The 57,671-nt window shown below is 32.3% G+C and carries 49 protein-coding genes and 1 other RNA gene (1 of these 50 running past the window's edge); 25 read left to right on the top strand and 25 right to left on the bottom strand.

Annotated features, from left to right (window positions below):
* Positions 1–1,105, top strand: the 3' portion of a protein-coding gene (gene lpdA, locus Z054_RS0110780) for a dihydrolipoyl dehydrogenase (protein ID WP_024770076.1). It extends 287 nt beyond the left edge of the window; 1,105 of the gene's 1,392 nt are visible here — the last part of the coding sequence; its start codon lies beyond the left edge, outside the window; its stop codon occupies positions 1,103–1,105.
* Between the two features lie 98 nt (positions 1,106–1,203).
* Here the strand turns inward: lpdA and aroQ are convergent, their stop codons facing one another.
* Together aroQ and Z054_RS28255 are read right to left on the bottom strand one after the other, a co-directional pair.
* The gene (aroQ, locus tag Z054_RS0110775; protein ID WP_024770075.1) at positions 1,204–1,623 is read right to left on the bottom strand and encodes a type II 3-dehydroquinate dehydratase; all 420 of its coding nucleotides are present in this window, start codon (positions 1,621–1,623) and stop codon (positions 1,204–1,206) included.
* A 58-nt stretch (positions 1,624–1,681) separates the two neighbouring features.
* Entirely contained in the window at positions 1,682–2,314 is a 633-nt protein-coding gene (locus tag Z054_RS28255) for a porin family protein (protein WP_084050256.1), read from the bottom strand.
* Positions 2,315–2,574: 260 nt separating this feature from the next.
* On the opposite strand from Z054_RS28255, the gene Z054_RS0110765 reads away from it, so the two are divergent.
* From Z054_RS0110765 to Z054_RS0110750, 4 genes are all read left to right on the top strand, one after another.
* Positions 2,575–3,108 carry a porin gene (locus Z054_RS0110765; protein WP_024770073.1) on the top strand — a complete coding sequence of 178 codons (534 nt, stop codon included), beginning with the start codon at positions 2,575–2,577 and terminating at the stop codon, positions 3,106–3,108.
* Between the two features lie 76 nt (positions 3,109–3,184).
* On the top strand, positions 3,185–4,081 hold the full coding sequence (xerD, locus tag Z054_RS0110760; protein ID WP_024770072.1) for a site-specific tyrosine recombinase XerD: 897 nt from the start codon (positions 3,185–3,187) through the stop codon (positions 4,079–4,081).
* A gap of 1 nt (position 4,082) precedes the next feature.
* Positions 4,083–5,039 (top strand): hypothetical protein, encoded by a 957-nt coding sequence (locus Z054_RS0110755; RefSeq protein WP_024770071.1) that lies wholly within the window; start codon positions 4,083–4,085, stop codon positions 5,037–5,039.
* Complete coding sequence (locus Z054_RS0110750; RefSeq protein WP_024770070.1) at positions 5,032–5,979, top strand: leucine-rich repeat domain-containing protein; 948 nt, start codon at positions 5,032–5,034, stop codon at positions 5,977–5,979. Before Z054_RS0110755 ends, Z054_RS0110750 begins: the two co-directional genes overlap by 8 nt.
* A 57-nt stretch (positions 5,980–6,036) precedes the next feature.
* Here Z054_RS0110750 and Z054_RS0110745 read toward each other — a convergent pair whose 3' ends face one another.
* The gene (locus Z054_RS0110745) at positions 6,037–6,918 is read right to left on the bottom strand and encodes an anti-sigma factor (RefSeq protein ID WP_024770069.1); all 882 of its coding nucleotides are present in this window, start codon (positions 6,916–6,918) and stop codon (positions 6,037–6,039) included.
* Positions 6,919–7,031: 113 nt separating this feature from the next.
* Entirely contained in the window at positions 7,032–8,567 is a 1,536-nt protein-coding gene (locus Z054_RS0110740) for a bifunctional ADP-dependent NAD(P)H-hydrate dehydratase/NAD(P)H-hydrate epimerase (RefSeq protein WP_024770068.1), read from the bottom strand.
* 468 nt (positions 8,568–9,035) lie between these two features.
* On the opposite strand from Z054_RS0110740, the gene thrA reads away from it, so the two are divergent.
* From thrA to thrC, 3 genes are read left to right on the top strand one after another with little or no spacing between them, the layout of a single operon-like run.
* The gene (gene thrA, locus Z054_RS0110730; RefSeq protein WP_024770067.1) at positions 9,036–11,483 is read left to right on the top strand and encodes a bifunctional aspartate kinase/homoserine dehydrogenase I; all 2,448 of its coding nucleotides are present in this window, start codon (positions 9,036–9,038) and stop codon (positions 11,481–11,483) included.
* A 44-nt stretch (positions 11,484–11,527) separates the two neighbouring features.
* Complete coding sequence (locus Z054_RS0110725) at positions 11,528–12,469, top strand: homoserine kinase (RefSeq protein ID WP_024770066.1); 942 nt, start codon at positions 11,528–11,530, stop codon at positions 12,467–12,469.
* Positions 12,470–12,475: 6 nt separating this feature from the next.
* On the top strand, positions 12,476–13,765 hold the full coding sequence (gene thrC / locus Z054_RS0110720; RefSeq protein ID WP_024770065.1) for a threonine synthase: 1,290 nt from the start codon (positions 12,476–12,478) through the stop codon (positions 13,763–13,765).
* 31 nt (positions 13,766–13,796) lie between these two features.
* Here thrC and Z054_RS0110715 read toward each other — a convergent pair whose 3' ends face one another.
* Entirely contained in the window at positions 13,797–14,681 is an 885-nt protein-coding gene (locus Z054_RS0110715; RefSeq protein ID WP_024770064.1) for a M28 family metallopeptidase, read from the bottom strand.
* A 98-nt stretch (positions 14,682–14,779) separates the two neighbouring features.
* On the opposite strand from Z054_RS0110715, the gene Z054_RS0110710 reads away from it, so the two are divergent.
* Complete coding sequence (locus Z054_RS0110710; protein WP_024770063.1) at positions 14,780–15,367, top strand: hypothetical protein; 588 nt, start codon at positions 14,780–14,782, stop codon at positions 15,365–15,367.
* 92 nt (positions 15,368–15,459) lie between these two features.
* Here Z054_RS0110710 and Z054_RS0110705 read toward each other — a convergent pair whose 3' ends face one another.
* The 7 genes from Z054_RS0110705 to Z054_RS0110675 all read right to left on the bottom strand — a co-directional run bounded on the left by Z054_RS0110705 (position 15,460) and on the right by Z054_RS0110675 (position 24,436).
* A complete protein-coding gene (locus tag Z054_RS0110705) occupies positions 15,460–16,029 on the bottom strand; it encodes an NUDIX domain-containing protein (protein ID WP_024770062.1) in 570 nt (189 codons plus the stop codon).
* Positions 16,030–16,203: 174 nt separating this feature from the next.
* A complete protein-coding gene (locus Z054_RS0110700; RefSeq protein WP_024770061.1) occupies positions 16,204–17,313 on the bottom strand; it encodes a hypothetical protein in 1,110 nt (369 codons plus the stop codon).
* A 13-nt stretch (positions 17,314–17,326) separates the two neighbouring features.
* On the bottom strand, positions 17,327–18,742 hold the full coding sequence (locus tag Z054_RS0110695) for a RagB/SusD family nutrient uptake outer membrane protein (protein WP_024770060.1): 1,416 nt from the start codon (positions 18,740–18,742) through the stop codon (positions 17,327–17,329).
* A 10-nt stretch (positions 18,743–18,752) separates the two neighbouring features.
* On the bottom strand, positions 18,753–22,124 hold the full coding sequence (locus Z054_RS0110690) for a TonB-dependent receptor (protein ID WP_024770059.1): 3,372 nt from the start codon (positions 22,122–22,124) through the stop codon (positions 18,753–18,755).
* Between the two features lie 87 nt (positions 22,125–22,211).
* On the bottom strand, positions 22,212–23,186 hold the full coding sequence (locus tag Z054_RS0110685; RefSeq protein ID WP_024770058.1) for a FecR family protein: 975 nt from the start codon (positions 23,184–23,186) through the stop codon (positions 22,212–22,214).
* Between the two features lie 68 nt (positions 23,187–23,254).
* Positions 23,255–23,827: an RNA polymerase sigma-70 factor gene (locus Z054_RS0110680; RefSeq protein ID WP_024770057.1), complete on the bottom strand. Its 573-nt coding sequence runs from the start codon at positions 23,825–23,827 to the stop codon at positions 23,255–23,257.
* Positions 23,828–24,022: 195 nt separating this feature from the next.
* Positions 24,023–24,436, bottom strand: coding sequence for a hypothetical protein (locus Z054_RS0110675; protein ID WP_024770056.1), 414 nt, complete (start codon positions 24,434–24,436; stop codon positions 24,023–24,025).
* 226 nt (positions 24,437–24,662) lie between these two features.
* Here Z054_RS0110675 and gcvT point away from each other — a divergent pair, with 226 nt between their 5' ends.
* The 3 genes from gcvT to Z054_RS0110660 all read left to right on the top strand — a co-directional run bounded on the left by gcvT (position 24,663) and on the right by Z054_RS0110660 (position 27,112).
* A complete protein-coding gene (gcvT, locus tag Z054_RS0110670; RefSeq protein WP_024770055.1) occupies positions 24,663–25,745 on the top strand; it encodes a glycine cleavage system aminomethyltransferase GcvT in 1,083 nt (360 codons plus the stop codon).
* An 80-nt stretch (positions 25,746–25,825) separates the two neighbouring features.
* Positions 25,826–26,641 (top strand): sugar nucleotide-binding protein, encoded by an 816-nt coding sequence (locus Z054_RS0110665; RefSeq protein ID WP_024770054.1) that lies wholly within the window; start codon positions 25,826–25,828, stop codon positions 26,639–26,641.
* A 57-nt stretch (positions 26,642–26,698) separates the two neighbouring features.
* Positions 26,699–27,112, top strand: coding sequence for a thiol-disulfide oxidoreductase DCC family protein (locus Z054_RS0110660; protein WP_035091447.1), 414 nt, complete (start codon positions 26,699–26,701; stop codon positions 27,110–27,112).
* 25 nt (positions 27,113–27,137) lie between these two features.
* Here the strand turns inward: Z054_RS0110660 and Z054_RS0110655 are convergent, their stop codons facing one another.
* Positions 27,138–27,323 (bottom strand): hypothetical protein, encoded by a 186-nt coding sequence (locus Z054_RS0110655; RefSeq protein WP_024770052.1) that lies wholly within the window; start codon positions 27,321–27,323, stop codon positions 27,138–27,140.
* A gap of 222 nt (positions 27,324–27,545) precedes the next feature.
* Here Z054_RS0110655 and Z054_RS0110650 point away from each other — a divergent pair, with 222 nt between their 5' ends.
* Positions 27,546–29,411 carry a DUF4139 domain-containing protein gene (locus tag Z054_RS0110650; protein ID WP_024770051.1) on the top strand — a complete coding sequence of 622 codons (1,866 nt, stop codon included), beginning with the start codon at positions 27,546–27,548 and terminating at the stop codon, positions 29,409–29,411.
* Here the strand turns inward: Z054_RS0110650 and Z054_RS0110645 are convergent.
* The gene (locus tag Z054_RS0110645; RefSeq protein WP_152538524.1) at positions 29,408–29,821 is read right to left on the bottom strand and encodes a hypothetical protein; all 414 of its coding nucleotides are present in this window, start codon (positions 29,819–29,821) and stop codon (positions 29,408–29,410) included. The two genes, Z054_RS0110650 and Z054_RS0110645, sit on opposite strands and share 4 nt — an antisense overlap.
* A 116-nt stretch (positions 29,822–29,937) precedes the next feature.
* Positions 29,938–31,380 carry a pyridoxal phosphate-dependent decarboxylase family protein gene (locus tag Z054_RS0110640; RefSeq protein ID WP_024770049.1) on the bottom strand — a complete coding sequence of 481 codons (1,443 nt, stop codon included), beginning with the start codon at positions 31,378–31,380 and terminating at the stop codon, positions 29,938–29,940.
* Positions 31,381–31,639: 259 nt separating this feature from the next.
* Here Z054_RS0110640 and Z054_RS0110635 point away from each other — a divergent pair, with 259 nt between their 5' ends.
* Positions 31,640–32,521 (top strand): LysR family transcriptional regulator, encoded by an 882-nt coding sequence (locus tag Z054_RS0110635; protein ID WP_024770048.1) that lies wholly within the window; start codon positions 31,640–31,642, stop codon positions 32,519–32,521.
* 25 nt (positions 32,522–32,546) lie between these two features.
* Here the strand turns inward: Z054_RS0110635 and Z054_RS0110630 are convergent, their stop codons facing one another.
* Positions 32,547–33,869: a dicarboxylate/amino acid:cation symporter gene (locus tag Z054_RS0110630; protein WP_024770047.1), complete on the bottom strand. Its 1,323-nt coding sequence runs from the start codon at positions 33,867–33,869 to the stop codon at positions 32,547–32,549.
* 179 nt (positions 33,870–34,048) lie between these two features.
* The gene (aroC, locus tag Z054_RS0110625; protein WP_024770046.1) at positions 34,049–35,113 is read right to left on the bottom strand and encodes a chorismate synthase; all 1,065 of its coding nucleotides are present in this window, start codon (positions 35,111–35,113) and stop codon (positions 34,049–34,051) included.
* 283 nt (positions 35,114–35,396) lie between these two features.
* Between aroC and Z054_RS0110620 the strand changes: the two genes are divergently transcribed.
* Positions 35,397–36,254, top strand: coding sequence for a UDP-2,3-diacylglucosamine diphosphatase (locus Z054_RS0110620; RefSeq protein WP_024770045.1), 858 nt, complete (start codon positions 35,397–35,399; stop codon positions 36,252–36,254).
* A gap of 146 nt (positions 36,255–36,400) precedes the next feature.
* Here Z054_RS0110620 and Z054_RS0110615 read toward each other — a convergent pair whose 3' ends face one another.
* Positions 36,401–37,222 (bottom strand): tetratricopeptide repeat protein, encoded by an 822-nt coding sequence (locus Z054_RS0110615; RefSeq protein ID WP_024770044.1) that lies wholly within the window; start codon positions 37,220–37,222, stop codon positions 36,401–36,403.
* A gap of 14 nt (positions 37,223–37,236) precedes the next feature.
* Complete coding sequence (locus tag Z054_RS0110610) at positions 37,237–37,794, bottom strand: RNA polymerase sigma factor (RefSeq protein WP_024770043.1); 558 nt, start codon at positions 37,792–37,794, stop codon at positions 37,237–37,239.
* A gap of 222 nt (positions 37,795–38,016) precedes the next feature.
* Between Z054_RS0110610 and Z054_RS0110605 the strand changes: the two genes are divergently transcribed.
* Together Z054_RS0110605 and Z054_RS0110600 are read left to right on the top strand one after the other, a co-directional pair.
* A complete protein-coding gene (locus tag Z054_RS0110605; RefSeq protein ID WP_024770042.1) occupies positions 38,017–39,270 on the top strand; it encodes a S8 family peptidase in 1,254 nt (417 codons plus the stop codon).
* Between the two features lie 396 nt (positions 39,271–39,666).
* Positions 39,667–42,264, top strand: coding sequence for a CHAT domain-containing protein (locus Z054_RS0110600; protein ID WP_161635279.1), 2,598 nt, complete (start codon positions 39,667–39,669; stop codon positions 42,262–42,264).
* 137 nt (positions 42,265–42,401) lie between these two features.
* Here the strand turns inward: Z054_RS0110600 and Z054_RS0110595 are convergent, their stop codons facing one another.
* On the bottom strand, positions 42,402–43,316 hold the full coding sequence (locus Z054_RS0110595; RefSeq protein WP_024770040.1) for a hypothetical protein: 915 nt from the start codon (positions 43,314–43,316) through the stop codon (positions 42,402–42,404).
* Positions 43,317–43,544: 228 nt separating this feature from the next.
* Between Z054_RS0110595 and Z054_RS0110590 the strand changes: the two genes are divergently transcribed.
* From Z054_RS0110590 to miaE (Z054_RS0110580), 3 genes are all read left to right on the top strand, one after another.
* A complete protein-coding gene (locus Z054_RS0110590; RefSeq protein WP_024770039.1) occupies positions 43,545–44,834 on the top strand; it encodes a hypothetical protein in 1,290 nt (429 codons plus the stop codon).
* A 160-nt stretch (positions 44,835–44,994) separates the two neighbouring features.
* A complete protein-coding gene (locus tag Z054_RS0110585; protein WP_024770038.1) occupies positions 44,995–46,758 on the top strand; it encodes a T9SS type A sorting domain-containing protein in 1,764 nt (587 codons plus the stop codon).
* 170 nt (positions 46,759–46,928) lie between these two features.
* The gene (gene miaE, locus Z054_RS0110580) at positions 46,929–47,510 is read left to right on the top strand and encodes a tRNA-(ms[2]io[6]A)-hydroxylase (RefSeq protein WP_024770037.1); all 582 of its coding nucleotides are present in this window, start codon (positions 46,929–46,931) and stop codon (positions 47,508–47,510) included.
* A gap of 64 nt (positions 47,511–47,574) precedes the next feature.
* Here the strand turns inward: miaE (Z054_RS0110580) and Z054_RS0110575 are convergent, their stop codons facing one another.
* Both Z054_RS0110575 and Z054_RS0110570 read right to left on the bottom strand, forming a co-directional pair.
* Positions 47,575–50,496 (bottom strand): FAD-binding and (Fe-S)-binding domain-containing protein, encoded by a 2,922-nt coding sequence (locus Z054_RS0110575; protein WP_035091446.1) that lies wholly within the window; start codon positions 50,494–50,496, stop codon positions 47,575–47,577.
* Positions 50,489–50,971 (bottom strand): Lrp/AsnC family transcriptional regulator, encoded by a 483-nt coding sequence (locus Z054_RS0110570; RefSeq protein WP_024770035.1) that lies wholly within the window; start codon positions 50,969–50,971, stop codon positions 50,489–50,491. Before Z054_RS0110570 ends, Z054_RS0110575 begins: the two co-directional genes overlap by 8 nt.
* Positions 50,972–51,134: 163 nt before the next feature.
* On the opposite strand from Z054_RS0110570, the gene Z054_RS0110565 reads away from it, so the two are divergent.
* The 3 genes from Z054_RS0110565 (at position 51,135) to Z054_RS0110555 (ending at position 53,165) form a co-directional block, all read left to right on the top strand.
* On the top strand, positions 51,135–51,947 hold the full coding sequence (locus Z054_RS0110565) for a DUF1338 domain-containing protein (protein WP_024770034.1): 813 nt from the start codon (positions 51,135–51,137) through the stop codon (positions 51,945–51,947).
* 90 nt (positions 51,948–52,037) lie between these two features.
* Complete coding sequence (locus tag Z054_RS0110560) at positions 52,038–52,532, top strand: hypothetical protein (RefSeq protein ID WP_024770033.1); 495 nt, start codon at positions 52,038–52,040, stop codon at positions 52,530–52,532.
* A gap of 93 nt (positions 52,533–52,625) precedes the next feature.
* Positions 52,626–53,165, top strand: a complete 540-nt coding sequence (locus Z054_RS0110555; RefSeq protein WP_024770032.1) for a hypothetical protein — start codon at positions 52,626–52,628, stop codon at positions 53,163–53,165.
* 84 nt (positions 53,166–53,249) lie between these two features.
* On the opposite strand, the gene bshA is transcribed toward Z054_RS0110555, so the two are convergent.
* Both bshA and rnpB read right to left on the bottom strand, forming a co-directional pair.
* A complete protein-coding gene (gene bshA / locus Z054_RS0110550) occupies positions 53,250–54,377 on the bottom strand; it encodes an N-acetyl-alpha-D-glucosaminyl L-malate synthase BshA (protein ID WP_024770031.1) in 1,128 nt (375 codons plus the stop codon).
* Between the two features lie 67 nt (positions 54,378–54,444).
* An RNA gene (rnpB, locus tag Z054_RS30155) (RNase P RNA component class A) lies at positions 54,445–54,753 on the bottom strand.
* A 127-nt stretch (positions 54,754–54,880) separates the two neighbouring features.
* Between rnpB and Z054_RS0110545 the strand changes: the two genes are divergently transcribed.
* Positions 54,881–56,692: a DNA polymerase III subunit gamma/tau gene (locus Z054_RS0110545; protein WP_024770030.1), complete on the top strand. Its 1,812-nt coding sequence runs from the start codon at positions 54,881–54,883 to the stop codon at positions 56,690–56,692.
* Positions 56,693–56,725: 33 nt separating this feature from the next.
* Here Z054_RS0110545 and Z054_RS0110540 read toward each other — a convergent pair whose 3' ends face one another.
* The gene (locus tag Z054_RS0110540) at positions 56,726–57,154 is read right to left on the bottom strand and encodes a hypothetical protein (protein WP_024770029.1); all 429 of its coding nucleotides are present in this window, start codon (positions 57,152–57,154) and stop codon (positions 56,726–56,728) included.
* Between the two features lie 147 nt (positions 57,155–57,301).
* Here Z054_RS0110540 and miaE (Z054_RS0110535) point away from each other — a divergent pair.
* Positions 57,302–57,671, top strand: a 370-nt coding sequence (gene miaE / locus Z054_RS0110535; RefSeq protein WP_024770028.1) for a tRNA isopentenyl-2-thiomethyl-A-37 hydroxylase MiaE, incomplete at its 3' end; no start/stop codon positions are given.

The raw sequence follows: 57,671 nt of genomic DNA, 5'->3' as shown, positions 1-57,671 counted from the left end.
AGTTCAGTTTCTTATGAAGAAAAATAAAATTGATGTTCTTGAAGGTTTTGGAAAATTAAAAGCCAGTAATAAAGTAACAGTAACAGATGCTGATGGAAAAGCTACTGATTATGAGGCAAAACATATCATTGTTGCTACAGGAGCCAGATCTAGAGAATTACCTAATTTACCACAAGATGGTAAAAAAGTAATTGGGTATAGAAAAGCAATGACATTAGAATCTCAACCAAAGAAGATGATTGTGGTTGGATCAGGAGCGATTGGAGTTGAATTTGCTCATTTCTATAATGCAATGGGTACAGAAGTTACTATCGTAGAATTTTTACCTAACCTTGTTCCTCTCGAGGATGTAGAAGTATCAAAGCAGTTTGAACGTAACTTCAAAAAAGCAGGAATTAAAGTAATGACTAATTCTTCTGTTGAAAGTGTAGATACAAGTGGTGATGGAGTAAAAGCAACAGTAAAAACTAAAAAAGGAGAAGAAATTCTCGAAGCAGATATTGTATTATCAGCTGTTGGTATTAAAACCAATATAGAAAATATAGGCTTAGAAGAATTAGGTATAGCTACAGATAGAGATAAAATTGTAGTAAATGATTGGTACCAAACCAATATCCCGGGAATTTATGCAATTGGTGATGTTGTTCCTGGTCCTGCCCTAGCCCATGTTGCTTCTGCAGAAGGAATTACATGTGTAGAAAAAATTGCAGGAATGCATGTAGAACCTATCGATTATGGAAATATCCCAGGATGTACATATGCTTCTCCAGAAATTGCTAGTGTCGGAATGACCGAAAAGCAAGCCAAAGAAGCTGGTTACGAATTAAAAGTTGGGAAATTTCCTTTTTCTGCCTCAGGAAAAGCCAGTGCAGCAGGAACTAAAGATGGTTTTGTAAAAGTGATTTTTGATGCAAAATACGGTGAGTGGTTAGGCTGTCATATGATTGGAGCCGGAGTTACAGATATGATTGCTGAGGCTGTATTAGGTAGAAAATTAGAAACTACTGGTCACGAAGTATTAAAAACGATCCACCCTCACCCAACAATGAGTGAAGCTGTAATGGAAGCTGTAGCAGATGCATATGATGAAGTAATTCATTTATAATATATAAACAAACCAATACATATTATCAAAAACGCCTTACTATCTTAATAGTAAGGCGTTTTATATCAACAATTTTAATCAAAATTGGTATTATGTAATTACTTTGTAGAAAAGCTTTGTATTGCCAATATATAACTTTGTAAACCAAAGCCCAGAATAACACCTTCTGCATTAGGTGATATATAAGATTGATGTCTAAACTCTTCTCTACCAAAAGTATTTGATATATGAACTTCTACAACAGGAATTGATATTGCCTTTATAGCATCTCCAATACCAATAGAAGTGTGAGTATAAGCTCCCGCATTAAGGATAACTCCATCATATTGATCATCTGCTTCCTGTAGTTTAGTAATCAATTCTCCTTCTATATTAGATTGATAATAAGACAACTCTAGTGTAGAAAAGTCAGATTGTAATTGAGCAAAGAACTCATCAAAAGTTTGATTTCCATACACCTCTGGCTCTCTTTTTCCAAGGAGGTTTAGATTGGGACCATTTATGATTAGTAATTTCACACGTTTATTTTTTTTTAGTAATTAATTGACAACAAATCAATTATGCTTTATATTTTTATTACTCAATATTAGGTTCCTGTCTTCGGTTATTCTTAGTCTTGAATAAATATCCGACGGATAATTGCGCTACAGAATGCTTAAAATCTATATCCAATGTATCAATATCATTAATATTAGTTAACCCCAGATTATATCGTAATTGAAAAAACAAACCAGTCTCTGTCTTATATCCAGCTCCGAATCCCCAGCTAAAATCAAAATTATTAAAAGAATCAAAGAATTCATCAGGAGTATCTTCTGCAGATTCTGTTGCATTTGCTAATATAGCTAGTTGTGGCCCTGTCTCCAGACTAAATTTATTTATAAAATAAAACTTAGCGATAATAGGTAGTGTTAAATAATTTAAACTAATCTTATTTTCTTCTCCGCCATTATCAACTTTATACCCCTGTGCTGTATACAACACTTCTGCCTGTACAAAAAACCGTTGAGATATAGGAAACTCTACGACAGCACCCAAATGCATTCGTACTCTTGCATCTGTATTTTTTATATCTCCGGTTATATTCGCATAATTAGCTCCAAATTTAAATCCTGCACGAGTATATAATTCTTCACTCTCATCTTGAGCATATAAAGACGTGATCATCATCATTAGGACCGAAACAGTAAGAAAAAACTTATTCATCATATATAAATACTATTACTATTCAAAAGTAGTTTTATTTTTTAAAAAACCTGAATCTGTAAACAAAAAAAGCATTATAACATTTCTAAATACCCCTAAGCAATATTATCAATAAGGCTATAAAACTTATGTTCTATTAAAAATCGATGTGTTTTATTCTCTAATTATAATCAAAAATACGTTCAAAAAATATTAAGAACTAATTAACTTTTTGTTCTGGCAAATTAAATAGTTTAGCGGCAAACTTTAAACCAACAGTAATTATGAAAAAAATTGCATTAACTACTTTAGCAGTAGTAAGTTTTGTCTTTGCAAGTGCTCAAAACAATGATCAAACTACTAAAGGAAAATGGTTAATCGAAGCTAATACTAATTTCGGCGCAGCAAGTGCTTCTAATACGAGTATTCAATTTACAAGTTTTTCTGATGATGGAGGATCAGTAATTAATATTGGTGCAGAAGTAGGCTATTTTATAATGGATGATTTAGCTCTAAAAATTGGTTTGGGATATGGATCAATAGACAAAGGTGGTGATTCAGAATCTTTAGATTCCTTTTCTTATAAAATAGGGGCCAAATATTATATTATTGGGAGGATTCCTGTGCAGATCGATTATAATGGTGCAAGTACAGACCAAAACCAAGATCCATCCTATTTTGGTGTTCAGGGAGGTTATGCTTTTTTTCTAGGAGATAAAGTAAGTATTGAACCTGGATTGCGATACAATTTTAGCTTGGATGATCGGTTTCATGCTGATGCCTTCCAATTAAACATAGGGTTTGTATTACATCTATAAAAACATTTATTTATTATTTTAAAACCATCCCAAAGTAAATTGGGATGGTTTTCTTTTATATCATATCTTAGTATTAATGAAATGGGATCACGCTATAAAAGACTACAAACATTACTTAAAAATCGAAAGAGGATTATCTGAAAATTCAATTGTTAATTATACTCTTGATATCCAGCGATTATTAAAATTTCTAGAACATCAGAATATCGCAACTACTCCTCTTTCTATTGAAAAAGATATACTTCAGCAATTTATTTTTGAAACAGCAAAACTGGTTAATCCCCGTTCACAATCAAGAATTATTTCTGGATTAAAAAGTTTCTTTAATTATCTTGTATTTGAAGATTATAGAGAAACCAACCCTATGGAACTCATAGAGTCACCAAAAATAGGAAGAAAACTACCCGATACATTATCTGTAGAAGAAATAGATCTCATTATTGCTCAAATCGACCTTGGCAAACCAGAAGGAGAACGTAATCGCGCAATTATAGAAACTCTCTATGGATGTGGTTTAAGGGTAAGTGAGCTTATAACCTTAAAAAAATCCAGTCTTTTTTTTGATGAAGGGTACATTAGTGTTACCGGGAAAGGTGATAAACAACGTTTTGTACCTATAGGAGAAACTACTCAAAAGTATATTGATATTTATACTACCGAAATTCGTAATCATATTGATATTAAAAAAGGACATGAAGATACCTTATTTTTAAACAGAAGAGGAAGACAACTCACCCGAGCAATGATTTTTACTATCATAAAGCGATTGGTAGAAAAAGCAGGGATCCACAAACAGGTTAGTCCTCACACTTTCAGGCATTCTTTTGCTACTCATCTTTTAGAGAATGGCGCCGATTTAAGAGCTATTCAATTAATGCTAGGTCATGAAAGTATTACAACTACAGAAATATATATGCATATAGATCGAAGCCACTTAAGCGAGGTTATACATAGTTTTCATCCAAGGAGATAATATGAACATAAACCTGAAAAGAATATCTATATTTCTGATACTATTCTTAAACAGTTTTATAGTACTCGCACAACGATTACATGCAGATGGTGGTATTCTTCTAAAAGCAGAAATTACTATAGGTAATCAAAATCAATGGCTACAACTTGGAGTATTTGGATTCGGAACAATGAATTATGGTGATATTTCTATAGAAAGCGGTTTATCTATTGCGTCTTATACGTTTTTAAAACGACATACTATCAAAATGCCCGGCTTAGCATATTCCTATGATTTTTTTGCTCTGGGCGGAATAGGAAAAAATAGTAATTTATTAGGATCATCTGTTTCAACGACCAATACCTCGATTATATTTAATCCAACAGGGAAAGGTGGGTTCAAAGGACTCGGGTTTGGTTTTGGTAAAGATTACCTCCCAAAAGAGTTAAAATCGTATGGGTTAAAAAGAGGCGCGTTTTTGATGCGATTTAGCAATGCTGATCATAATATCCACCTTGCTTTTTTGAATGATTTCAAAATCGGTTGGTTTAGTGGTTCGGGAACCGATTATGGCGTTACAGGTTCTTTAAATATTGGGTTTACCAAAATACAGAATTCAACAAGAGTATATCGATTGGGTTTTGGAGTTGATCTTTTTACTCCAAGACCAGATTACAGTATATCTCCCAGAAATAAAATAAACTCTGATGATGGTCGCAAAAATGTATGGTTTACATTACCCCCATATGCAGATTTATTTTACAGTAACCTTTATAGTTACGGTACGTTTCAGGATGCCAATTATACTATACACGCCAAATTTGGAATTAATAGTCAAAAAGCAGGGGCATATATACAAAACACATTACATGATGGTATTGGGCTAAACCCTCGTTTTCCCTGGAAAGTAGAAACAAAAGATAAGATATTTATAGAAATTAGTGGAGCTTTACTTCTCAAAGAGACTACAGATGAATAATAAATTTAACATATACTATTACTTAGTCTTATCGGTATTATGTAGTGGCTGTAATACCTATACCACGTTTTATAGCAAAACCTATACAGCTAACCCAATCAATGATACTTCTAAAGTATATCGCTTGGATCTTAGCAATCAAAATCTTGAGGTTTTACCAGATTATGTGACCAATTATAAAGATCTAAAAATGATAGATCTTAGTAATAACCCGAACCTAAAACTAGATCAAGTATTTAAAAAATTAAATCTATTAGTCAGGCTTGAAGTTTTAAATCTAGATAACATGAATATCTCTACTTTACCAGAGTCTATTAAAATGTTATCTCACTTAAAACAAATTTCTATAGCCCATAATCCAAATTTAAACCTGGAACACACTTTTGATCTTATCTCTGAACTTCCTATTGAATTTATAAATTTGAAAGGAAATAATATCGAAGAACTTCCTGGTAATATCAGCAAACTACATTCATTAAGAGATGTAAACTTATCGTATAATAAATTAAAAGGAAAAGAGAGTTATGTTCATTTAGGTGCGTTACCTCGGCTATATTCTTTATGGTTAGATCATAATGATCTGGATGAATTACCAGTTACAATAGGTTTATTAAATCAGGTACACTTTCTATATATTGATCATAACAACTTAAAAGTACTGCCAAATGAGATGTCTGAAATGAAAAAAACATGGGTTGTACATGCTGGATATAATAAGTTTCGGGAATTACCCGAAGTATTCACCAAAATGCGATCTCTGTTTATGGTACATGTTAATAACAATAATATTCAATCGATTCCCGAAGTTTATAGTACACAGAAATACACCTTATCCGGGCTCATTTTAGACAACAATCCCATTAATAAAACAGAAAAAAGAAAAGCTCAAAAGTTATTTAAAGGGTTCTTTCTACTCTCCTTCGAGCAGAAAAAACAATAAAAAACTCTTACTACGAGAGTAAGAGTTTTTTATATTAGGTATATCTATTTAAAAATATTAATTCGGTCTCTTCACAATTCCCGAAGGAACAACAGTATTAGACAACATCGTTACAGGGTTTCCAGATCCAGTTGTAATTCCTGCAGTTGCGCTAAGTGGTGATATAAAAAATGGTTTAGGGTCACCATCTGCTATAGGCTCAACTGTAATAAACACTTTTTTGCTTGTTACCGCAGCAGGAAGTGTAATTCCAGTAATAGGAACTTGGGTCGGTAAAACAAGAAAATCTTCTCCAGGAAATGCAGGAACAGTTCCTCCTGAACCTTTAAAGAAATTTCCATCATCAACACCACTAACATTAGAAAAAGTTCCTGTAGATAAAATTTGAGTACCAAAATCCACCCAACCTTCATACTTCCATCCGCTAGCTAGAGCAGGAAGAGATAAACCAGGAGCAGTATCACCATTCATAAACCAAACACCAAACTCATCATTACCATTATCCACGCCTCCAGCATTGTCTGTAGGAGTTGCTAAGAAAAACTGACCTGATGTATTAGAAAGATCAGCAACTACTGGTGGAAAAGTAAGCTGTGCAGAATTACCATTAAAATTACCCGTCAAAATTTTTGTATCAGAAGGTCCATTATCGATATCTCCCACTGGTTCTACAGTTACTATAAACTGAGTTGCGCTTGCTAGATCAGATGCAAATACGTCTAAACGAACCACTCCTTCGGGGTTAGTAAATTTTACAGTACTAACAGGTTGTCCATTAACAATAATCCATCCTTGATAAGCAGTTCCTCCTGTAAGAGCCTTTAATCCGATCGTCTCTAATTCTATTGTGGCAACTGCTGGACCGTCATCATCATTAGAGCACGAATTGAATAGCGCTCCAAAAAATAGAACCGCTATAAATAATTTTGTTTTTGTCATCACTTTGCTTTTTAATTATCTTTCAAATGTAATTAGATTACAATAAAATTAACTCCAAAATACTTACAAAATTGTATATAAAAACATATTCTTCCTATCTTAAAATGTATTCGTTATTTCCCTTGCTGCCCTTCAACATTGGGTGTTTTAAATAATTCTATAAAAGCTGGACCTATATGAGATATGATTTCACCCGCAATCAACCCTTCAAAACCTGTTTTTTGAACGGCTATATCTCCAGAGCTTCCATGTAAATAGACTCCAAAAACTGCAGCATGCAGAGGATCATAACTTTGAGATAGCAAACCAGTAATCATCCCTGTAAGCACGTCACCGCTTCCTGCCGTGGCCATTCCCGGGTTTCCTGTATTATTTACATATAATTGATCTTCATATACAGTGATAGAGTTTGCTCCTTTAATAATTACAATACAATCATATTGTTTTGAAAATGCTTTTGTTTTTTTAATTTTATCAAAATCACCTTTCCATTTACCGACTAATCGTTCTAACTCCTTTGGGTGAGGTGTTAAAATAGTTTTCTTAGGTAGTTTCTCAAGAAGTTCAGTATTTTTTGCCAAAATATTGATTCCATCAGCGTCTATCACAAGAGGAGATTCATTTTCCTTTAAAAACTCTCCAAAGGCATTAACTGTTTTTTCATCGGTTCCAAGACCTATTCCAATTCCTATAGCTGCAGGCTTAAAATCCAAAGTGATTTCTTCTAATTCATCATCACTATCTGCAATAACCATTGCTTCTGGAACAGCCGTCTGCAGCACTTCATACCCACATTCGGGGATATATGCAGTAACTAAGCCAGCTCCTGTCTTTAAGGCAGCTTTAGTTGCCAAAACCATACTTCCTATCTTACCATAGCTCCCTCCTATCATTACAGAATGTCCATAAGTACCTTTATGACTAAACTTATGTCTTGGTCGATATAATGGCAATACTTCATTTTTATTAATCAAGACTCCGACACCCGGGTTTTGCATTAAAAAACTTCGGTCCAATCCAATATCAATCACTTGCAGGTCTTGTGTATACATACCCGTTTCTGGTAAAAAGAAAACAAGTTTTGGTAATTGAAATGTAACTGTAACGTTTGCAAAAATTACTCCTTCAGGATTGTCTTGTGCTTTATCAGAATATAAACCCGAAGGAATATCTATAGAAAGTGTAAAACATCTCGAAGTATTAAGGTGTTTGATTAAAGAAACCACCCAGGGCACCAAAGGTCTGTTAAGTCCAATACCAAAAATGGCATCAATAACTATATCCTCTCGTTTAAGTTGAGGAAAATCCTCTTCGCATTTAAGCTGGATAGGCCAATCTTTACTAATTTCTTTTAATCGATCATAGTTAGATAGAAACTCCTTCGATCTATTATCGCTAAAATTTACGATGTAAGTTTTTACATTATACCCATGTTCTAACAATAATCTCGAAACTACTAGTCCGTCTCCTCCATTATTCCCAATACCACAAAAAACATGGATCATAATTGGAGATCCTTGTAATCTGCTATGAATCAAATTAAAAATTTGTGTTGCAGCACGCTCCATCAATTCTAATGATGTGATCTTAGCAGCTACCATTGTAGCTTCATCTGCCATACGCATTTGTTGCGCAGAAAATATTTTCATCTATCTATATGTATTAATATTTATTCATGTTTTTATCCTAGAGGTTCCTTTAAGAACCTTCAACAAACTGGTAATCCTTCCTCAAAGACCCTAAATACAATTTTAATCGTGCCTGTTTCATACTTTTTCTAAGAATTACATAATGAAACAAGTTATTAATTATTGAATTAGTAAAAATTTAAGGATGCAGTTAATTTAATTTTCTTTAAAAGTAAAAAATTATACATTTGAACACGCAAAGTAAAGCAAACAAATGTTTAGTACCATTTTCTTATTGGCTTTATTATTTACCTTAGGAACGATTATCGTATCTGAGGCTTCTTCTATTACAACAGGTACTATTACTATTATTACCCTTAGGGGTTAGTTCATTTATATATTACCACCGCACCACATACGTAATTCACAAAAAAAGAATTACCAGCAAAGCTTTTATTAATAATTTCAACTTAAAAAATACAATATATCATGAACGTTCTAAAATTTGGAGGTTCTTCTGTCGCTAATGCATCGACCATAGAAAGTGTAATAGAAATCATAAAACAACAATCTCAAAAGCAATCTTTATATGTAGTAGTTTCTGCAATGGGCGGAATTACCGACTTACTATTACAAGCAGGAGAAGAAGCTTCTGCTAACAATGAAAACTATAAAAACACACTGGCAGAAATTGAGAAAAGGCATTTTGAAGCTGTAAAAACTCTTATCCCTGTAGTATCCCAAAGTGCAATAATTAGTAAGGTGAAAGCCGAACTTAACACTTTAGAATCATTGTGTGAAGGTGTATACTTATTAAGTGAATTATCTCTTAAGACAGCTGCCGTAATTGCAGGTTTTGGAGAGATGCTCTCTTCTTATATTATCACCGAAGCAGCCAAAATAAAAGGCTTAGATATCGTTTTAAAAGATTCTAGAGAACTAATCGTTAAAACAATTAATTCTAAAGTCGTAATTGATTATAAAGAGACCAATACCAGAATCAAAGAATTTGCAAATAATAGTACACATAAAGTAAGTCTTTTTCCCGGTTTTGTTGCAAGAACAAAGGATGGCGAACCAACTACACTAGGAAGAGGGGGCTCTGATTTTACAGCAGCTATTCTGGCAGCAGCTATTGATGCAAGTGAATTACAAATCTGGACAGATGTAAGTGGTTTATATACCGCCAACCCAAAATTAGTAAAACAAGCTAAACCTGTACATCATATTTCATATCAGGAAGCTATGGAACTTTCTCATTTTGGAGCTAAAGTAATCTACCCTCCTACCATACATCCTGTATTAGAAAAGAATATTCCGATAATTATTAAAAATACTTTTAAACCCAAAGATCAAGGAACTCTTATTACACGAAAGGTAGATGAAAGAAAAAGACCAGTAACCGGGATTAGTCATATTGATAGTATCGCGATCATTTCTCTGGAAGGTAGCGGCATGGTTGGCATTCCTGGATTTTCTAAACGCCTATTCGAAGCGTTATTTTTAGAAAATATAAATGTTATTCTTATTACACAAGCTTCTTCTGAGCATTCTATATGTCTTGCCGTTGAAGCTTCTGAAGCAGAGAAAGCCAAAACCATTTTGGATACTACATTCGAATTCGAGATTTCTAAGTACAAACTAGACCCTGTAAAAATAGAAAATGATGTAGCTATCGTTGCATTGGTTGGTGATAATATGTATCACCATCAGGGGTTAAGTGGTAAAATGTTTAGTACACTAGGTAAAAACAATGTAAATATTAGAGCTATCGCCCAAGGAGCTTCAGAAAAGAATATTTCTGTAGTCATAGCAAAAAAAGACATTAAAAAAGCTCTTAATATATTACATGAACGATTTTTTGAAGTAAAAACTAAACAATTAAACCTATTTATAACTGGTGTAGGAAACGTAGGTAGTAAACTAATCGAACAACTTCAACAACAAAATAAATACCTAAAAGATAAACTACGCCTTAAAATTCGAGTAGTTGGCATGTCAAATTCAAGAAACATGATCTTTAATGAAGATGGAATTGATCTTGATTCCTGGCAAGAAATACTTCCAAAAGGAGAAAAGGCGAATGCAGAATCATTTTTCGCCAAGGCAAAAGAAATGAATCTACGTAATTCTATCTTTGTAGACAATACTGCAAATCCCAATATTGCTAAGATTTATAAGCATTATCTGGCAGAAAGTATGGCTGTAGTAACTTGTAACAAAATTGCATGTGCCGATGAATATTCGAATTATGAAGAATTACAAGATCTCTCCAGAAAATTTAATGCTCCGTTTTTATATGAAACCAATGTTGGAGCAGGTTTACCTATAATCGATACTCTTAATAATTTAATTGCCTCTGGAGATAATATTCACAAAATACAAGCTGTATTATCAGGCAGTCTTAATTTTGTATTTAATAATTATACAGAAGAAGTTACTTTTCATGATATTGTAAAACAGGCTCAGCAAGAAGGATACACAGAACCAGATCCAAAGATTGATTTAAGTGGTGTTGATGTGGCTCGAAAAATCCTGATCCTTGCTCGTGAAAGTGAAAAAATTATGGAGCTTGAAAATATCGAGAATGAAGCATTTCTTCCTCAGGAAAGCTTAGAAACCAAAAGTGTAGATGAATTCTTTAATTCGCTAGCCCAAAATGAGGAACATTTTAAGGAAATTCTGGCAGAGGCTAACAAAAAAGAATGTCGATTAAAATATGTCGCGCAATACGAAGCAGAAAATGCTAAAGTAGGATTGCAGCATATACCAGCTGATCATCCTTTTTATAATCTGGAAGGAAGTGATAATATTGTACTTTTTTATACAGATCGATATCCAAAACAACCTTTGATAGTTAAAGGAGCCGGAGCTGGAGCCGAAGTTACTGCTTCTGGTATCTTTGCAGATATCATAAGAATTGGCAAAAGTAAATAATATGAAATCAGCCTGACAATTAAAACGTACTAAAAAAAGAACAGATGAAAAGTGTTAAAATATTTGCTCCCGCAACAGTTGCTAATCTTTCTTGTGGATTTGATGTATTAGGATGTTGCTTGGATAATGTTGGCGATGAGATGATAATTTCAATCACGGCAGATCCTGGCGTAAAAATAACAAAGATTGAAGGAGCTAACCTTCCGATGGAAACTCACAAAAATGTTGCTGGTGTTGCTGTCGAAGCATTTCTTGAAGCATATGGGGAAAATATAGGGGTAGCCATAGAAATTTATAAAAAGATAAAAGCAGGTAGCGGAATTGGAAGTAGTGCCGCTAGTAGTTCTGGTGCTGTTTGGGCGGTAAATTACTTATTGGGTAACCCATTTACCATGCACGAATTGGTAAAATTTGCAATGGAAGGTGAAAAATTAGCCAGCGGTAATGCACATGCAGATAATGTTGCTCCTGCCCTTCTTGGTGGATTTACTTTGGTACGTAGCTATGCACCATTGGATATCGTAAAATTACATTCTCCAAAAGATCTGGTGATGACAGTTATTCATCCACAGATTGAAGTAAAAACATCGGATTCCAGATCCGTAATCAAACATAAGGTAACCTTAAAAAAAGCAATTCATCAATGGGGAAATGTTGGTGGATTTGTTGCCGGATTGTTCACAGAAGACTATGATTTAATTGGTAGAAGTTTAGACGATGTGATTATCGAGCCATTGCGATCCATTTTAATTCCTGAATTTAACAATGTTAAAAGTGCTGCTATTGAAAAAGGTGCTTTGGGTTCGGGAATATCTGGTTCTGGGCCTTCTATTTTTGCATTAAGCAAAGGTATGAAGGTTGCAAACGACGTAGCAGATGTAATAAAAGATATTTATAATAAAACAGGAATTGATTTTGATATACACATCTCAAAAATTAATAGCAAGGGAATTAAGATAATAGAAGAAACTGAATACAGAAAATAAAAAACAATGAAATACTATAGTTTAAATAATAATGCTCCTAAAGTATCTTTTTCTGAAGCTGTCATAAAAGGTTTAGCTCCAGATCGAGGATTATACTTTCCAGAAAATATAACACCGTTACCTAGTTCGTTTTTTGAAAACATCGAACATCTGGACAACATTGAGATTGCCTATCAGGCTATACACCAATTTGTTGGAGATGAAATACCAGAGCCAGAGCTACGAGACATTCTGGCAGATGTTTTAAGTTTTGATTTTCCTGTAATAGAAGTTGAAAACAATATAGGAACATTAGAACTGTTTCATGGTCCTACGATGGCTTTTAAAGATGTAGGAGCACGTTTTATGGCACGATGCCTAGGGTATTTCAATAGAAATAACGAAAACCAGGTTACTGTTTTGGTTGCTACTTCTGGGGATACTGGTGGTGCAGTTGCAAATGGTTTTTTAGGAGTAAAAGGTGTAAATGTGGTTATTCTTTACCCAAGTGGAAAAGTAAGCGAAATCCAAGAAAAACAACTAACCACACTTGGGCAAAATATAACAGCTCTAGAAATCAACGGAGTTTTTGATGATTGCCAGGAAATGGTAAAAACTGCATTTCTGGATGCAAGCATTACTGATCATAAACAATTAACCTCTGCAAATTCTATCAATGTGGCTCGGTGGCTCCCACAATTATTTTATTTCTTATTTGCTTACAAACAGGTTAAACATAAGAAAAAAGATATCGTGTTTTCTGTTCCAAGTGGTAATTTTGGTAATATTTGCGCAGGAATTGTTGCTCATAAATTAGGGCTTCCTGTTAAACAATTTATAGCCTCGACCAATATAAATGATACTGTTGTTAGGTATTTAGAAACTTCAGAATACCAACCAAAACCATCAAAAGCTACTATTTCTAATGCAATGGATGTAGGTAATCCAAGTAATTTCATCAGAATACAACAGCTTTTTAATCATAATTTTGCTGAGCTTAAGAATAAATTCTCTGCTTATAGTTTTGATGATAATCAAACCAGAGAGGCTATGAAGATGATATATAACGAAGCAGGATATATTTCTGATCCCCATGGTGCTGTTGGTTATTTAGGTCTTAAGCAACAGGAGCTTACTAATAATGAATATGGTATATTTCTAGAAACTGCTCACCCTGTGAAATTCCTAAATATAGTTGAGGAAACTTTGGACACAACTATAGAAATCCCGAATCAAATCCAAAAAGTAATGGGTAAGGAAAAACATAGTATAACAGTAAATAGTTATGAAAAACTAAAAGAGTTCTTACTTAGGTAAGAACTCTTTTAAAAATATAGTTTTTATTTTTTTAATCTGTAGCTAAAGATTTCATTACTCCATGAACAATATCAGTAGTAGATGCCAGGTATTTAAAATTTACTGTTGTATACTTATCTTCACTCTTACGTACAAAAGGTGAATTATCTGCATTTTTTAATTCTGCAGTAAGCGTCACAGTTTCAAAACCAAAATTGGCAAAAAATCTACTCTCTGGTGTAGCCACTTCTCTCTTATATATAGGCACGGGAGATTCAAGACGATATAATGACTCTAAGCTAAGGCTAGATGCTAGCATTTCTATAGCTCTATCTTCATCATTATCCCACCCCATATAATCAGATCGATGCATGGAATGAATCTTATATTCTTCGTCTTTTAATTTTTTGGTAAACATTCTTGTACCTACCATATTACTTTTCCAGTGGTCAAAAAATACAACCATGAAATTTATTTTACGTTCCTCTAATTTTGCTAATTTCATTGCGACATAATATGCAATCGCAACACCTGTAGCATTATGAACCGCACCAGGACTGTCCTTAACAGTATCATAATGGGCTGCTATCACAACATATACATCACTACCATTGGTAGCCGGAATCTCTGCAAAGATATTTGCGCCATTAAATAAATTTCCTTTCTTATCCTTTACATTGTAAGTATGTTTTTCAGGTTTAAGTCCTATATCTTTTAAAGAACTAAATAAAAAATCGGCAGTAGTTTTCCTCTCGGAAGCACTTGATCTGCTTTTTAATTTTTTTCTTCCTCTAATAGGTTCATGGCCAGTGAGCTTGGCGACAATTCCTTTTTGGACATTAATAATCTCTGCTTCTTTTCGATCTTGTTCAGTCTGAGCTGGGGCCATCTGAATTGCGAAAATAAATAATAGTAAAAATTCTCTATAATAATTCATTTTGTAGGTTTTGTATTCTTTTTCCCTTTAACACAAATTTATGAAAAATCTGTAATTAAACAATTTTGTATTTTTATTGCATAAAATAACACTTTAATATGTCTTTTGCAAAAACCATACCTTTTATTATACTAACGTTATTATTTGTTCAATGTGGCAATGATTCCAATACTAAAAATTTATTAAGTGCTTCTGAAAATTGGAGGGGCGAAGTTATTGAATTTCCTTTAGAATTTGCTACTTCCTTACAATATTCGGGTATTGAACATGTACGTTTTGCCCCAGGATGGGGAAAAGAAGGCACTTCTGACTATTTTTCATATGCTTTTTTATGGGATTTAAATGAGAATCCTCAGTTATCTGCTAAAAAACTTGAATCCGAAATGGAAGCATATTTTGATGGTTTAATGCGTTTGGTATCCAAAATGGATTCAGAACAAAAGAATAAAATACCTAAGTCTAAAGCTTTTTTTGAAAAAGTAAATGATTCTGTATATGTAGGAAAAATAATTGCTTATGATGCTTTTACTACAAAAAAAGAAGTGAATCTAAATATTACAGTAAAGTATAGTAAGTGTAAATTAGAAAATAAGCACCTTGTATTGTTTAATTTATCTCCTCAACCTCTCGAACATCAAATCTGGAAGAAATTAAAAAAAGTGACCGTTACTATGAATTGCAAATAACAAGTTCTTTTTCAATTCATAAAGACTCTTTTTGTTTTACTGCTTATTATTGAGCAGTCATTTCGTATACGATATAAGTATCCTAAAATAGTTTAAAGCCGGGTTGTTTTAAACCACTGGAATGCTATAATGGTTTTTGCATCACATATTCTTCCTGATTCTAGTAGATCATCAATTTCTGAAATATGATGCTTACATAGCTCAATATCTTCATCTTCTTCCTGTAATCCTCCCCCAACATATATTTTATCTTTATCAGAAACTTCTGCATAATATAGATACATACGCTCAGAAGAGCCTCCTGGAGTAGCATAAAATGTAGTTATATGCTCTAAACTATTAACTAGATATCCTGTTTCTTCTTTAACCTCACGAATTGCACATGCAACAGGGTCTTCATTTTCTTCTAAACCTCCGGCAGGAATCTCTAAAAGCCAGCCATTACCATTTTTTGTAGTAGGGTAACGAAATTGGTTAATCAATATCAGGTGATCTGTATTTTTTTCATACAATAAAATTGCGACAGAATCTCCTCGATCTACCATTTCTCGAGAATATGTTATGGGAGTATCCTTATGAAAACGATCGTGAGTAACTACTGCTTTTTTTACTTTCAAAAAACCATCGTAGACCAGGTTCTCATTAAGAATTTTATAATCCATCCATTTATAATTTGGCAAGCAAAATATTGTGTTTTGCTGCTAACAAGATATGGATTTAAATGGAAATATAATATCAGTCACTGGTCAGAGTTTCATTAATAAAAATGGGCTCGAATAATTTTAATATCAATCGAACCCATTATCAATAACTAACTCAAATCCCTTTACTTTTTCCTATAAAATTCCTTTTATCGATATAGAATCTAAAATAATCATTTCTGTACCTGCACCATTTCTAAATGTTACTACTAATTTCCCTGTAGCTAATTTGTTATCTGGTATTGGTATTCTCAATTCTTGCCATGTTCCTTCTACAGCTTCAACATCATCATCAAAAATAGAAAGAATGGGATCTCCTAAGCCATCTGCTGTTTCAAAGTAAACTACAACCCCATCTTCTGTTTCCCACGAGGTGGTTCTAAAAAACAATTTTATATCTAACACGGCATTAGTCACATCTGGATTTAAGCCAGTAATTTCATCAAAAGTTAGTGTTACAAAGCCATCGAGATCGGATGTGATATACCCTTGGTTTCCATCGATAAAATTAGTTTCGAAACTATCAGGGTTTGCAGAAGTAACCGTAGTATTATAGACTCCCATTATTTCTTGTTCAATCGCACTAACACTTGCTGCCAAAAAAGATGCTGTAAAACCTAATTCACTACCCGTACTTATATAACTCACATAAGGAACTTCTGATCCTGGGTCTGTATCCTGAATATTTGGTAACGGTTCCTGTGTTGCAGCTGGACGTGGATACCTAGTTAAGGTCCCAAAAGTTGGCACTTCTTCAAAACTGGTATATCCAAATTCAAAAAGATCATCTTCTCCAATATTTATCGTTACACTTTTATTTTCTCTTTTGTCTGGTTCCCCTAAGATATAACCTTGTATAGATTGAAGACTAAATGTCACTGCTCTTGATCCTTTAGAAAGATCATCATCAACCAAAGATTCAAGCAGTATCACATCCACTGTTGATTGCCCGGCAGGTAAGACAAAGCTTCCCGAACTTGCAGGAAGCATAAAATCAATTCCTTCTTGAGCAGCATCTTGATCTGGAAATGCCACGGTATAGTTCACCGTCAGATCTTCAGAAAGAAGCTCACCCGAGTATGTAAAAGTAGTAGTAACTGCTCCCATATCAGATTCAAGAACATTAATTTCATTAGTTTTAAAAGAAATATAATTAAATTCAGAGGGTAATAGTACGTCGTTTTCAGTATCACAACCTAGGATACTTACTAAACCTATGAGGTATATAAATTTTATACTTTTCATGTTTGTTTCGTTTTTAATATCCTGGATTTTGTTGATTAGCGATATTTGGGTTTACATTGATTTCATCGATAGGTACAGGTAAGATCGTTCTATTGGCTGGGGCATTAATCTCGATTGGATCCCCATCTTGTCTGTATTTATTAAAAGTGATACCATGTCTGGTAAGGTCAAAGAGCCTAAATCCTTCAAAAGCTAACTCTTTTCTTCTTTCCAGTAAAATTTTATCCTGTAGTGCTTGCCCTGTTTCTGTTGATACTGGTAATGTATCTGGAGGAACAGGTATTTCTAATGCGCGATGAATAATTACATCCAAAGCTTGCTGAGCATCAGAATCTTCATTTAATTGTGCATGTGCTTCTGCTTTTATCAAATACATCTCCGAAAGTCGTAAAACATGTACATTATCATCCTGAGTATCGTTGCGAGGAAATTTTTGTATTAGATTTACTGCTCCATCTGCTGGGTACAACTCTTTTCTAATATCTGTATCAGATAAATTACTCTTAAAATTATCAGTAGCAAACGCATCTTTATAATTAAGGTAAAAATGACTAATTGAATTTGAACCCGAATTATCGGTTTCATTATTAGCTACAACAAATAAACTTTCTGAGTTAAAGTCCTCTGCCCAACCTGTAATATAATTATCTCTTGTTAGTAAACTTTTACCACTGGTATTAATAACATCGGTAGCCATATCTCTGGCTCCTGTCCAATTCTCTTGATGTAAGTACACTCTTGCCAATAGTCCTTTGGCAGCATTGATATCCAATCTTGTAGGTCTGGATTCTGTACGCATCAGATTAATAGCTTCCATCAGATCACTAATTATTTGTTGATAAACAGCTGCTGTTGTACTTCGTGGAGGTTCTTGAATATCTGCTCCATCACCCAATAGTTCAAAATCTGGTATTGGAACACCTAAATGAGAAGCATCTGTAGTAAAGTTATAAGGTTGAGCAAATAACAGCTGAAAATTATGAAAAGCCAACGCTCTCAACGCATACATTTCTCCTATATACTGATCTGCATCTTCTTGTACCGTCTCAGGAAAAGATAATTTCTTGCCTTCACGTATTACAATTGAAGTAGTAGCAATTATTCGAGATGTAATATTCCACGCCTCGTTAGTTCTAGTATCATTTGATGTAACTATATAATCGTCAAATTCTAAGTACCTTCCTGTATTATCAAAAGCATCTATAAATGCATTATCCGACATAATCTCGGGCAATAGCGTAAAAGTTCTGTTGTATAACGCTGGATTTGCAAGGAAGCTATATGCTCCACTAGTAGCGAGTTTCAAAGAATTGATATCTGTAATAGCATCTTCTACTTCTACAGCATCAGAAAAACGTTGCTCTAAAGTATCCTCACATGATAATAATGTGAGTAGTATGGTAATAAATATATAAGTGTATTTTTTCATGATAATTCGTTTAAAATGTGATGTCTAAACCTAAAAACAATGTACTTGAAATAGGTATTTCCTGATTCAATCTACCGTCTGACCCTGCTTCGGGATCTCTTTCTAATCGATCATCTTTTATAAAAGTGTATAGATTAGTTCCTTTAACATACACTCGGGCATTAGAAAGCCCTATTCTTTCTATTGAAACTAATGGAAGATCATAAGAAAGTGTTACTTCTCTTAATCTCACATAGCTTCCATCATACACAAATCTACTTGACCGTAGCGCAGAACTACCTGATTGCCCATTTCCATATACAAAGGCTGGGATATCTGTAACATCTCCTGGCTTTTGCCACCTTCTGTCATAAGTACCACGACTCACATTTCCTGTAGAAGATAAACGTCGAGAACCATCACTATTAGTAAACCTGTTCCATGTATCATATACCAAACCTCCCCAGGCAGTATATATTTGAAAATCCAGAGTAATTCCTTTGTATGAAAAAGAATTTCTAAGGCCTGCATAAAAATCGGGAGTTGCATTTCCTATAATTACCTGGTCTGCATTATTATAATTTGAAGTTACTTCTGTTCTGGTATCATCAACATACCAAAGAGCATTACCATTTGCGGGGTCTACTCCTGCATATCGTGGTAAATAAAAAGTTTCTATATCTTCTCCAATTGCCACAATACTAGTACCGCCTATTATTGGGTCGCCTCCCCTACTTAGTTTAGTAACTTCATTTTTATTTGCTGTAAAATTGAAATTTGTAGTCCATGCAAATCCTTCGGTATTCGAAACAATATTACGAGAAGTAATATCGAATTCTACCCCGGTGTTTTCCATCGATCCAATATTTTCTGCGATATTATTTCCTTCACTACCATCCTCTCCTCCATCTCCATTAGCTGCAGAAATAGGTCTCTGTCTTAGTAAATCAGTTGTCTCTCTGGTGTACCAATCAATACTACCTTGTATTCTATTATTCAAAAAGGAATAGTCTAATCCTACATTAAAAGCTTTGTTTAACTCCCACTTAATATCAGGGTTTCCTACCGATGTAAAAATCAAACCAGGATTACCATCACTATCATTAACTCTAAACAGGTTGTATATTCCTGTCTCAGGATCATTACCATTTACACCATAACTCGATCTTAATTTTAAATCATTTATAAAACCTACAGATTCCATAAATGACTCATTGGCAATATTCCATCCCAGACCTACTGACCAAAATATTGCAAATTGATTATTTTCTCCAAAACTTGAAGATCCATCACGTCGTACAGAACCGCTTATCAGATATTTATCATTTTGTGAATATTCTGCATTAAGAAATACGGAGTTTAAACCACTTTGTGCTTTATTCGTAGAAGCTAAGGTTGGAGTACTACCATTATTCAAATCTTCAAACCCATCTGGAATATTTTCTACAGTAAGGTCACTGAATTTATTTCTGGTTTTTTGTAATTCATACCCTCCAAACGCAGTTAAACTATTGTTATTCCAATCCAGGTTATAACGTAGTAAATTTCTAAACAGCCAGGAAAACAAGAAGTTAGAATCCTGTTCTCCTCTACCTAAAGGTCTTCCATCTCCATAACCGGCAGGGAGTCTTATAAACTCATCTTGAAATGTTTGATTCATATTAATCAAAGATTCAAAAGATAGATTTTTTACGATTTCATATGATAATCCTGCTCCGGCTAATATTCTATGATCAATATCTTTTCGTATTTCATCTTGCGCTTGGGCAATTGGATTATGAGTACTATTAAACCCAAAATTAAATGTACCATCCTCATTATAAGGAGATATATCTGGTCGAATTCTGTATATCGAACGAACTGGATTGGCAAACTGTCCTCCTCTTGGTCTTTCTTTAGAAATAGATTTATTATAAGAGATATTTACATCTAGTTTTAAACGATCTGTAAATTTATGATCGACTTTTAATCTGGTATTCATCCGTTCTAATTGAGAATTTAGAATAATTCCTTCTTGATTAAAGTACCCTCCAGAAAGATAAAATTTTGTGTTTTCTGCTCCTCCTCTTACAGAGAGGTTATGCTGTTGGTATAATCCATCTCTAGTAAGTTCATCATACCAATCTGTATTTACATCTGGATTAAATCCATTATCAGTCAAAAAAGTTAATGCATCGGCATCGTTATCACGTATTCCTGCATTTTGAACTCCTTCTACCAATAATTCTTGCAATTCTGAAGTGTTTAATGGTTTAAACCGTTCTGCCACAGTTGCTGATGACAAACCAGATTGAACGCTATATGAAACCTGAGTTTTACCTGATACACCAGATTTGGTTTTTATAACGATTACCCCATTAGCTCCTCTTACTCCATAAATAGAAGTAGCAGCAGCATCTTTTAAGATAGAAATTGCTTCAATATCGTTTGGGTTAAGTGATGTTACCACTGAAGAATTTGTAGTTTGAAAACCATCAATAACATATAGCGGGAATGCAGATTCAAATGATCCAACTCCTCGTATTCTTACATTGGGAGACGCTCCTGGTTGCCCACTACTTGCAGTTACTTGTACACCTGCAATATTACCTTGAATACTCTCCTGCAAAGCTGCTCTTGGGGTAGCAGTAATTGATTTTACATCTACATTTAGTGCCGAGCCTGTAAGTCTGGATTTTCGTTGAACACCATACCCGGTTACAATAACTTCTTCTAGATTACTGATATCTTCTTTTAGGGTTATATTAACAGTGTTTTTATTTACTATAATCTCCTGATTTTCAAAACCTACATAAGAAAACACCAGGGTATCACCTTGATTTGCTTCCAATTTATAATTCCCGTCAAAGTCAGTTAATGTCCCTTTATTTGTGCCTTTAATAACCACATTTACTCCAGGTAAAGGGTAACCTTCTTCGCTTAGCACATTACCGCTTACAAAATTTTGCTGCGTTTTTGTTTTATCGCTAATGGTATTTTTACTGGTTTGCTCTATTGATTTTTCTTCCATGTAATCTAATAGATTCTTAAGCGCTAAATCTGATGTTTTTACATTTCTTGGAAATAAAACTATTTGATTTTTATGAATTTTAAAATTTATATTAGTATCATCAAATAGCCCGTACAGTACTTTTTTTACCCGCTCATTAGTGGCTGTAAGAGATACTTTTCTTGAAATGTCAACCAAATTGTTATTATAAAAGAAGCGGAATTCGCTTTTTTGTTCAATCTCTTCAATGGCCATCTGCAATGTAACTTCCTCCAGGGAGATCGATATATTTTGAGAATATGTATTAAATGAAAATAGCTTTGAAATAGTAATACAAATAAGTAAAGAATAAATTTTCATAATTCTTATAAGATGTTTTCTGGATAAGAAAACTCCGGAAAGTTTTTTTTTCATAATTTTGTGTGATTTTAATTATTCTAATTCTGAGTCTAATTAAATGATTAATAGAGGAGGATGTTGCCGCATCCTCTTCTCTATTTATTATTCTGAATTTAGCATGACTTTGTTGTTTACATTTTTATAATTAATAGGTGAAGACATTTTGAGGAGTTCTAAAACCTCTTTTAGGGTAAGGTTATCAAACTCTCCTGTATACTTATACTGTAGGAGTGAATCAGATTTAATTACAAACTCTACATTATATTTTCTGTTTAGATCTAATACAACTTGTTTTAATGGAGTTTTATCAAAAATTAATTTGCCTTCTTGCCAGGCAACTATATTTTTAGAATCTACTCTATCCACCTTGATATTACTTTTTTCTTTATCAAAAACTGCCCTCTGGGACGGTTCTAAAACGATGGGTTTTTCTATTTGTTGTTGAAAAACTTCAACTTTTCCTGTCACCAATGTAGTTTCAATTTTTTCGTCTTTTGGATAGGACTTTACATTAAATGATGTCCCCAAAACTCTAATATTTATATGGTCTGTAGTAACTATAAAAGGTTTGGTAACATCCCTCTTTATATCAAAAAATGCTTCTCCTATTAAAGTAACTTTCCTAATACTATCTGTAAATGTATTAGGGTAAGTAAGACTACTATTTGCATTTAATACAATAGTAGAACCATCAGGTAAGACTACTGTTTTGTACCCGCCATGGCTTGTCGTTACATGCTTGGTGGTAGTACTAAAAATTTCTGTAGTATCAACAATCAAATTGTTATCAGGAAAAGATGTGAACATATACCACGATATAAAAGGGACTATTATCGATGCTGCAATAGCTGCATAGTAGTATCTTCTTTTCTTAGATTTCCTTGAAGAAAAACGTTGGTATTGAACATTGACGTCCATATCACTTAACGAATCCAAGGTAGAAGCAACATATTCTGCTTTTAGTAAATTGAATTGTTTTTGATGTTCGCTATCTTTCTTGATCCATTCAATTACTGATTTCTTTTCATCAGGACTGGTATCTCCCTTTATATACTTTATAAGGTCTTTTTCTTGCATTAATTACAGTCTTATATTTATACAGACGTACAAATATGTATTACCCCCCCAATTATTTTTGGTTTTTTTTAAAAAAAAGATAAAAATTCGCGTAGATGTAGCCTCATATGCTTTATAGCTTTAGACATATGATTCTCTACAGTTTTAATTGAAATATCTAATTCATCAGATATTTCTCTATTCTTTAAACCTTCAATCCGGCTTTTTACAAAAACTTTTTTGCATTTTTTAGGAAGTAATTCAATACCCGTCTGTATTCGTTGTTCTAATTCTTTCTCTAGTATAGAAGAAGCATCTTTATCTGCAAGTGCACTATGGTTTATAAATGCTTCAAGTTGTACTATATTATTCGAGCTATTAAGTTTATATTTTTTGGATCGCAAATAATCCAGGCAGGAATTTTTGGTGCTCTTAAATAGGTACCCATTAATATTAGTGGTAATATTTTTTTTGTTTTTCCAGATTTTCACAAATACGTCCTGTACTATCTCTTCTGCTTCTTCTTTATTAGAAACATAGCTTTGAGCTACATATAATAACTTACTATAATAAAGTTCAAAAAGAATTTTGAAGGCTTCTTCATTTCCTTCATTTATATTCTTAATGAAAAAGCTTTGTGTTATTTGCGATTCCTTTTTCACTAGTACAATAATTCATGATAAAGGTAAATATTTTTTTTTAACGATACTACAACAAACAATTAACATTAAAAATTTCATTTTCACAAAACCAGCATCTTTCCTCTGACATATACATATATATACAGGGTTTTTATTGGTTTTTTGTTTTTTCATAAAGGCATTAAAAAATAAGTATAACAAGAAAGTTTTACTCCATTAATTTCTATCCTTGATTCTATATACAAATTTTAGTCCGCTCCAATCTTCATCTATTGCTGCCACTTTAATATCAACTAATCCTATACTAATTAGGTAATTTCTTATAGGGTCTCTTTTAAGATCTGTAGGGATGGATGAACTTCCTTTAGGCCAACTAACCCATAACATTCCGTTCTTTTTTAAAGCAGTTTTATAAATAACCGCTACTTCCTGTAATTCCTTAAAAGTGGTACAAAAAATATGAATAAAATCTACACTTCTATTTTTAGGCTGCTTTACCTCTTCGATTCCTTTTGGTAAATCTGAAAAAAGAGTGTAATAATGATTTGGTTTTTTATATAGCATTAATATATTATCCTCTTTAATACCTAGTTTTTTAGCTAGAGGTGTACCCGAATATCCTGTTGACATAATTAAAATGCATTTACAATAAATTAATAACACTCTTTAAAGTTACTAAATGCTATGAATTAGAAGAGCTCTTAGAATTATTTTGTACCTTTTATATATTTCAATTTTTAATCATCAATATGATGTCAAACCGATAACTAATTAGGATTATACCAAAAAAGCATTGGATACCTACACAAAGTTTTTTACATTCGGCGTCAATTTGATAACACTAAATCATCTTATTATGCAAAATACTGCTTTGACAGAAATTCATACTGCTTTGGGAGCTAAAATGGTTCCTTTTGCTGGTTATAATATGCCCGTATCTTACGAAGGTGTAAATATAGAACACGAGACAGTACGTAAAAGTGTTGGGGTTTTTGATGTATCTCATATGGGAGAGTTTCTTATTACCGGTCCTAATGCATTAGATCTTATCCAAAAAGTAACTTCTAATGATGCTTCTAAGTTAGTAGACGGAAAAGCACAGTACAGTTATTTACCAAATGATAAAGGAGGAGTTGTTGATGATTTAATTGTATATAGAATTGCTGATCAAAAGTATCTTATGGTTGTTAATGCATCTAATATCAAAAAAGATTGGGATTGGATAAGCAGCCACAATACAATGAACGCTGATATGCGTGATCTGTCTGATGAATACTCTTTATTAGCTATTCAAGGACCAAAAGCTGCAGCTGCTATGCAATCATTAACTTCTGTTGATCTTGAAGCAATGAAGTTTTACACTTTTGAAGTATCTGATTTTGCGGGGATAGAACATGTTATTATCTCTGCTACAGGATATACTGGTAGTGGTGGTTTTGAAATCTATTGCAAAAATTCTGAAGTAGAACAAATCTGGAGTAAGGTATTAGAAGCTGGAGCGGATTATGATATTAAGCCTATTGGTCTTGCTGCCAGAGATACATTGAGATTAGAAATGGGATATTGCCTTTATGGCAATGATATTAATGACACTACCTCTCCTATTGAAGCTGGATTAGGGTGGGTTACTAAATTCTCAAAAGATTTTATTAATGCAGAAGCCTTAGCCAAAGAAAAAGAACATGGTGCAGAGCGTAAATTAATTGGTTTTGAGTTAGACGAACGTGGTATTCCTCGTCATGATTATGATATTGTAGACGGAAATGGAAACACTATCGGGATAGTAACTTCTGGTACTATGTCACCTTCTTTAGGAAAAGGAATCGGTCTTGGGTACGTTCCATCGGTTTTTGCTAAACCGGGAAGCAAAATAAATATTCAGGTACGTAAAAACGCAATTCCTGCAACAGTGGTAAAATTGCCTTTCTATAAAGGATAGTTTTACAATAAAAATAGTATAGTTAAGTTTCAAAGTTACAGTAGTAATATTTGGAACTTAATTTTTTTACACAATTAACATTGAAAAGAATTTTAATCATAGGAGCCAGTGGTTTTATAGGAAATGCGCTATATAAAGAGCTTAATTCTTATTTTGATACCTATGGTACATATCATACGGATAATACCTTTTTTGAAAAAAATCAAAAGTTCTTTCAGTATGATATGGAATTGGAAGATATCTCTATTTTACTGGATAATCTTAAACCTACCATTATTATTACTGCCCTTAGAGGTAACTTTAATTCACAATTGGATGCACACCAGCGTATAATACAATGGATTCAAAAACATAAATGTCGACTTGTTTTTATCTCCAGTGCTAATGTATTTGATTCTTTTAGTAACTATCCATCATACGAATATGACAAGACGCTTAGTGATAGCGTTTTTGGGAGATTTAAAATTAAAATTGAAAATGCACTATTACGATTGCCTGCTCATAAATACGTAATAGCCCGTGTACCTATGATTTTTGGTTCTACAACTCCAAGAGTACAAGAGCTTAAAACTCTTCACGACCTTAGAGCACCAATAGAAGTTTTTCCTAATGTAATTATTAATGCAACTTCTATATCAAAATTAACACTACAAATACATTATATCATTAATCGCAATAAGAAAGGAATCTTTCACCTCGGAAGTACTGATCTTATTTATCATCTAGATCTAGTTAAAGAAATTTGTGATGCCTTACAATTAGATGATCCTGTTTTCAAGCAAGTTTATGACTCAAATAATGATCGTTATCTTGCTGTTTTACCAAAAGATAATAAACTTCCTAAAAACCTTCAGATTACTACACAACAAGTTATTAATTCTGTAATTGCAAAATGACTCTTAATATATTGATAATTGATTATTAATAATATATATTCTCATTATCTTTGTATTATGATTGAAGATGGAAAAAAGATTATATTATTTGATGGTGTTTGTAACTTGTGCAACACTGCTGTCTTATTTACTATAAAACGGGATAAAAATGATGTATTTCGTTATGCTCCATTACAAAGTGAAATTGGAAAAAGATTAATTGCAGAGAGAAATATTGATCCTACAAAACTGGATTCTATACTATTAATTGATCCAAATATTGCTTACTATTATAAATCAACAGCTGCTTTACATATTGCAAAACAGCTGTCTGGTATATATCCCTTACTTTCGGTTTTTCTTATTTTACCTAGATTCCTTAGAGATTGGATTTATGATATTATTGCCAAAAACAGATACAAATGGTTTGGCAAAAAAGAAACTTGCATGATTCCAACTCCAGAGCTCAATGCTCTTTTTATAGATCAATAGTAATTGAATCATTATCTACATTCCTTCATTTGGTTTCCGGCATATTAACCGAAGAATCATTTGTTCTATGTTTTACCGTATGCTTTGTTTGATGTTTTTTTCTTAGTTCATTTGATTGAGCATCTAACTTATTAATATTATCAATATGTACAATACTAAGACATATTACAGCAAAAGTAATAAGCACTATGGGTAGTAAAAGCCGTTTCATCTTTATGAGTGTTTATGTGATACTTCAAATGTATAGATAAGAACGATACGGCGTAAGGGGATTTTAACTAAGAATGCTCAGGGGGGTTTTCCCCTGCTAAAAATATAACCGAACAGCTTTAAAAAGAAGCGTTACCTAAATCAAAAGGGCAATTCACTCAATTCTGGTTTTTATAAGAAAAGCAACACTATACATTCGCTTTGTAATTAAAACCATACTACTATGAAAACCTATACATTATTATTTTTGTTTTTTTCATTTATAATAGCATTTGGTGCTGAAAAAAAAACCGAAACTACAATAGAAGAAGTAACCGTGTATCTTGAAGGAGCACAAATAAAACGAACAGCCTCTGTGAATCTAACTTCGGGTACGAATGAGATCACATTATCAGATTTATCTCCTAATATCGATGAAAACAGTATTCAAATATCTGGATTAAAGAATACATCCATTCTTGCCATAAATTTCGCAATTAATTATCTGGAAAAGAAAAAAGATTCTGAAGAGTTAGCATCTTTTAAAAAACAACTAAAGTCAATATTACAGCAAAAAAATAATTTTAATAATAATGTATCGGGTCTTCAACAAGAACAAAAACTTTTAAATAACAATCAACGTATTGGAAGTGATGCTACTCCTATTTCCTTAGAAAAAATAAAAGAAATTTCTGCTTATTATCGAGAAAGATCAACAGCAATAGAAAACGAAATATACACACTCACTCAAAAGGTAAATGATCTAAATAATCAAATTCAAGATCTTAAAAATGAAATCAATAAACTTGAAGACCATACCAAAGAAGAACGAGGTGAGATCAAATTGAAACTAGACTCCCCTATTGCCTCTAATTTAATCCTAGAAATACGATATAACGTTACTAATGCTGGATGGTTCCCTCTATATGACATTAAATCAAACAGCACAGAGTCACCACTTAACATAACTTATAAAGCAAATGTATATCAACAAACGGGTACAGATTGGAAAAATGCAAATATCATTCTATCTACCGGAGACCCTAATACTAACAACCTAAAACCAGATCTAAATCCAAAATATTTAAATTTTACGTATCGAGGATATAGAAAAGGATACACCATAAATAAATATTCTTATAAATACAATCCAACTATAAGAAGAGTATCTGGGATCATTACAGATGAACAAGGGATGCCTCTTCCCGGAGCTAATGTAGTAGAAAAGGGAACAACTAATGGAATACAAACAGGTTTTGATGGTAGATACTCCATTAATATACAGGGTGGCCGAGAACTTTTTTTCTCTTATCTCGGGTTTAATAATAAAACGATTCCTATCCATTCTTCATTCATAGATGTAAAATTAGATGAAAGTTTAGAATCATTGGATGAAGTAGTTGTTACTTCTAAATTACGAGGAAAAATCCGTGGTCTTTCTTCCACCGAAAGAAAAGAAGAAAAAAAAGAGTACAACCAAATCGTCGAAACCAAAGAGTCGGGAATAACCAGTACCCGATTTAAAATCAAAAAGAAATACACCATTAATTCTAATGCCGATATTACCGTAATTGCTATTGACAAATTTGACATGAAAGCTGATTATCAATACTATACCGCACCAGAACTTAATGAAAACGTATTTCTTACTGCAAAATTAGGGAACTGGGAACAATTTAATCTCTTAGCAGGAGAAGCGAATATCTATTTTGAAGGTAGTTTTGCTGGTAAAACAAATATTGATCCCCTGGCCACAACAGATAGTTTAACTATTTCATTGGGTGTTGATCCAAATATTGTCGTAAAAAGAGAACAGCTCGATAATTTTAAAAGTAGATCCTTTACAGGAAGTAATAAAATCATAAATCGTGGATACAAAATAAGCATCAAGAATAATAAACAAAGTAAAATCTTTATTACTCTAGAAGATCGCATGCCAATTTCACAGAATAAAGAGATCAAACTTGATAATATAAATTCTGGTAATGCTAAGTATGATATCAAAACCGGTATTATAACGTGGAAACTAGATATTTCTTCTAACCAGAAGGTTGAAAAACAATTTTCTTACCAGGTTAAATACCCAAAAAGCAAGCAGATTAATCTTTAACGTTGAAATGTATAACGAAAACCATCTTTAAACTGCTCGTCAATGATAAACTCATCAGTCGTAATCTCAAAATTGCCTAAGTTTCTGTCATTGACGATCAGTTCCTTATTACCATCTATAGTAACAATCGAAAAAGCATAGGTTCCCGTTGGAAATAAATCTTCGGTAGAGGAACTAGCAGCATTATTATTTGTTACTTCTACTCTTTTTTTAGTATCATCAAAATCCCAAACAATAATTCCTTTTTCAAAATTCTCATTTACACCTGCAAATCCTCCTGTAATGTTTACCAGGTTCCAAATTCCTGTCAATCCAGATGGATTAGGAGCCGGATCAACCGGGTTACCATCATCATCTCCACTACAACCTATCATTGCAAATAAGAACACTATATAAATAAAATGTTTCATCTCAATTATTTTTGGTTACTATCTATATAACAGTAGATGAATTACATTTAGTATCCGTTGCGTTAACAAATGTTAAATATCAAAATATGAAACCATATCATTTTATCACAATCTAATTAAATCAAAGTTTCTGCAATGTGTTCTATTTCGTCCAAAAGAGCTACCAGGTCATCTTTCTGGGTTAATGGATTCATAATTGTAGTTCTTAAATAACGATGTTCTCCTATTGTTGTTTGAACAATATAAAACTTACCAGATTTCACTAACCATTGACGAATAGCATTGTTAAGAGTATTAAGATCTTTATTATCGGTTTTGATATATCTGAAATTAATAATATTAGCTTCTGGCTCTAGGGCTAACTCGAAAGAAGGTCGCTCATTTACCATTTTTGCAAAGATCGAACCCAGGTCATAAAGCCTATTAATATTCTTCTCGAATATTTCTTCTCCATAAGTTTTAAGGATTGTATACACCTTAATAGACATCATTAATTTTGTACATTCAAAAGTTCGTTTCCCCGAATTGTACCATTCTCTGGTATGCTGAGAATCCCAAAGATATTGAGCTTTTTGAGCAAATGTTTGATATGCATTTTCTCCTTTCTTAAAAATTAACGCTGTGTTTAAAGCTGGAGTCATTAACATTTTATGAAAATCTATAACTACAGAATCGGCACGAGATATTCCATTGGTTAGATGTTGATATTTTTTTGAGAATACCACTCCTCCTCCATGTGCTCCATCTATATGAAACCACAAGTTATTTAGTTCGGCAAAATCAGCTAATGCTTCCAAATCATCATATGATCCGGTAGCAGTAGAAGAAGCACAACCAATTAGTGCAATCACATGAAATCCATCACATTTAGCTTTATCCAGATACTTATTTAATACACTTGTATCTATTTTAAAATTTTTATCTACAGGCACTTTGATAATCCCATCACTTCCAAAACCAAGAATCCTAGCTGCTCTATCAATACAATAATGCGCTTCTTCGGAAACCAGAATTGCCAATTTTTCTTGATGTCCTTGTTCCCAAACGGCAGATGGGGCCTTGGCTTTACGCGCAGCCAATAATGCAGTGAGATTTGCCAAAGTACCTCCCGAAGTAAGGAAACCAGAAGTTTCTGCAGTATATCCAATTTTTTTTGCTACTAAATCAGTAACGATTTTTTCAATCGCATTAGCTGCCATTCCCATTTCATATACACCAGTACCATTACTTAATAAATCAGACATCAGTCCAGCCAAAGTTGAAACCAATGCAGGGACTGCAACTTGATGACCAATATATCTTGGATGATGTACCTGGATAGAGTGATCTAAAATGTTTTTAAATACATCTAGTGTTCCCGAATCTGATGCAAAGTCTTGTTTCCAATAGGCTAATTCCTCATCTGGATTACGAAAAGGCAGTACAGGATGTTCTCTATCAGTTTGAACTTTCTCTAAGTGATCCGCTAATAAATCAATAACTTGATGCCCCATTTTTCTAAAATCGGAAGGATCATAAGCTTTCTCTAATATATCTGTTTTTGGTATTGTATTCTGCATATCGTGTATTAGAATTATATCTTTTAGTATTGCACATATAAAAAAGCATTAATCGAAAAAAAGTCAGCCTGCTAAACAAGCTATTAAAGTATCAACTACATCAAAATAATCAACCAGAATGCCAGGCTGACGAATTCTGATCGAGAACTCTCCAATATGCGTAATGGATTAAACAAACATTTAAACATTTCAAAATTAGTTATCTACATTTATAATAAAAAATACTTAATTTTGATAGATTAATAACAAAAAGTTATAAATGACTCTTCAGCAAATAAAAAGTGTAGTCGTATTATCAGAGAAGTTAAATTTCACAAGAGCAGCAGAAGAACTAAACATTGTTCAACCGGCCTTAAGTAGGCAAATTAAGCAGCTAGAAGACCAGATTGGTGCTATTTTATTTATAAGAGATAAACGTAACGTAAAACTTACTCCTGCCGGACAACATTTTGTAAAGGAAGCAAAAAAACAACTTGCTCAATTAGAAAGGTTAAAAAAACAAACTATAAATATTCACAATGGGCATGCTGGAGAGATTAACATAGGTTTTACTCATTCTATAATGCAAACGATCTTACCCGAAATTTTAAAAACAATTAATTATCAAATACCGGGTATAAAAGCGGTTTTAAAAGAAATGAATAACCGTGATCAATACCTGGCATTACAACAAAACGAATTAGATATTGGCTTTGCTACAAACCCGATGGTTCCTTTTAACTTAAAAAGTAAAGTACTTCGTATTGATAATTTTTTAATATTACTACCAGAAAACCATCCTATTGATAAACATAATTATACAGATTTTTCTGTCTTTTCTAATGAGGAATTCATATTTCCATCGGTAGCAGATGGTCCTAATTATGTTCATATCCTGGAGTCTATCTGTATTGATGCTGGTTTTGCACCAAAAATTGTTCACGAAACTGATTCTGCAAGCACTAGTTTCAGGCTTGTTGAAGCTGGATTAGGAATCTCTTTCGAACCGGTATCTTCATTACAGGGGCATGAGTTTCCAATAAAAATAATTGAATTAAAAAATATAAAACAAAAGGCACAACTAACTATGATGTGGAATCCCGAAAGAGAAACGGAATATCCATTATTATTTGAATTACTTAAAAACTGGGCCGTTAGCTAAATAGAAATAATTTCTTAATTCAAACCTATCCCTGATAATCATCATCCCATTCTTTTACATGGGGTTCACCCAATTTCCCAACTGATTTTGCTACGATCATAGATACAGTAGCATCCCCAGTAACATTAACCGTCGTTCTTAACATATCTAGTGGTCTGTCTACTGCAAAGATTAATGCCAAACCAATCGGTAATTTATCCGATGGGAAACCAATTGCTTCCAATACAATAACCAGCATCACCATCCCTGCTCCAGGAACAGCTGCTGATCCTATTGAAGCCAATAAAGCAGTTAATACAATAGTAATTTGATTGCTAAAGGTTAATCCTTCTGGCCAAAGCACTTGCATAATAAATACAGAAGCTACTGCCTGATACAAACTGGTTCCATCCATATTGATAGTTGCACCAACGGGTAACACAAAACTAGATACTTCTTTATCCACACCAATATGCTCTTCTACTCTTTCCATAGTTACAGGAAGTGTAGCTGCGCTAGAACTAGTTGAAAACGCTAATAATTGTGCCGGACTGATCTCTTTTAAGAACCATAATGGAGATTTCTTAGTAATAACAGCAACCAATATGCAATAGAATACAATCATTAAAGCTAATCCAAATACGACAACACCAGCATATTTTAATAGTGCCAACAGTATATCAGGATCATCAGAAGTAACTACTACATTGGCCAATAATGCAAAAACAGCATATGGTGCTGTAAGCATAATTAAATCAACCATCTTTAATACTACATCATTTAAACTATCAAAGAATTTTTTGAGAGGTTCTGATTGCGAAGGTTTTATCAATAACATACTGATACCAAGAAAAATTGCAAAGAATATCACCTGCAACATCATCTTGTTATCACTCATAGCTTTAAAAGCATTTTGAGGAACCATATCAACAATAAATTGCAAAGGTCCACTTTCTTTTTGCCTACTTGCTTCAGCTATACGCTCTGATATTTTAGCGTTACCAGCATATTCTGTAGTTAGTTTTTCTATAGTTTCGGGAGTAATCCCATTTCCAGGTTTAAAAGTATTTACCAATAATAAACCAATGGTAATTGCAATTACTGTAGTTAAGATATAAATAACGATAGTTCTTCCTCCTATCAGTTTAAATTTTGAAATATCCTTTAGATCAGAGATTCCTTTGATTAAAGAAGCCAAAATTAACGGAACCGCAATTAGTTTTAATAGATTTACAAATATGGTCCCTAAAGGTGCAATCCAATCTCCTGTAAATCCCTTTCCCCATGAAAGTGTTGTCATCAAAAACCCGAATAAGATACCAAGTATCATTCCGATCATAATTTTCCAATGCAGTGCGATTTTTTTCATGTGAAGAATTTATTTTTTTAAGCCAAAACAGCGTCCAAGATATAAATTTAAAATAATAAAAAGGGACAGAAATTGCGAAATACGAAATAAAAGGTCTGTTTTTTTAGTATATCAGTGTTTTACAGACCCGTAACTTAAATTTATCATCTTGTATTAAAACCAGATTACCTGGTATTAATTTATTTTTTAATTGTTCTATTCATTAACCAATAATCAACAAGTACCAAAGCAGCCATGGCTTCAACGATAGGCACAGCTCTGGGTACGACACAAGGGTCATGTCGTCCTTTTCCCTGCATAGTAACGATATTACCATCTTTATCAATAGTCTCCTGATCCTGCATAATTGTAGCTACTGGTTTAAAGGCCACATTAAAATAGATATCCATCCCATTAGAAATCCCTCCTTGTATACCACCAGATAGATTAGTTTTTGTAGTTCCATCGGTATTAAAAAGATCATTATGCTGACTTCCTTTTAGTTCTGATCCAGCAAAACCACTTCCATACTCAAACCCTTTAACTGCATTAATTGATAACATAGCTTTCCCTAATTCGGCATGTAGTTTATCAAAAGCAGGTTCTCCTAATCCCACAGGTGCACCAGAAATAACGCAGCTTACAATTCCGCCAACGGTATCTCCTTCTTTTCTAATTTGTTTGATGTAGTGTTCCATTTCCGCAGCTAACTTAGGATCCGGGCATCTTACAATATTACTTTCTGTTAATGACAAATCAAGTTCGGTATGGCTTTTCTCTAATTTAATAGCACCAACACCACTTACATAAGCATTAAATTTTATATCAGACAATACTTGTTTAGCGATTGCTCCTGCTACTACTCTACTTGCTGTTTCACGAGCTGAAGAACGTCCTCCTCCTCTATAATCTCTAATACCATATTTCTGATCATAGGTATAATCTGCATGAGACGGGCGGTAAGAATCTTTAATATGAGAATAATCTTTAGATTTTTGATTTGCATTTTTAATCGCAAAACCAATTGGAGTTCCTGTCGTAACGCCTTCAAAAATACCAGAATAAAACTCCACACTATCGGGTTCTTTACGTTGTGTAACAATAGCCGACTGGCCAGGTTTACGACGATCAAGTTCTTGTTGGATAGCTTCTAAGTCAAGTGTTACACCAGCGGGGCAACCATCAATGACTCCGCCAATTGCTACTCCGTGTGATTCTCCAAAAGTAGTTACCTTAAATAGGTTACCAAATGTATTTCCTGCCATGCATACAATTTTTAGCAAATGTAATTTTTAATCTTCAAAAATACAGTAGTATTATGATATAAAAAATTGGGTTTCATTTACAAAAATTGAATGTATTTGCTAATTCTAAACTGTATCATCAATAAAATTAATATTCCTTTATTCTCAGTATCAAGCTAAAGGCTTCTTAATCTCTAATTAATATTATGACTTAATTCTTAAAGACCACATAACAATATGCTTATACTTACTTAATCCACAGTCTATAATCCGTCCTTTTCTTTGTGTACCTATTATGTTTTATATGAAAAAACGTATTGTAGAGCTTGTTGTAATTTCGGATATCCATCTTGGTACTTATGGATGTCAAGCAAAAGAGCTTCTCAACTATCTAAATAGTATCAAACCAAAAACTCTTATTCTTAACGGTGATATTATAGATATCTGGCAATTTAGAAAACGATACTTTCCAAAATCTCACCTTAAGGTTATCAAAAAGATCATTTCGTTTGCATCAAAAGGAACAGAGGTTATCTATATCACAGGTAATCACGACGAGATGCTTCGCAAATTTAGCGATGCCCAAATGGGAAATTTTAAATTAGTTGATAAACTCGTTTTGGAATTAGATGGCAAAAAAGCATGGTTCTTTCATGGAGATGTTTTTGATGCCTCAATTCAAAACGCAAAATGGTTAGCTAAATTAGGCAGTTGGGGGTATGATATGTTAATTCTTTTTAATCAAGCTATTAATTGGTTTTTGCTACGTATAGGGAAAGAAAAGTTTTCGCTTTCTAAGAAAATTAAAAATAGCGTAAAAAAAGCAGTGAAATATATTAATGATTTTGAAGATGTTGCTGCAGAATTAGCGGTTAAAAACAAATATAGCTATGTGGTATGTGGCCATATTCATCAACCTCAAATGCGGGAATATAAAGATAAAAACGGCTCCTGTCTTTATTTAAATTCTGGAGACTGGATAGAAAATCTAACCTCATTAGAATATCATGATGCAGCATGGAAATTAGTTCACTATGAAAATGAATCGATGAAAGCTTATGAAGAATCAAATGAAGAGGCAGAAAGCTTAGAAATTGATCCCGAGACCCTGCAAGCTTCTTTTATGGTAAATGAGGTAATTACATCTCTCGAGAAATCATAATTTGCAATTTTACTATTGGATTCGACCAGAGATAATTATTATTCACTTTGATGTATTTTTTTAGAATACTAATGGGTGTATGTAACGCTTCTCGTTGTTTCTCTAATATAAGTAAAGATTATACCATTATTAATAGATTAAACTCTTTAGTCTAATTTATCAAAAAGCTCTTTTGCTTTTCGAAAATTAAAATTTTTCTCATTTTTAAGAATTAACAGCAATGTATCCTTCGCTTTTTGTTTGTCTCTCATTTTTAAATATACCAAAGTAATATACCAGTATCCTTTAGAGCTATCCAAAGAATTGCTTTTTAAGAGCTTATTAAATATTTGTAACGATTTTTGATACTCTCCTATTTCAAGATAAGATACTCCCAAATAAGATAAGATATAAGGAGTAGAATCTATATTAGAAACATTGGATGAAGTATTCAAGCTATTAGAGAACACAGAAATTGCTTCTCTATATTTTTTATCAAAAAATAATTGTTCTCCTTCGGCAAGATTATCTTGTATATTACCCTGTATTGTTAAAGAAGGTAATTCACTCCAATCACTATATTCTGCATATAATGAATCTGTTGTTTGAGAAACACTAAAATATTGCACCATCAATATAATACAAATTACAGATGCAATAGCACCTGAAAAATAAACCCATTTTTTGTTTAATGATTTTTTTTCAAAATAAAGGTTTTCTGCTTCTTGTATTTTTTCTATAGTTAAAGAGTACTCTTTACTTTTTCTTAAATTTTTAATTTTATTTACCTCTTCATCATCTCTGTTATCCTCTCTTAAAACCCATTGTTTTTCACTTATAGCATATTTTAAAGTTTTCTGAACTTGTACTTCCTCTTGAAGTTCTTTATTAGACAAAATATTTAGCTCAAATGCTTCTCTATCATCAATACTCATATTACCAGATAAATATGCTTCTATTTTTTGGTAAATAATATCATCAAATTTCATTGTTATATTTCATATTAGTAAAACCGACTATCAGATTTTATCATTTTAATTAACTTGTTTTTACACTTAAATATTCGTTGCCTAGCTGTATTAATAGTAGCATAAGATAGCTCCTTGATAATCTCTTCATAAGAAACGTCATTAAAAAAAAGTGACAAAATCTCTTTACAATTATCCGATAGTAGTGCAAATTTTTCTCTATACAGCTCTAATTGTTCTTGCTCTAACACAAATAAAGCAAAATCAGTATCTTTATCTACTAGTGTAGTAATAGCATCTTTTATTACCCGTTTTTTTTGTTTTTCCAACTCTCTTCTCCAAATATTTTTACAAATTGTAAACAAATAAGCTTCAAAACAATCGATATTAAGTTTTCTTTCTCTAACTCCTATAACAATATACAATAGTGATTCTTGAAAAACATCTCTAGCCTGCTCATGATTACCTTTATTTTGTAAAATAAATCGTAATGCTTTTGGAAAAAATCTTTCATAAATCTCGACAATAACAACACTATTATTTTGCAAGAGTGCAGTGATAAACTTATCTTTTACATTTGTAATATCTTTCATGAAGTTAACCTCTTTCGTTTTCTTTTTTTATTATTGATAAGATTAAATCTAAACACTTATTTCAAAATATATAAATCAATACCCTAGAGACAAACCTTAGGAAACCAACCCCCTTAATGGAAGATTAAGCAATCATTATTTTCAATTTATTTAAAATATATGGGTAATAAATTTATTATTTATGCACCATACGATAAAAGTAACATTTAAAACACAAATAAAATGAAATGCTTAAAACCTTTATTGCCTCTATTAATAATATATTTCTTCATTTTTGGTTGTACAACTCAGGATATAGATAAACCAGTAACAGATCAGAGTTTTAGTAAAAATAATCCTGTTAATCTACCTATTAGATCTGCAAATGAATTAATTATAGCATATAAACAAGGGGTCAATACTTCCATGAAAAATAATTTAAGAAGAAAATATAACGTAAAACGATTTAAAAAATGTGATTGTACTAATGATAGAATCGAGAAATGGGAGTTTGATCCAAGTGTAGATATTGAAGGAAGAAATGATCAAATCACTCAAGAAGGAGGTATAGAAGGAACAGATTATCAATTTTTTTATACCAATGAAAATACATCACCAACAACCTTAACAACAATTACATCTAGTCATAGTAATTCATTAATTACCTCTTTTTTAAAACCTAATTCTACTATAACAATTGCTATTCTTGATACTGGTATAAATTTAAATAAACTACCATATAGAGATCCTTTTTTATATACTTCAACATCTAATGCCAGACTTTGTAAAAAAAATGAAGAAGGAGAAGAAATATCTGGTTGGGACTTTATAAATAGTGATAATGATGTATATGACGATAATGGGCATGGAACCATTGTAAGTAGTATTATTAAATCTAAATTAGATAATGAAAACATTACTGATTATCGAATATTACCAGTTAAGGTATTTGATCATTTAGGAAAAACATCCACTTTTAAACTATTATGTGGTTATTTATATACTGTAAACAAACCATCTGTTTCTATAATTAATATGAGTTTTGGATGGTATAGCGCTCCTAGTTCATTGCTTTATAAGTTTATTTCTGAAAACCCAGATATTCTTCACATATCTTCTTCTGGAAACGATAATCATAATAATGAATCTGTTGCTCATTATCCCTCTTCATACAACAACAACAATGTTCTTGGTATAGGTAGTTTTAGTTTTCAAAACAGAGCAGAAATAGTAAAATCTTCTTTTTCTAATTATGGTATTACAAGTGTAGATTTTTTATCTATAGGGGATCAAGTATCTTTTTACGATAATGATGGAGCACTTTATCTGGTTTCGGGAACTTCGTATGCGGCTCCCTTAGTAGCGGCAAAGTCTGCTATATATTATCTATCTGGATATACAACACCCGTAGAGATTACAAATCAATTACGAATTAACGGAACATTATTGATTTCTGGATCACTGCCTACATATTATGGTGATAGAGTTATTGAATAAAATACCTCTGCTTAGGTGTTAATCCTAAAGCAAATAGCTTTATTTTTTTTTAAACAAAAAAGATTCTTATTTTAGAGGAGGCTGTCTAAAAAGTAATCCTTAGCTGTCAGACTAAGCTTGTCAAAATCATTAACTGATTGATTATAAATTGGTTTTAGACAAACTTAAGGCCGACAATGCATACGGTTTTTGACTTTTTAGACAGCCTCATTCTAACCCTACAATATGCGACTTTATTACTCTTTTGTTATATATTTATTTACTCTGCCCTCCATATATACTCAAAGTACTAAAGAGTTCTCCCTAGAGATTGAATATAAAAAGTTAGAAAATTCAACTTTAGAATACAATTGTAAAATAGAGAAGATTAAGACCCTTTTAGAAAGTAAAAAAGGTATGGATAATCCAATAATTACAAGTTATTTATATAATGAATTTGGGAAATTTAATGTTAGAAATAAAGATTATGAAAATGCTATATGTAACACTAAAAAAGCATTACATATTCAAAAACAATTTATAGACACCATTCCTTATAAGGTTAATAAAAGTTATAACAACCTTGCATATATGTATCTCTATTCTGGAAACAGAACAAAAGCTTTAAAAACTTTTAAAACCCTAATTAAGCAATCCCATAAAGATAGGTATACTATCATGGCATATACCATTGGTATTAACAATCTTTATATAGAACAAGGAGACTATTATAAAGCCATAGATTATCTTAACGAAGCAGAAAATATTATTAAACAAGCTAATGATTCTATATTAAATAAAGAAAAATACCGTGTTTACCTGAGCTTTTCGCGTGTTTATTCTGAAACAATGAAAAAGGATCATTATATAAAAGCCATCGAATATCTAAAAAAAACAGAAGAAAACATCTTACAACTATCTGAGCAACTTAAAACAAAAAATCAGATAATAATCTATGCCAGATATGGCTATATCTATGATAAAATCGAACAACACCAAAAAGCAATTGATTATTATAAAAAGGCATTAACATTAAGTTTAAAAACTAATCAAAAAAACAAACATAATATTGCTACAACATATAATGCTTTAGGATACATTAATGCCAAATTAGGTAAAGATCAATTAGCTTATGAAAATTACCAAAATGCCAAACAATATGATTCCTTAAAAACCTCAATCTATGATAATCTAGGGGATTATTATTTAAAAAAGCAAAACCATGCAGATGCTTTAACAAATTACCAAAAAGCAATATTCTATGGTATAGATCAATATGATAATTTTGATTTAAAAAAACTCCCATCTATAGAGAAATTGGCGCAATCTTATGATAAGGTTAATTTAGTAAATGATCTTAAAGACAAGGCCAATGCATGGTTAGATTTTTTTTCAAAAACTAAAAATGAAGAATATCTTCAAAATGCATTAGAAACCATTACTCTTGCTGATAAATTAATAGATATTATTAGATTAGAAAGTACCGAACAACAGTCTAAATATTTTTGGAGGAAAAAAGGCATTGATCTATATATGCTGGCCACTTCTATTTGTTATGAATTACAGGATGCAAAAAAGGCTTTTTTCTTTATGGAAAAAAGTAAATCTTTATCCTTACTAGAAAATTTAACTCATGAGGAAGCCAAAAAGAGAGGGGGACTTCCTGAGGTCCTTCAAGAAAGGGAATATAGCTTAAAACATAAAATACATGAAACCATAGAACTACAAAAAATAGATACATTACTCTCTGAACCCGAAAAGCAATCTTTACTATTTAAACATAAAAAAGAATACCAAAACTTTATTAGTTCTTTAGAAAAAGAATATCCGGGCTATTTTCAATACAAAAAAGAAATAGCAATTTCTTCATTTAAAGAAAGTTATTCTAAAATCATATCTTCTTCAACAGATTTAGTACAATATATTATTACAAAAAATGAAGGATATGGTATTTATATAAATAAAGAAGGGGTTAACTTTTTTGAAATACAAGACATAAAACAATTACACAAAGAAATTAAATTTATTAATAAGTTTAGCACTAAACCACTTACCACGCAACAACAATTAGATGCTTTTAGCACGACATCTTTTTCTGTTTATCAAAAATTATTTCCTTTCGATAATGCTAATACTCTATTAAAAAACAAAAAGCTACTAATAATCCCTGATTATATATTGCAAAACTTTCCGTTTGAAACTCTAATTACAGCTCCTCTTCCCCAAAAAAAACGAACACCTTACTTAATATATTCTACAGAGATAAGCTATGCTTATTCTATGTCTTTATTAAAAAAGGTAGAGCAAAAAAAAAGAAACCCTACTTCTAACCTTATTGCATTCGCTCCTATACATTTCCAAAAACACAAGTTAGCTAGCTTGAATAGAAGTGAGTATAAAATGAAAGAAATACAAAAGTTATTTCCTGCTAAAATATTATATCAAGAACAAGCTTTAAAATCAAGTTTTATTAACAACGCTAACACATTTAATATCATACATCTATCCACCCATGCAAGTTCTACTAGTAATCATGATCCTTGGATAGCATTTTATGACGAAAAAATCACTCTAAACGAGTTATATTTTGTTAAAAATCAAGCAGATTTAATAATCTTAGATGCATGCCAAACTAGCATCGGTGATATACAACCAGGAGAAGGTGTCATGAGTTTATCGCGTGGTTTTTTTCAATCTGGATCCAAAAATGTAATCTCTTCATTATGGAATACCAATGAAAAATCAAGTTCAGAAATTATTCTTGATTTTTACAACCACCTAAAAAAAGGAAAAACAAAATCAGATGCATTAAGAAAAGCTAAACTTAGATACCTAAAAGAACATCAATTATCAGAAAACTCTCCATATTTTTGGGCACCATTAATTTTAACCGGTAGTATTGAAAACGTTACCTCTACTGTAAACAACAATAGTCATAACTATCTTTTTTTGGCTGTGTTTTTACTTATTATTTTATTAATTGGTAGTAGTATTTGGTATTATTACAAGTCATAATATGCTTTTAGAATTGTAAGCAATTACCATTCTAAGTCCGTTTAAACTACATTTTTATGTTATTTTATCAGACTCAGAATGATAAAAACCACTAATCTAAATAAGGAAATGTATTTTTGATACTTCCAAAATTATAATTAGTCACACCACCAACATCCATTATCAATAAATGCCCAAAAGAAATCAAATGAACTAAACCCTCCAAACTCATTGCCACACCAATGAATTCTTTGTGAACTTATAGGCTTTCCATCATTCAAAACTCCTTCAAATACAGATACTGGTTCGTTATTGTACCTATGCCAAACATAAATCAATTCATCATTAACCAAATGTTCTGTATAGGCTATTCCTGTAAATTTGGCTTCAACAATTTGATATTCCTTTAAATCCTTTTTAGTAATATTTAAATCTTCAAAAAACGATTCTAAAGTTACTTTTCTTCCTACAGGATAATCTTTAGTTTTTATGATACCATAATCTTCATGATAATCCAAAGTAATTTCTTTTCCTCTAAAAGGAACTTTTACTTCCCCATATTCAAAATTACTTCTATCTACTTTGTATACTCCAGCAGGAATGGTAATTTCTTCCATTCCTAAATGTCTAGCCAGTTTTTTTCGTAGTATTACATCTTCTTTTAGTATAAAATCAGGCTCTTCTAAGCTTCTCGAAAACACCAGATGTAGTTTATCTCCCTCTATACGAAACGCTATTACTCCATTATCTTTATTCTCATTGCCATTCATCAACACCTTAAATGCTTCATGTAGTTGGTTTGCAGAACTTATTTGTCCTCCATTATTAAAAATAGACCCCCAACCAATAACAATATCTCCATCTCCATCTTTAAAACATACACCCGGACCTGTAGCACAGCTTCCAAAACTAAATTGCCAGTCCATAGATAAAGTCCATGGTGCCATGTGTACTCCTGAGTGTTTATACTCTGCGTTTTCTTTTTGAATAGAGATTATTTCTTCCTCTTTGGAACAAGCAAATGCAATAGCTAAAAATAATAAGAGCAATAATCTTGCTAAATGATTTTTCATGATTTTTGGTTTTAATTGTACCCTACTCTTTTTATATAGGTTTTTCGGGATTCACCTTTTTAAAAATAGATCGATCTATAACTAAGTATGAAAAACTAAAATTCATTACCCATTAAAAAAAATATTTTCTTTTATGGGTAATGAATTTCATGAATCTACACTTTACTAAGATCGATCATTAAAAAACTCAGAAAAGTTCTGGGGATATTTACTCTTAAAACATTTAGCATGAAATCAAATCAAAATATTAATTTATGGAAACTAAAAGAACAATTTTTAAAATGCATATCTGCTATTTTATGTATTGTTTTCATTAGCATAATATATAGTTGTGAAAAAGAAGAGATCACGAACAATGATCTAAAAAAAATAAACTTCAAAAAAGTTGGTAATTATACGCTTGATAACATTCCGATTATAAAAAACAATCAAGATATCAATAGACTAATGCAAAATCAAGAAGATAAAGACGAAGAGAAATTAAATAAATATTTATATGAAATAGCTCTAGCCACACGAGATTTAATAAAGGATGATAACTTTAATAAAACCATTATACAGATGGCAAAAGAGTCTAAAACCGAAACGGCATATTTATTAGAATTAGAAAAAGTTGCACCTCAATACTTTGAAATAATAAATAAAAATTTAAAAAACAATGGACTATCCTTACAAAGTATCGCAAATGATATGACCCATACTCCTATTTCTTCAAATCCCGAATATCCAGAAACAGCTGAAATAGAAAAATATTTACCTGCTATTTTTATTCCTAACCTGAATCAAATAGATCCCGACAAACAACCCATAATATCTCCAAACATCGAAACAGATTGTACCAATAATGAGCAAATAGAAGATTTTATTGTATCCTGGTATTTTACTAATAACGGAAAATTAAAAGAGATCATCTTAGGAGAAGAAACTTCTCTTAAAACATCTAACCCATTATTTTTAGTAGACCATGCTTCAGTATTTGATAAAAATGAAAATGTTATACAACTAGGAGAAGAAAATTTAATAGAGTTGCCTGCAAGAAAAACCATAATCAGATATGATTCTCATAACATAAAAATAAAAAATGGCTATCGGTATGAAAACGGTTGGGGAAACAAATCTGAATATGCAATTATTGGATATCATGTAGAAAACTTTCCTACCTATGATCTTATATCCGGGTACTCCAAAGATTTAGCTAAAGTTAAACCTAATCAGATAGGATCTACTTTATACAAACCTTCGTTACATGCATATGTATGGGTACCTCTTGCTACAAACAAATTTTATTGGAATACTTATGAACGAGATTGGAATAGATCACCTAGACCTTTGGGGTATTTTAATAGCCCTATAAACAGTTATGTGTTCAATTCAAAAAGAAGATATTATAATGATTGGTATGCATGGATTCCCAGTACTGTTAATATTCACAATACTCCTTTTGAGTGGTACGGGTGGGAAACTTGTGTCAATTTTACCAGTTGGAAAGCAGAATACCAAGTATGTAAAGTTGAATAGTAAGCCTTAGCCTTAGGATAAATGTATTGGAGAATAAACTCTGAATTAAAAAACTATTCTCCAATACATATTACCTCTGTTCTTAATAAATATCAATCATTTATAGCAAACACATACTTTATAAATCAAATCATTTTAATAAACTATAAAACTATATAACATGAAAAAAACACTAATGATTTTCATTTTTTATATCATCCCTATTTTATCCATAGGTCAAAATCTAGTTCTCAATCCTGATTTTGAAGATGGAAATGTTCCTACAAATCGTGGGCAAATAAACCTTGCTACGGGATGGAATCATCAATGTACAGATCCATTGATTTTTACAGCTGGTGGAAGCGGAGTAGATCTATTAGATAGATTATCAAGTAACTCTAATATACAAGTACCAAATAATATATATACTACGCCTGCCGGTTTAGAAGAAAGGACAGGAGATAATCGCTATGCACATTTGTGGCAAACTCAAAATGGAGGATCCACAGGAAACACATTGATAGGAGAACGTTTAAAAGGTACATTATCAGGCCCGTTAACCGAAGGAACTTATAATTTATGTTTCTGGGGTGCACGTGCGAGTAGTGGAGTAATTTCAATTAGTGATCCTTATCAAATCATCGAAGTTTATGTAGTTAACGACAATGATTGTGCAGATGATGGGAAATGGATATTAACTACTCCAACTATGACTTTTGATGGTAGTGGCAATTCATTCTGGAGTCAATATTGTGCTAGTTTTTCCATTACTGCAGCAGAAGCAGGTTTGGGATATGATAGGATTTTGTTTAAGATTAAAGATCCTGCAACAGCCCTTATGATACACAGTCAATCTGTTTATATAGATGAAGTAGAATTAAAAAAGGAATGTGAGGATATTACCATAAAAATACCAAAAAAAATCAAAATATGTGATTCTGATTTTCAGGAAATCTGTGCTCCACTAGCTCCATTTGGTAGCACATATACATATGAGTGGTGGGGTCCACATCCGACATTACCTATGAGTACTTTATTGGCAACTACTCCTTGTTTTACTCCTTCCAACTACGGTTCATATCTTTTAGTTATAACCGATGAAAATGGTTGTAAAACTACATATTCATTTACCATTATAGAAGATGAAGGGCCTATAGTTTCTATACCAGATATATATTATTGTAATGAATTCCCTTCTCGATTAATTGGATTCGACTCTGACCCTATTGGACCAACGTTATATCGATATTCATATGAATGGACATATAACGGTGTTCCTATAAGTGGACACTCAGGAGATTATCAAATTCCTCCTATGGGAGATGGTGAATATTGTGTTACTATTAATTGGCCTTCTAATACAGGCCGATGTTCTTCAACAACCTGTTTTACGGTTAAAGAATGTTGTAAACCTGATCCTTCCTTTAATACATATTTTAGTGCATCTGCAACATCAAATAACCTGGTGATTAGTAATATTACCTCACATGCAGATGAGTATGACGAAGAAACATTTTACATTTATAAAAAATGTACAGGAGACATTAGCTGGTCTTTACTTAATTCTTTTACCAGAACAGGAGCCGCGATGTATACTTCCCTGTCTTTGACAGTAGATCATACTTGTGAGTATAAGATTCAACATGTGGTCAATCAGATTTGTTTGCAAAAAAGCTTTGTGTCTACAGTATACTTAAATGAAACCCGAAATATTAATATTTCTCCAAATCCTTTTATAGATCATTTTAAAATAACTATAAAAGATTTTGAAAAACTGAAACATATAACCATACGTGTCGCCAATCAAAGCGGGAAAGAATTCTATAATACTACTATAACAGAAGATAATCATCAAGTACAAGCAGCTAGATGGCCTGCTGGATTATATTTCTGTAAACTTACTATTGATGGAAAAACCTATATAAAAAAACTAATAAAAAAGTAGATTTAATAATTTTGAAAACTAAACTGAAATTTTGAAAAATTAAAGAATATGTTTTCTCAAATACAGATGGAGTGTAGCTTTTATAGTTGCATTCCATCTTTTATTTGATATATAACTATTGCGAAATGTGTATATTTGGCATCAAATTAATCCTTCTTAAATAAAAAAATATGCTTGGTTTAAAACTGGCAACAGATCCACGTTGGGCAGCTCTCGCCGAAACAAATATCGAAGAAATCTTAACAGACCACGCATGGTGCGAACAAAAAGCAGCCACAAATGCCATTACCATTATTACGTTAAATTCTGAACATACCGATTTGGTTACTGATTTATTAGCTTTGGCACAAGAAGAATTACAGCATTTTGAAATGGTTCATGAAATTATTAAAAAGCGGGGTTATAAATTAGGTCGAGAACGAAAGGATAGTTACGTAAATGAATTGTTTAAGTTTGGTATTAAAGGCGGTAGTCGTAAGCAAAGTCTGGTTAACCGATTATTATTTTCTGCAATGATCGAAGCAAGAAGTTGCGAACGATTTAAGCTTCTTTCAAAAAAAATAAAAGATCCTGAGCTATCAAAATTCTATCACGATTTAATGATTAGTGAAGCTGGTCATTACACGACATTTATTGGTTTTGCACGTAAATACGGAAAAGGTATTGATGTAGATAAACAATGGGATGATTTATTAAAATTTGAAGGAGAAATTATTCAGAACTACGGCACTTCCGAAACTATACACGGATAATGTTTTATATCAGTTAGATTTTGAATCCTACATTTATTTGAAACTTCCAATTTTAAAATCTTATTTATACTAAAGCATTTTTTAGAATACTAATGGGATGTAACGCTTCTCGCTCTGTCCCATCTTTTATTTGATGCCTGCAGCTAGTACCTACAGCAACGACAATAGTGTTTTCAGGTGTTTTTCTAACTGACGGAAATAAGGTTTGCTCTCCTATTTGCATACTAATATCATAATGTTCTTTTTCATATCCAAAAGATCCTGCCATACCACAACATCCAGATGGAATGATAGTAACGTTGAAGTTTTTGGGTAAATTTAGAATCGAAAATGTATCGTGTATACCAGATAAAGCTTTTTGGTGGCAGTGCCCATGTATTTTGATTGTTTTGGTATCGGCAGTAAATAGATCAGCAGTTATGTTTCCGTTTTCTATCTCTGTATGTAAGAATTCATCAATCAAGAACGTATGTGCTGCAACTGATGTTGCTTTTTCTTTATCATCAGCTAATCGTAAATATTCATCTCTAAAGGTAAGTATCGCAGAGGGTTCTAATCCAACCAAAGGAATTTCTTCAGTAATATAATTACTAAACGTTTCAATATTAAGATTTGCCAGAATTTTAGCTTGTTTCAACAATCCTTTTGATATAAAAGTCCTTCCACTTTCTTTATGGTCAACTATCTTTACCTCATAATTTAATTTAGCGAGTAGTTCGATCGCATCTATTCCTATTTTAGTATCCAGATGATTTGTAAATTCATCTATAAAAAAGTATACCGTTTTTATAGGTCTCTCAGGTTGTATTTTTTTTATATTTTTCCTGCACCAACTTCTTAAAGATTGTTTGCTTAACAAAGGTAAATTTCGTTCTCTGGCAATACCAAAAATGGATTTTAAAATCCCGGATGTCAGTGCATTGGTAAAGAAAAAATTTGTTAAACCCGGAGCAATCCTCCCTATATCATTCAATCTATTACTATAAGCAAAAAGCTTTGTACGTAACGATATTCCGTTCTCTTTTTGATATTGATATTCGAATTCTGCTTTCAGCGCAGCTACATCAACATTAGAAGGACATTCACTAGCACATCCTTTACAACTTAGACAGAGGTCAAAAACTTCTTTTAATTCTCTATTATCAAATTTATTAACCTTTTCACTATTGGTTAAAAACTCTCTTAGTGTATTTGCTCTACCTCTAGTAGTATCTTTTTCATTTTTTGTAGCCCGATAACTGGGGCACATGGTCCCTCCTGCTTCTACAGATTTACGGCAATCACCGCTACCATTACATTTTTCTGCAGCTCTTAGAATCCCCATCGAGTCGGTAAAGTCAAAAATGGTATCTATCTCTGGTTCTTTTCGATCTATTTCATATCGTAGTTTTTGATCCATGGGATAGGCATCTATAATTTTACCTGGGTTAAAAATAGCATTAGGATCAAAAGTATTTTTAATACGTTCTAATATTTTATAGTTGTCCTCACCAATCATAAAGGGTATATATCCAGCCCTTACAATACCATCACCATGTTCGCCACTCATAGAACCTTGGTATTTCTTTACCAAAGATGCTACATCATCTGTTATTTTTTTAAATAGGGCTACATCATTACTCTTTTTTAAGTCCAGAATAGGCCGAAGATGAATTTCTCCTGCTCCTGCATGTGCATAATACACAGCTTCTTGATCATAAGACTTCATTAAATCTGTAAATTCTGATATGTAATCTGCTAAATCAGGAATAGCAACCGCCGTATCTTCTATACAAGCAACTGCTTTTTTATCTCCAACAATATTACCTAATAATCCTAATCCTGCCTTTCTTAGTTCTAAAGCCTTATCTATTTCTTCCCTACGTAAAATTGGATTGGCATAGCTTAGCTTTGAGTCATCAAGAGTTTTTAATAGGTTATCTTTTTGCTGTTCTAAATGATCAGCATCATCTGCTCTAAGCTCCAGCATGAGGATCGCTTCTGGATCATCAACAATAAAAAAACGATTCTTTAATTGTTCGATATTATTTTTTGTGCAATCCAAAATGGTTTTATCCATCATTTCGCAAGTGAATAACGAATGTTGCATTACAGGCACTACTGCTCTCATACAATCATCAATAGTTCTAAAATGCGCTGCAATCATTAATGTTTCTTCTGGAGGAAGTTCATCTAACTGTAATGTAATTTGTGTAGTAAAAGCCAATGTACCCTCACTTCCAGCAAGAAGTTTACACATATTAAAATGTGTATTTGTGGTAGAAAAAATCTCAGAATCAATCAGTTCATCAATAGCATAACCTGTATTGCGACGATGAATTTCTCGTTTTGGAAAATGAGTAGCAATTTGTTGTTGGATTTCTTCAGAAGAAAGTTCGGTATAAATCTGGTTGTAAATTTCTCCTTCAAGAGTATCTAAATTTCGTTTTTCTTCAAAATCATTTGATGATAGTTCAGAAAAAATGACTTCACTACCATCAGACAATATCGTTTGTAATTCTAATACTTTATCTCTTGTAACACCATATTGAATAGATGTAGTACCACTACTATTATTGCCTACCATTCCTCCAATCATACAACGATTAGATGTTGATGTATTGGGACCAAAAAATAGTCCATACGGTTTCAAAAAACGATTAAGATCATCCCGTATTACTCCTGGTTGAACGGTTACCGTTTTTCTTATTTTATCTATTGCGATTATTTTGGTAAAATATTTAGAAACATCCACCACAATCCCATCTCCCACACATTGTCCTGCAAGTGATGTTCCTGCTGTTCTGGGAATAATACCAATACCATATTGAGATGCAAAAGCAACTATTTTTTTCACATCTTGTATTGATTTTGGAAATGCTACTGCCAAAGGAATTCTACGATATACCGAAGCATCTGTAGCATATAAAGAAGTAATCAGAGTATCAAATTGTAATTGACCTTCTAATTGGTCTTGTAAAGATGTCAATATACTTTTATCAATCATATGAAATATTCTTTCCTAAAGAATTTAAAGATACCTGTCTCCTGAAATTAGTATCAAAACAAATAAAACTATCCGTTCCTGCGACTCCATCGATCTGATGTACTTTTTCATACAGAATCTTACGCAAATGATGATTATCAAATGCAAAAATAAGAATGAAAATAGCATAATGTCCTGAAACATAATTACATTCTAATATTTCCGGAATTTCTTTTAAACCATCAACTACTTCTTTTGCATATCTAGCCTCTCTTAAACGAATACCAACATAAGACTTCGTTTTAAAACCAATTTGTTTCTCATCTACTACAAACTCGGCTTTCTTTATTACACCACGTTTCTTAAGTTTTTTAATTCTCTGATGTACCAAAGAATTAGAAATTTTTAAATTCTCTGCTATTTGAGAAAAAGGCTTCCTTGCATCTTCGCGTATCTGTAATAATATCTGCTGATCTATATAATCAAAATGATTCATACCAATAAAAAATTTAAAACATCCACAGTCAAAATTGATAATAAAAACAAAACATTATCTTCAATTTGACACAAAATCTATATAATTGGAACTAAAACCAATATATATACACGCAATAATAGTCAAAAATAATAATTTTGTATCAAATAAAAACATAATTAAAATGAATTTGACTCATTTTTTTGAAGAACTTTGGAAACAATACACTGCAAAAACTCCTTCTGCACAAAAAATTAAATCTTTGTTTGAAGCAGAAGGTAATACTGTTTTTAATGATCATATTGCAATACGTACTTTTAATGATCCTAGAGTAAGTATCGATGTTCTGGCAAAACCCTTTATTGCAATGGGTTATGAACCCAAAGGAGAATATCATTTTAAGGCCAAAAAATTATACGCAAAACATTTTGAGCACAAGAGTAATCTTAACGCTCCAAAAATCTTTATTAGCGAATTACTTCTCGAAGAGTTTTCTGTAGAATTAAATAACATAATCCAAAACACCATAAATCAAACAGATCATAAGATTTTACAACAAGAAGATCTTATTCTAAAAGGCAGGATTTGGGCCAAACCATCCTTTGAGATATACAAAACACTCCTTTCTACATCAGAATATGCAGCCTGGGTATATGTTAATGGCTTTTGCTCTAATCACTTCACAGTAGATGTTAATAAGCTTCAATCGTTTAAAGATTTATCTCAAGTTAATGAATTTTTAAAAGAGAATGGTTTCAAAATGAATACTTCTGGAGGTGAAATAAAAGGCTCTCCATCCCAATTACTAGAGCAATCCAGTATTTTGGCTGATGTGGTCAAGGTAGAATTCGAAGAAAACGTTAAAGAAATCACATCATGCTATTATGAATTTTCATACCGTTACAAAAATAATCAAGATGTTATTTTTAATGGATTTATAGCTGATTCTGCAGATAAGATTTTTGAGAGCACCGACATGCAGTTACAAAGTAGTTAATTTAATCTTAACAAAGATTTAAGATTTATCCTTACAGAATAGAAGATTTATGACGTTATAGTCGGGAATAGGAAATTACTATTTACGATTATGACGAAGTATATATTTTTTATAATTCCCTTTCTATTTCTTTGTATTTATAATATACAGTCTCAGGAAATTTCTAAACATACTATTGGTTTACGTATTAGCGAAGGAGACGGTTTTTGGGCCGAAGCTTCATATCAAAATGCTTTAAGTTCTAAAACACGAATAGAATTAGGACTTGGAGCGCAAGGCAAAAGAAACTACAATGCTCTAAAGCTAACAGGGATATACCAATGGGTTTTTAATATTGACGGAGGTCTAAATTGGTATGTTGGGCCAGGAATTGGAGGTGGATTAGTTGATTTTGACTCTAATATTGTACGTGATGATGATTTAACCATCTTTGGTTTTGTAACAGGAGATGTAGGTATTGAATATAATTTTGATTTCCCACTATTAATCTCACTGGACTTCAGACCAGAGATATACTTCGATAGTTATACTAATGATGATATCATCTTTAATTTTGGCTTAAGCGCCAGATACAAATTTGATTAACACTTTTAATACACTAGTTTTACACACAAGACTTTAAAACACGCTAACCATTTCTATTATTATAATCAATTAAAATTTTTAAAAATTAAAATCATGAAAAAACTTTTTTTTGTACTATCAATCATTATTTCGGCTTCACAACTGCAGGCACAAGATATTCCTGAAAATGCTATAGGAATTCGGTTATCAGATGGAGTTGTTGGAGATGAAGGGTTTGGTCCCGAAATTACATATCAACGACAAATAATAAGTGAACACAACAGAATTGACGCTAATTTAGGTTTTAAAACAAATTCTTTCATCTCTACGTATCGTGGTGGAGTATTTTTTCATTGGACATATAATATCTGGGATAAACTAAATTGGTTTGCTGGTCCAGGTGTAGGTGCAGGGTATATAGATTTTAAAACCCGATACCTTGGTGTAATTATTGGTGATGTAGATAGAGATGCTGAATTTTTTCCTTACATAGGAGCAGATTTTGGAGTTGACTATCGTTTTGATTTTCCACTTCAGGTAGCATTTAGTATTCGTCCAACATTTGATATTCATGATATAGATCAATCAAATGGATTTAGAGATGTAGACAATACAGGAGTAAATGTTGGTATTTCTGCCAGATATACATTTTAGACATACCATTATAATAAAGTAATAACTAAAACACCGTTGTCATGTACATGATAACGGTGTTTTTAATTTTATAAATAAATGATATTATACTGCAGCCAAAGCACTCTCATACATTTTGAGATATAGAGGAATAATACTACTAATATCAAATTTCATTGCTTCTTTATATGCATTTTCTTTAAAGACTTCTAATCTGCTATCATTTTCCAGAATTCTAATTGAATTTTCTGACATACCTTTTACATCTCCTACATCACTCATATATCCAGAAACACCATGAGTATTAACTTCTGGGATTCCTCCTGCATTACTTGATATTACAGGTACCTTATTTACCATCGCTTCTAATGCAGCTAAACCAAAACTTTCTCGTTCTGATGGAAGTAAAAACAGATCAGAAAAACACAATATCTTATCTATTTCATTACTATTACCGAAGAACACCACTTTATCTTTTATACCAAGTTCTTTACATCTTTGCTCAGCTGGTTTACGTTCTGGGCCTTCTCCAACCATCAATAATTTTGCAGGCATCTTTTTCTGAATATTATAAAAAATATCTACAACATCTGTAATACGTTTTACAGCTCTAAAATTACTAATATGAGTAACAATACGCTCTTCTGGAGTTGCCATAAGTTCTCGTTGACAATCTGTAAAACTGGTTTTTCTTTGACTTGCATCAATAAAATTAGGAACGACCTCTATATCGTTTTTGATATCAAATAAACGTAATGTGTCGTCTTTAAGGCTTTGAGACACAGAAGTAACAATATCACTTTTATTGATACTAAATGTTACTGCAGGTTTATAAAAAGGATGGTTTCCTACTAAGGTAATATCTGTCCCATGCAATGTAGTCACCATAGGTACATAAATTCCTTCTTCTTCAAGCATTTTTTTTGCCATATATCCAGCATATGCATGCGGAATAGCATAATGAACATGAAGTACGTCTATTTTATACTTTTTAATCGTATCAACTAATTTACTAGACAATGCCAATTCATATGGTTGATAATGAAAAAGAGGATATGTAGGTACGTTTACTTCATGAAAATGAATATTCGGATTTAACAGATTGAGCCTAACAGGTTGTTTGTAGGTAATAAAATGTACTTCGTGGTTTAGTTTTGCCAAAGCAATTCCTAATTCTGTGGCCACCACCCCACTACCTCCAAAGGTAGGATAACAGACTATAGCAATTTTCATTCAAATAATTTTTCTTGTCGTACAAGGTACAAGAAAATTGATATTGGGTATTGTTAAAAGAGTTGTAAAAAAAAGCAGATCATAAGCCGGATTCTGTTTCCCGATACATCAGGATCCTTATCATTTATCTAGACTGATAATTACTTATCAGTTCAAACCGCCTACCCTCCAACATTGGGCGCACAACCCTCAAAAGCTGGTTTACATGGCGTTGCACCGCATAGAGTTTACCTGGTTTCACTACAGCATTACCTGTACATACTTTCTGCTGCACTTGTCCTCGCCTTACGACGGACGGGCGTTACCCGCTATACTGTGCTATGGTGTCCGGACTTTCCTCTCCCGAATAACCAGGAGCGATAAGGTGATCTGCTTTGTGCAAAAGTATTATAATTCTGAACTTAGAATTCAGAATTCAGAATTATTTTTTGGGTGTTAATAACTAAAGATAAAAACCGATAGCTATAATTTATTTTTTGTAAGCAATTTTTAACTTTGTAACGATGGAGCATTTTATAGTATCAGCACGTAAATACAGACCCCAGACATTTAAGGATGTTGTAGGGCAACAGGCAATTACTAATACGCTGCTTAATGCTATAGAAAACAATCATCTTGCACAAGCATTATTATTTACTGGTCCAAGAGGAGTAGGAAAAACTTCGTGTGCCAGGATTCTGGCAAAAACAATTAATCAGGATGGAAATGAGCATCCAGATGAAGATTTTGCCTTTAATATTTTTGAACTCGATGCTGCTTCAAACAACTCTGTAGATGATATTAGAAGCCTTATCGATCAGGTACGGATTCCACCACAAGTAGGAAAATATAAAGTATATATTATTGATGAGGTTCATATGCTTTCTCAAGCAGCTTTTAATGCCTTTTTGAAGACATTAGAGGAGCCTCCTAAACATGCTATTTTTATTCTGGCAACAACAGAAAAGCATAAAATTATTCCAACAATTTTATCGCGTTGCCAAATATTTGATTTTAAACGCATTACAGTAACCGATGCTAAAAATCATTTAATGCAGGTAGCTTTACAGGAAGGAATTACTGCAGATGAAGATGCTTTGCAAATTATCGCTCAAAAGGCAGATGGCGCAATGCGAGATGCTTTATCAATCTTTGATAGAGTTGTTAGTTTCAGTGGGAAAAATTTAACCAGACAGGCGGTAACCGAAAACCTGAATGTATTAGATTATGAAACTTATTTTAAAACTACCGATTTAATACTTGAGAATAATATCCCACAACTCCTTATAGAATATAACGAAATTCTTGCTCAAGGTTTTGATGGGCATCATTTTATATCTGGTCTTGCATCGCACTTTAGAGATTTATTAGTATGTAAAAATCAGGCTACTATCAATCTTCTAGAAGTAGGACAGCAAACAAAAGCTAAATATTTAGAGCAATCACAAAAAGCTCCGCATGGTTTTCTTATTAAAGGTATTGAACTTGCTAATGATTGTGATCTAAAATACAAAACCAGTCGCAATCAAAGACTGCTGGTTGAGTTATGCCTAATGCAACTTGCCTCTATCCTTGTGGATGGAGAAAAAAAAAATGACAAACCCTTCATAATTCCTCCTTCTTATTTTAAGGAAAAGGGAATTAAGCCAGTTAAAATTTCATCTGAAATAAAAGAAAAGGCTTTAGAAAAAACTGAAAAACAAAATAGCACACCTCCTCAAGTAGAAGAAAAACCAGAACCTTCAACTACTCCAGTTTCTGAGGTTACACAAGACAAAGACACAGAATCTCATATTCAAGAAGATGATTCTGAAGATACAATTACCGTTGAAGCTCCTGTTGTAATTGAGAAAAAACCAGTTTTAATAAATAAGGAACGTAAAACTTCTGGATTATCACTAAGTAGTATTAAGAGGAAAAAAGAACATGAAGAAAGTAAAGAAGAACAGGTAGTTGATCCTGAAAATTTACCAAAAGAGGAATTTACAGAATCACAAATGCAGGAAGGCTGGATAGAATATGGTAAAATGCAAGATAAAAAAGGAGAGCGTATTATTGGATCTATGTTTGCCATGAATATCCCTACCCTTGACAAAGGTTCTATCTCATTAGAGTTGCCTAATCAATCGATGAAAATTGATATGGAAGCTGCTCAATCCGGGTTATTACAATTTTTATTCAAAAAATTAAAAAATTACAGTATTGAAATGAAGATTACTGTAAACGAAGAGGCTTCTAAAAAGTATGCCTTCACCCCCCAGGATAAGTATGAAAAATTAAGAGAAAAAAATCCTCTTATTGATAAGCTACGTTCCTCTTTTGATTTAGATATTTAATTTGATCTTGTCATCAAATTATTATAGTTTTCCTTAATACTCATAAAGTATCTGATCGTCTGAGTTCTTTATATTAAGCAATACTCTGTTACCATCTACTTTTAGCCCAAGAATATTAAATGATATTTCTTTAGTAATAAATGCATTACATAATTCTTCATTTTTTAGAGACAATCTTAAATTTCTTTGTGGCGGGTTGGTTTCCAAAATTTCTTCAGAATCAATAAGTTTCAACTCCCAACTATCCCCGCTGCATCCACTGGAACCAAAACTGATTTTCAAACAATTTTCATTTATTTTCAAACTGTTTATCGTCAAATCATGATTTGGTTCATCAATATATTGTTTTGAACTAATTACGGTTAATTGATCACAACTACTTGGGTTATTATTATCATCATCACTACTACAAGCTAAGAATCCTAATACTACAATTAGACCAACCAGGCTACTTTTATTCATAATATGTATTTTTTAATAAGATGAATAAAAATCTTTAAGGTTGCTTCGAACAAGTAAAAATGAAAAAATTAATATTTTCTTTCGAATCTTAGTTCTATAATGAGTTACTTCATAAATTTGTAATTATTATAAAAAACTACCGGAACCATGTTAGGCTTAAAACTTCCCACAGACCCAAGATGGGTAAATATTGTAGAAAAAAATATTGAAGAGATTCTTACAGATCATGCATACTGCGAACAAAAAGCTACTTCTACAGCAATATCACTTATTGTGAGTTTTCCTGAATACACAGAATTAGTGCAAGAGATGATAAAACTGGTAAAAGAAGAAATGAGTCATTTTAAAATGGTTCATGATAAAATTCTTGAACGGGGTTGGATTCTGGGTAGAGATCGAAAAGATGACTACGTGATTCAATTGATAACTTTTTTCCCAAAAGGAGGAAGTAGAACAACCCAGCTTGTACATCGCTTATTATATGCAGCTTTGATTGAAGCTAGAAGTTGTGAGCGTT

The organism is Aquimarina macrocephali JAMB N27 (assembly GCF_000520995.1).
GTDB lineage: Bacteria > Bacteroidota > Bacteroidia > Flavobacteriales > Flavobacteriaceae > Aquimarina > Aquimarina macrocephali.
This window is presented reverse-complemented; position numbering and strand designations above follow the sequence as displayed.

Coding starts and splice junctions, on each gene's coding strand:
- Z054_RS28255 (WP_084050256.1), bottom strand. CDS start 2,314: ATGATGAATAAGTTTTTTCTTACTGTTTCGGTCCTAATGATGATGATC.
- Z054_RS0110765 (WP_024770073.1), top strand. CDS start 2,575: ATGAAAAAAATTGCATTAACTACTTTAGCAGTAGTAAGTTTTGTCTTT.
- xerD (WP_024770072.1), top strand. CDS start 3,185: ATGAAATGGGATCACGCTATAAAAGACTACAAACATTACTTAAAAATC.
- Z054_RS0110755 (WP_024770071.1), top strand. CDS start 4,083: ATGAACATAAACCTGAAAAGAATATCTATATTTCTGATACTATTCTTA.
- Z054_RS0110750 (WP_024770070.1), top strand. CDS start 5,032: ATGAATAATAAATTTAACATATACTATTACTTAGTCTTATCGGTATTA.
- Z054_RS0110745 (WP_024770069.1), bottom strand. CDS start 6,918: ATGACAAAAACAAAATTATTTATAGCGGTTCTATTTTTTGGAGCGCTA.
- Z054_RS0110740 (WP_024770068.1), bottom strand. CDS start 8,567: ATGAAAATATTTTCTGCGCAACAAATGCGTATGGCAGATGAAGCTACA.
- thrA (WP_024770067.1), top strand. CDS start 9,036: ATGAACGTTCTAAAATTTGGAGGTTCTTCTGTCGCTAATGCATCGACC.
- Z054_RS0110725 (WP_024770066.1), top strand. CDS start 11,528: ATGAAAAGTGTTAAAATATTTGCTCCCGCAACAGTTGCTAATCTTTCT.
- thrC (WP_024770065.1), top strand. CDS start 12,476: ATGAAATACTATAGTTTAAATAATAATGCTCCTAAAGTATCTTTTTCT.
- Z054_RS0110715 (WP_024770064.1), bottom strand. CDS start 14,681: ATGAATTATTATAGAGAATTTTTACTATTATTTATTTTCGCAATTCAG.
- Z054_RS0110710 (WP_024770063.1), top strand. CDS start 14,780: ATGTCTTTTGCAAAAACCATACCTTTTATTATACTAACGTTATTATTT.
- Z054_RS0110705 (WP_024770062.1), bottom strand. CDS start 16,029: ATGGATTATAAAATTCTTAATGAGAACCTGGTCTACGATGGTTTTTTG.
- Z054_RS0110700 (WP_024770061.1), bottom strand. CDS start 17,313: ATGAAAAGTATAAAATTTATATACCTCATAGGTTTAGTAAGTATCCTA.
- Z054_RS0110695 (WP_024770060.1), bottom strand. CDS start 18,742: ATGAAAAAATACACTTATATATTTATTACCATACTACTCACATTATTA.
- Z054_RS0110690 (WP_024770059.1), bottom strand. CDS start 22,124: ATGAAAAAAAAACTTTCCGGAGTTTTCTTATCCAGAAAACATCTTATA.
- Z054_RS0110685 (WP_024770058.1), bottom strand. CDS start 23,186: ATGCAAGAAAAAGACCTTATAAAGTATATAAAGGGAGATACCAGTCCT.
- Z054_RS0110675 (WP_024770056.1), bottom strand. CDS start 24,436: ATGTCAACAGGATATTCGGGTACACCTCTAGCTAAAAAACTAGGTATT.
- gcvT (WP_024770055.1), top strand. CDS start 24,663: ATGCAAAATACTGCTTTGACAGAAATTCATACTGCTTTGGGAGCTAAA.
- Z054_RS0110660 (WP_035091447.1), top strand. CDS start 26,699: ATGATTGAAGATGGAAAAAAGATTATATTATTTGATGGTGTTTGTAAC.
- Z054_RS0110655 (WP_024770052.1), bottom strand. CDS start 27,323: ATGAAACGGCTTTTACTACCCATAGTGCTTATTACTTTTGCTGTAATA.
- Z054_RS0110650 (WP_024770051.1), top strand. CDS start 27,546: ATGAAAACCTATACATTATTATTTTTGTTTTTTTCATTTATAATAGCA.
- Z054_RS0110645 (WP_152538524.1), bottom strand. CDS start 29,821: ATGAAACATTTTATTTATATAGTGTTCTTATTTGCAATGATAGGTTGT.
- Z054_RS0110640 (WP_024770049.1), bottom strand. CDS start 31,380: ATGCAGAATACAATACCAAAAACAGATATATTAGAGAAAGCTTATGAT.
- Z054_RS0110635 (WP_024770048.1), top strand. CDS start 31,640: ATGACTCTTCAGCAAATAAAAAGTGTAGTCGTATTATCAGAGAAGTTA.
- Z054_RS0110630 (WP_024770047.1), bottom strand. CDS start 33,869: ATGAAAAAAATCGCACTGCATTGGAAAATTATGATCGGAATGATACTT.
- aroC (WP_024770046.1), bottom strand. CDS start 35,113: ATGGCAGGAAATACATTTGGTAACCTATTTAAGGTAACTACTTTTGGA.
- Z054_RS0110620 (WP_024770045.1), top strand. CDS start 35,397: ATGAAAAAACGTATTGTAGAGCTTGTTGTAATTTCGGATATCCATCTT.
- Z054_RS0110615 (WP_024770044.1), bottom strand. CDS start 37,222: ATGAAATTTGATGATATTATTTACCAAAAAATAGAAGCATATTTATCT.
- Z054_RS0110610 (WP_024770043.1), bottom strand. CDS start 37,794: ATGAAAGATATTACAAATGTAAAAGATAAGTTTATCACTGCACTCTTG.
- Z054_RS0110605 (WP_024770042.1), top strand. CDS start 38,017: ATGAAATGCTTAAAACCTTTATTGCCTCTATTAATAATATATTTCTTC.
- Z054_RS0110600 (WP_161635279.1), top strand. CDS start 39,667: ATGGATAATCCAATAATTACAAGTTATTTATATAATGAATTTGGGAAA.
- Z054_RS0110595 (WP_024770040.1), bottom strand. CDS start 43,316: ATGAAAAATCATTTAGCAAGATTATTGCTCTTATTATTTTTAGCTATT.
- Z054_RS0110590 (WP_024770039.1), top strand. CDS start 43,545: ATGAAATCAAATCAAAATATTAATTTATGGAAACTAAAAGAACAATTT.
- Z054_RS0110585 (WP_024770038.1), top strand. CDS start 44,995: ATGAAAAAAACACTAATGATTTTCATTTTTTATATCATCCCTATTTTA.
- miaE (WP_024770037.1), top strand. CDS start 46,929: ATGCTTGGTTTAAAACTGGCAACAGATCCACGTTGGGCAGCTCTCGCC.
- Z054_RS0110575 (WP_035091446.1), bottom strand. CDS start 50,496: ATGATTGATAAAAGTATATTGACATCTTTACAAGACCAATTAGAAGGT.
- Z054_RS0110570 (WP_024770035.1), bottom strand. CDS start 50,971: ATGAATCATTTTGATTATATAGATCAGCAGATATTATTACAGATACGC.
- Z054_RS0110565 (WP_024770034.1), top strand. CDS start 51,135: ATGAATTTGACTCATTTTTTTGAAGAACTTTGGAAACAATACACTGCA.
- Z054_RS0110560 (WP_024770033.1), top strand. CDS start 52,038: ATGACGAAGTATATATTTTTTATAATTCCCTTTCTATTTCTTTGTATT.
- Z054_RS0110555 (WP_024770032.1), top strand. CDS start 52,626: ATGAAAAAACTTTTTTTTGTACTATCAATCATTATTTCGGCTTCACAA.
- bshA (WP_024770031.1), bottom strand. CDS start 54,377: ATGAAAATTGCTATAGTCTGTTATCCTACCTTTGGAGGTAGTGGGGTG.
- Z054_RS0110545 (WP_024770030.1), top strand. CDS start 54,881: ATGGAGCATTTTATAGTATCAGCACGTAAATACAGACCCCAGACATTT.
- Z054_RS0110540 (WP_024770029.1), bottom strand. CDS start 57,154: ATGAATAAAAGTAGCCTGGTTGGTCTAATTGTAGTATTAGGATTCTTA.